The sequence below is a fragment of the Pseudomonas cremoricolorata DSM 17059 = NBRC 16634 genome (assembly GCF_000425745.1).
Taxonomy (GTDB): Bacteria; Pseudomonadota; Gammaproteobacteria; order Pseudomonadales; family Pseudomonadaceae; genus Aquipseudomonas; species Aquipseudomonas cremoricolorata.
This window is the reverse complement of sequence record NZ_AUEA01000001.1, coordinates 396,434-453,925: the sequence shown is the minus strand read 5'-3', so window position 1 is coordinate 453,925 and position 57,492 is coordinate 396,434. Positions and strand designations below refer to the sequence as shown.

The window sequence follows — 57,492 nt, the reverse complement described above, 5'->3', positions numbered from 1 at the left end:
CGCGGCTACGCAGGCCCAGTACGCGCTGTTCGAGCACCGCCAGCGGGCGCGGCGTGGCGATGCCCAGGCACTCCAGGCGATGCCCCTCAATCCATGAATGCCAGGCCCGGCTCGGGCGCCAGAAGCGCTTGAACCAGTGCGCGGTGTTCTTGATGTTGTAGCGCTTGAGCACCAGTGGCCGACCGCCGACCTCGATGCGCGCCACGCTGGCAGCGCCACCGGTCTTGTACAAGTGGCCCTGGTCGAGCAGCGCGTCGGCCTGCGCCAGCACCGGGGCCAGCGCTGCGACTTCGTTGCGGCGAATGGCCTGCAAGCCCGACAGCGAGCGCTCGACGCTGAACAGCGTGCAGTCGCGCCCGGCCTTGTCGAGGTAGTCCTTGAGCCGCCAGCTACGCACCTTGTCGATCTGCTTTTGCAGCGCTTCGAGCGGCAAGGCGTGCTCGGCATTGCTGAGCAGGTAATGCACCAGCAGCTCTTCGAGAAATGGCTCGAGGCGCTTGGGCAACTGGGCGAAGAACACCCCGAGGTTTTCCAGCACACGCTGACGGGACAACGGCTGCCCGGGGGTTTCAGCTTTGACCCCGCCGCCGTCGATCAGGTACAGCTCACCGCCCTGGCGCAGCAGGTTGTCCAGGTGCAGGTCGTCCTGCCACAGCCCCACCGCATGCATCTGCGCCACCGCAGCCAGGGCCTCACCGAGCACCTGCTGCTGCGCGTCGGCCAGCGGCGTCAGGTGCTGCACGTCTTGCCAGGCCTGGCCCAGGCTTTGCGCATCGTCGAGAAACTCGAACAGCAGCCAGCCGCCTTCATGATCGACCAGGCCATCGGCCAGCAGCGTTGGCGTCTTCAGCCCTTGCGCGGCCAAAAGGCGTGCGCCTTCGAGTTCGCGCTGGAAGTGCCGCGCCGCGTTGCTGCCGACCAGCAGCTTGGCCAGCACCGGCGTGCCGCGCCAGGTGGCGGCGCCGACATAGCGCTGCCCCGGCAGCACGCGCAACAGCCGATGCACAAGCAAGTCGCTGGGCCCGGCGGCGTCTTCCAGCCGAATGTTCAAGGGCAGGCTCGGGCTGCGCCCGGCCTGGGTCAGTTCGGACAAACGCATCAACGGGCCTCTTTGTCGTGGCGGCGGCGGGTCAGGCGTTGCAGCCAGTCGCCGACCAGGGCGCTGTCGGCAGGCTGGGCCAGGTAGGCGCCAAGCAGGCTGCGCACGTCTCCCTCGCTCCAGACCCGGGCGCGGCGCAGCAGCGGCTCCAGGTCCTTGAGGCGGTCGCGCTGGCCGAGCAGCAACGGCCGGGTCTTTTCCAGGTCGATCAACTGCGCAAGCCAGCCATCACGGCGCTCACGCAGAAAAATATGCTTGGGGTAGAAGCAGCCATGCACCTGACCGGCAGCGTGCAGGGTGCGCGCCAGTTCGCCACAGGCGCGCAGGATGCCGGCGCGACGGTCGGCGGGCAGTTGTGGCCATTGGCCGAGCAGGCTGTCGAGGTCTTGCCAGTCGTCCAGCGCGCGGGTCAGCAGAATGGCACGGTGCCCGTCCTTGCCCTTGCGCTGACCGAAGAACACCGCTTGCAGCGCCGGAATCGCCAGCTTCTGGTAGCGGCTGATGTTGCGAAACTCGCGGGCGAAGGTCGGCTCGCCGAGCGGCGCGTGCAGGGTGCGGGTGAAGTAGTCGCGCTGGCGCTTGAGGTAGTAGCCCTTGCCTTCGAGCTCCAGGCGATAGACGCTGCTCCAGCCGCCGCGGCCGGTGTTCGGTTCGTCGACGGCATCGAGCTGCAAGGCCCACAGCGCCTCGAAATCATTCAGGCCATGACGCTGCAACAGGGCAAGGTCACTGCTGGCCAGGTAATCGGTCATTCCCGTCCCTCGAAAAAGCTCAGCACCTGGCGCACCCGCTGCTTGTCGTGGGCGTTGAGGCGCTGGTGGCCACGGTACTGCAGGTAGAAGCGCAGGCGCTGGGTCGCCGACAGGTGATACTTGGCCACCTTGTCCAGGCAGGCCAGATCCTTGATGACGCGGTGGCGGAGCATGAAGCCGCGCCAGAAATCCCCGGTCGGACAGTCGATGAAATACACCGTGGCCTGGTCGTCGACCAGCAGGTTGCGCCACTTCAGGTCGTTGTGGGTGAAGTGGTGATCGTGCATCACCCGCGTATGCCGGGCCAGTTGCCGGCTGATGTGATCGACCCAGGCGCGGTCGGCCAGGCGCGCATCGTTGCGCTCGGCCAGCACCGAGAGGTCTTCGGTGCGCGGCAGTTCGCGGGTGATCATCGCGCCACGGCCAAAGCCCAGGCCATTGCGTTCCAGGCCCCAGGCCACCACCTCGGCAGTGGGGATGCCCCACTTGGCGAACTGCTTGAGGTTCTGCCACTCGGCCTTGATGCGCGGGCGCCCCAGGTAGCGGCGCAGGCCCTTGCCGGCGCCGGTGTAGCGCTTGACGTAGTAATTGACGCCCTCGCGCTCGATGCGTACCACTTCGCTGAGCGGGTCACGGGTGAGGCGTTCGCCGTGCAGGGCGAACACCGCATCGAGGCTGCCGAAGTCGGCTGCCAGGCGCGCGTAGTCTGGCGCCAATGTCCAACCGGCCATCAGAGTGCATCCCCATAGCGCTGCTTGCGTGCGTAGAGTTTCTGCGCCTTGCGCTCGAGGAACGCCAGCAACGCCGCTTCATCACGCAGCACGTCGCGCAGCGGGCGCTGGAAGTAGCCATGCAGGAAACGCAGCTTGTCGCGCCGGGTCAGGCCGATGTCCAGGGCCGAGAAATACAGCGCGGCGAGGTCTTTGTCGCGCCAGCGGCGGCTGATGCGGGCGCGGGTCTGCGCGCGGTGCAGGTCGATCAGCGACAGTTTCAACTGCCCGGGCGCTATCGGCCGGTCGGTGTGCAGCAGGAAGTGGCAGATGTAGCAGTCGCGGTGGTTGACCCCGGCGCGGTGCATGGTGCCGGTCATCTTCGCCACCTCGGCGATCAACGCGTGCTTGAGCCGCGGCGCCGGCGGGCGTTGCCGCCAGTCGAGACTGAAGTCTTCCAGGCTGATGGTCGGCGCCAATTCTTCGGTGACGATGAACGAGTGCTGGGTGGCCGGGTTGCTGCCGCGCTCGCCGAAAGCCACCGCAGTCATGGTCGGCACACCGGCCTGGTGCAGGCGCTCCAGAGCACGCCATTCCTGGCCGGCACCGAGCACCGGCAGCTTGGCGCTGAACAGGTTCTTGAAGATCTCCCCCCAGCCGATGCCGCGGTGAATCTTCACGAAGTAACCGTCGCCAGCCACCTCCGTGCGCAGCGTGCGCCGGCCTTCGAGTTCGCGGTACACCTCACCGTCGAGTGCTTCGACGGCGTCGAACGGGTCGCGCCCGGCCCACAGGCGCTTGAACGGCTCGGCCAGTATCAGCTTCATGGGCGCTCCTCGCCGAGAATCACGTCGGCGGCATGCTGCGGCATGCTGTAGAGGTCGGCGCTGTCTGCGAAGGCCAGGCCATTGCGTGCCCACTCGGCGCGCGCTTCGGGGCGTTCGAGCATGTCTTGCAGGTAGCCATTGAGCTGCTCCTGGGCGAAGGGCTCATCGAGCACCCGGCCGGCATCGGCCTCTTCGATATAGTGGGCATAGCCGCAGACCCGCGACACCAGCACCGGCAAACCGGCGACCAGCGCCTCGAGCAGCACGGTCCCGGTGTTCTCGTTGTAGGCCGGGTGAATCAACAGGTCGGCGCCGAGCAGAAAGCGCGGAATATCGCTGCGGCCTTTAAGGAACTGCACCTGCTCGCCCAGGCCCAGGGTGGCGCTCTGCAGCTGGAACACCTTGGGGTCGTCCTGGCCGATGACCATCAATCGGGTGCGCTTGCGCAGCTCGGCCGGCAATGCCGCAAGGGCCTTGAGGCTGCGGTCCAGGCCTTTGGTCTTGAAGCCCGAGCCGATCTGCACCAGCAGCAGGTCGTTATCGCCCAAGGCGAATTCCTGACGAAACGCCGCGCGAATTTCAGCGGCGTTGTCTGGCGCACGGCGGTCGTGGGAAATCCCCGGCGGCAGCAGGTGGAAGCGTTCGGCGGGGGTGTTGTAATGCTTGACGAACAGCGGCTGCTGAACCTCGGAAATCATCAGAATTTGCGTGGCCGAATCCTCGGCGAACACCGCCCGCTCGTACTCGGCAAAATGCCGGTAGCGGCCCCAGCGCCGGTACAGGTTGCCGCGCAGGGTCTGCGCCTTGTCTTCGAAGCAGCCGTCGGCAGCGTAGTAGACATCAAGGCCCGGCATCTTGTTGAAGCCGATCAGGCGGTCGACCGGGCGCTTGGCCAGATCAGCCTCCATCCAGGCGCTGAGTTTTTCATTGCGGCGGTGGTTGAACAGCGCCTTGACCGGCGCCACCTGCACCTCGAAGCCCGGCGGAATGTCGCCTTCCCAGATCAGCGTGTAGACCCGGATCCGATGCCCACGGCGCTGGCACTCCAGGGCAATGCGCATGAAGTCGCGTTGCAGGCCGCCAAAGGGGAAATACTTGTAGAGCACGAAAGCCAATTGCATCAACGGACATCCTCAGCCAGCAGCAGCGCGCTCAGGCGGCTCGCCACATGCTCGGGATTCAGGCGAGTGAAGCACAGCGGCCACTCGCGTTTGAGATCGAACCGGCGCAGGTCCTCGGCGCTCGGTCGGTAAGTGCATTTCTTTTGCAGGCACGGCGCACAGGGAAAATCACTGCCCTGGTGCACCTGGCTGCGCCCGTAGGCGCCGGTCAGGCCCGGATTGGTCGGGCCGAACAACGAGATGGTCGGCACATCCAGTGCCGCCGCCAGGTGGCCAAGACCGGTGTCCACGGCGATGCAGGCCTTGGCCGCCGCCAGTACCCGGGCCACACCCACCAGGTTCAGGCGCGGTAGCACCTGGCAGTGCGCGAGGCCCGCGGCGATGCGCTCGGCGCGGGCCTTTTCCTCGGCGTTGCCCCACGGCAGGCAGACCTGCAGCTTGCGCGGCCCCATGCGCTCGGCCAGCTCTCGCCAGTAGGCTTCGGGCCAGTGCTTGGTGGCCCAGGTGGTGCCATGCAGAAACACCACGTAGGGGGCGGTCGGCGGCAGTTGCAGGCGCGCCCGATCGAGGCCGTAGTCACCCAGCCCTTCAGGCAGGTCGTAGGCCAGGGCCAGGGCGAACAACTGGCGCACCCGCTCTACGGCATGCTGGCCGACGGCGACCGACAGGCGCCGATCGTAGAAGCGGCTCGACAGCCCTTCGCGGGCCGAATAACGGTCGAGCCCGGCCACCGGCGCCTTGACCAGGCGGGTCAGCCAGGCTGATTTGAGCAGGCCCTGGGCGTCGATCACCAGGTCGTAGCGGTGGGCGCGCAGGCGCTGCTTGAAGGCTTTCCACTCGCCGCTCTTGAGGGTTTGCCAGAGGTTCTTGCGCCAGCGGCGGATGGCCACCGGAATGACCTGGTCGACTGCCGGGTGCCAGGCCGGAATCTCGGCGAAGCCCTCCTCCACCACCCAGTCGAAGCGGATGCCGGGCAAGGCCTTGGCGGCGTCGGTGAGCGCCGGCAGGGTGTGGATCACATCGCCAAGCGATGAGGTCTTGATGATCAGTACCCGCACTTAGTCGACCTCGGCCATGACATCGATCAGCTGGCCGCCGTCGAGGCGTTGCAGGGCAGCGATCACCGCCTGTGGCTCCAGCAGGCGCAAACAGTTGTAGTGGCCGAAGCGGCAGGTGCGGTCGAAGCAGGGGCTGCACTCCAGGCCCAGGCGCACCACCTCGACCTGCTCGGCCAGTGGCGGCGTGAAGCCCGGCGAAGTCGAGCCGTACACCGCCACCAGCGGGCGGTTGAGGGCGGCGGCAACGTGCATCAGCCCGGAGTCGTTGGAGACCACCGCCGCTGCGCAGGACATCAGGTCGATGGCCTCGGCCAGGGAAGTTTCGCCCGCCAGGTTGACCGACTCTTCACGCAGACCGGGAATCAGCCGCGCGCGAATCGACTCGCCCACCGGATGGTCATTCTTCGAACCGAACAGCCACACCTGCCAGCCTTGGCGCACCAGCGCATCGGCGACCTCGGCGTAGTGCTCGGCCGGCCAGCGCTTGGCCTCACCGAATTCGGCACCCGGACACAGCGCCAGCACTGGCCGGTCGAGGCTCAGGCCGAACTTGCCCAGCGCGGCCTCGCGGCTGCCGGCTTCGATACGCAGTTCGGGGCGTGGGTAGGGTTGCGGCAGCTCGGCGCCCGGCTCGTAGGCCAGCGCCATGAAGCGCTCGATCATCAGCGGGTAGCGGGCCTTGTCGAGCTTGCGCACGTCGTTGAGCAGGCCCCAGCGCATTTCGCCGCGCCAGCCGGTGCGCTGACGAATACCCGCGAAGAACGGCACCAGCGCCGACTTCATCGAGTTGGGCAGCAGGATGGCCTGGTCGTACTGGCCAGCCAGGGATTTGCCGATGCGCCGGCGCGTGCCGAGCTCCAGCGCGCCATGGCCGAGCGGGAAGCTCAAGGCCTGGCGCACTTCGGGCATGCGCTCGAGGATCGGCCGGCTCCAATCGGGCGCCAGCACGTCGATGACGCAGTCGGGATGACGCTGTTTCAGGCACTGGAACAGTGTCTGGGCCATCACCATGTCGCCGACCCAGCTCGGGCCAATGATCAGTATTCTCATGCTTAGTCCAGAAACGCGCGGGAAGGCTCGGTGCAGGTCAAGACCGAGTCCGGCACGGCCGCCCCTCTTTATAGTCAGGCTCAATGGCGCACAGTGTACCACCCACACCCCGGGAGGCGATTCCCTGAGCGCTACCCTGCCGGGGCACGCTGAGGGAATGCTGGAGGCGCCGCCTCTGCCGCCCTACAGTCCCAACTGCGCCCAGATCCGCTGCACCTCCCGACGCTCGTCGACGAACTGGCTGGCGTCGATGACCCCGGCCTGCTTTTGCAGGGCCTGGCGGTGCGAAGCCGAGCGGAAGGCCTTGTACACCTCGCGCAGCAGCTCAGCGTCGGCCGCCGGCAGCAGCCCGGCCTGCTGCAGCTCTTCGAGAATGCGGATGTTATCGGTCCAGCGCAGCAGCGCCGGGTGATCGTGCGACCAGGCCAGGGCGGCATACTGCACCATGAACTCGATGTCGACGATGCCGCCGGCATCCTGCTTGAGGTCGAACGGCACCCCGGCGTCGAAGGCATTGGCCGCCGTGCCGGCAGCGCTGATTTTACTGCCCAGGCTGGCGCGCATCTTGGCGCGCATGTCGCTGACCTCGCTGCGCAGGGTGTCGAGGTTACGCGCCTTGCCCAGCACCTTGGCACGCACCGCCTCGAAGGCGCTGCCCACCTGCGGGCTGCCCACCAGCACCCGCGCGCGTACCAGCGCCTGGTGCTCCCAGGTCCAGGCTTCGTTCTGTTGATAGCGCTCGAAGGCGCCCAGCGAACTGACCAGCAAACCCGAGGCCCCCGAGGGCCGCAGGCGCATGTCGACGTCGTAGAGTTGCCCGGAGTTGGTCTGGGTGGTCAGCAGGTGAATGATGCGCTGGCCCAGGCGGGTGAAGAACTGCGCGCTGTCGATGGGCTTGGCGCCATCGGTTTCGGCGTTCGGGTCGCCGTCATGGATGAACACCAGGTCCAGGTCAGAGCCATGCCCCAGCTCGATGCCGCCAACCTTGCCGTAGCCGACGATGATGAAGCCCGGATCACACAGCGCGCCGTCATTGCCCATGGGCTGCCCGTGACGGGCGACGGTCTGGCGCCAGGCCAGGGCCAGCACCTGGTCGAGAATCGCCTCGGCCAGCCAGGTCAGGTAGTCGCTGACTTTCATCAGCGGCAGGTTGCCGGTGATTTCCGATGCCGCCACGCGCAGGCTGTGGGCCAGCTTGAAGTGGCGCAGCGCCTCCATTTGCTGTTCCAGATCATCCTCTGGAATCCGCATCAGCCGCTCGCGCAGCTCGCTGGCCAGCTCCGGCGCCAGCGGCGGGCTGAACAGCCGACCTTCGTTGAGCAGCTCATCGAGCAGCAACGGGAAGCGGGTGATCTGCTCGGCGATCCACGGGCTGGCCGCGCACAGGGTCAGCAGACGGCGCAGCGCGCCCGGATTTTCCGTCAGCAGCACCAGGTAGGCCGAGCGCCGGGCGACGGCTTCGACCAGCGGCAGTACCCGTTCCAGCACCAGGTCTGGGTCGTCGTGCTCCACCGCCTGGGCCAGCAGCCGCGGAATGAAGGCATCCAAGCGCTCACGGCCAATGCGCTGCATCGAACGCAGCGACGGGCTGGTACGCAACCCGGTGAGCCGGCGCAGCGCCTCGGCTGGCTGACGCAGGCCGGCTTCCTGCAACTGACGGCAGGCCGCCTCTTCATCCTGGGCCTGCTCCCACAAGGGCGACCACTCGCCGCCCACCACCAGTTCACCTTCGGCCTCGTCTTCGTCGGGGTCGGCGATCACCTGGCGGAAATGCCAGTCAATGCGACCGCGCCAGTGCATCAGCTGGCTGTGGAACTGCGCCCAGTCGGCGAAGCCGAGCAGATAGGCGACCCGCTCACGGTCCTGCTCGTCGTCCGGCAGCATCTGCGTCTGGCGGTCGGCGATGGCCTGGATGGCGTGTTCGGTGTAACGCAGAAACTCATAGCCGTCGCGCAGCTCGGCAACCACCGCGCCTGGCAGATAGCCCTGGCCTTCGAGGGTCGCCAGCACCTTGAGCAACGGCCGCTGTTGCAGGCTAAGGTCGCGCCCACCGTGAATCAGCTGAAAGGCCTGGGCGATGAATTCCACCTCGCGGATGCCACCGGCACCGAGCTTGATGTTGTCGGCCATGCCCTTGCGCCGCACTTCCTGCTGAATCAGCTGCTTCATGGTGCGCAGCGCTTCGATGGCCGAAAAATCCAGGTAACGCCGGTACACGAACGGGCGCAGCATCTCTTGCAACTGCGCACCGGCAGCTTGATCGCCCGCCACAACGCGGGCCTTGATCATGGCGTAGCGTTCCCAGTCGCGGCCCTGGTCCTGGTAATACTGCTCGAGGGCATTGAAGCTCAGCACCAGCGCGCCGGACGAGCCATACGGGCGCAAACGCATGTCGACGCGGAACACGAAGCCATCGACGGTCACCGGGTCCAGCGCCTTGATCAGCCGCTGGCCTAGACGGGTGAAGAACTCCTGGTTGTCCAGCGGGCGCTTGACCCCTTCGGTTTCGCCGCCTTCGGGGAAGGCGAAGATCAGGTCGATGTCCGACGACAGGTTCAGCTCCCCGGCGCCGAGCTTGCCCATGCCCAGCACCACCATGTGCTGTGCCAGGCCGCTGCGCCGACCGAGCGGGGTACCGAACTGCTGGCAATGGCGCGGGTACAGCCATTGGTAGGCCTGGTCGATGCAGGCGTCGGCAAGGTCGGAGAGATCACGGCAGGTTTCGCCAAGCGCCGCCTGGCGGGTGATGTCGCGCCAGATGATCCGCACCTGCTGACGGTTGCGCTCGCGGCGCAGGCTGCGCGCCAGTTCATCCTCGCTCTGCGCCGCCTGGGCCACGGCGCTGATGCGCGCGCGCAGTTCACCGGCGGCATAGGCGCGTGCCAGCGCGCCGCTTTCGAGCAGCTCGAAGAGCATGCCTGGCTCGCGCTGGAGCTGCTGCATGACGAAATCGCTGGCCGCAGCGACCTGATCGAACTGCTGGCGCTGCTCGGCGCTCAGGCGTTGCAGATCGAGTTCGGGATGGGCAGTGATGGCTTCTTCGAGGAACTGTTGGTTACGCACGACCAGCGGTCGGAGAGTGGCAGGCAGATCGAGCGGCAAAGGCTGGCGCATGGTCTATCCTAGATCGGCATTTGAGAAGGGTGAGCGCTCGGCCAGGGATAAACGCGGCCGAACGAAATTGTATACAAAAGTTGTAAATAGCTTAAAAGGCAAAAATATCGGCAGGAAAACTCAAAAACCTGCCCCTTGAAAGAAGTTTTTGGGTTACGGGAACGATTTTTCCCACAAGCGAAGGTGCGACCGAACGTCGCTTCTCTGTAGTTTTACTACTACCCCTTCTCTGCAAAAGCATGAAATCCGAAAGCATTTGTAGTAAAACTACACGCCGCCGAAAGACACTACGGCAATCCAAGAATTCACGACGTCTGCCCATAAGGCCAGTCGCAAACTCAGGCTTCCGATTCTGGTTGCCTTTCCGCCCTGGAGCAAGCCATGCAAGACCTCGATCCAATCGAAACCCAGGAATGGCTGGATGCCCTGGAGTCGGTCCTCGACAAAGAAGGCGAAGACCGCGCTCATTACCTGATGACCCGCATGGGCGAGCTGGCCACCCGCAGTGGCTCTCAGCTGCCGTACGCGATCACCACGCCATACCGCAACACCATCCCTGTCACCCACGAAGCACGCATGCCTGGCGACCTGTTCATGGAACGCCGCATTCGCTCGCTGGTGCGTTGGAATGCTCTGGCCATGGTGGTGCGCACCAACCTGAAAGACTCGGACCTGGGCGGCCACATCTCCAGCTTCGCCTCCAGTGCCACGCTGTACGACATCGGCTTCAACTACTTCTTCCAGGCCCCGACCGAAGAACACGGCGGCGACCTGATCTTCTATCAAGGCCACGCTTCGCCCGGCATCTATGCCCGTGCCTTCATGGAAGGTCGCATCAGCGAAGAGCAGATGAACAACTTCCGTCAGGAAGTCGACGGCAAAGGCCTGTCCTCGTACCCGCACCCGTGGCTGATGCCTGACTTCTGGCAGTTCCCCACCGTGTCCATGGGCCTTGGCCCGATCCAGGCGATCTACCAGGCGCGCTTCATGAAGTATCTGGAAGCGCGCGGCTACATCCCGGCCGGCAAGCAGAAAGTCTGGTGCTTCATGGGCGACGGCGAGTGCGACGAGCCGGAATCGCTTGGCGCGATCTCGCTGGCCGGCCGCGAGAAGCTCGACAACCTGATCTTCGTCATCAACTGCAACCTGCAGCGCCTCGACGGCCCGGTTCGCGGCAACGGCAAGATCATCCAGGAACTCGAAGGCGTGTTCCGTGGCGGTGGCTGGAACGTCAACAAAGTGGTCTGGGGCCGTTTCTGGGACCCACTGCTGGCCAAGGACACCGACGGCATCCTGCAACGTCGCATGGACGAAGTCATCGACGGCGAGTACCAGAACTACAAGGCCAAGGACGGCGCGTACGTCCGTGAGCACTTCTTCAACACCCCGGAACTCAAGGCCATGGTCGAGCACCTGTCCGACGATGAGATCTGGAAGCTCAATCGTGGTGGCCACGACCCGTACAAGGTCTACGCGGCCTACCATCAGGCGGTGAACCACAAGGAACAGCCGACCGTCATCCTGGCCAAGACCATCAAGGGTTATGGCACCGGTGCCGGCGAAGCCAAGAACACCGCGCACAACACCAAGAAGGTCGACGTCGACAGCCTGCGTCACTTCCGCGACCGCTTCGACATTCCGGTCAAGGACGACGAGCTGGAGAACCTGCCGTTCTTCAAACCCGAGCCTGACAGCGCCGAAGCCAAGTACCTGGCCAAGCGTCGTGAAGCCCTGGGCGGCTGCGTGCCTCAGCGCCGCGCCAAGAGCTTCAGCATCCCGACCCCGCCGCTCGATACCCTCAAGGCTATCCTCGATGGCTCGGGCGACCGTGAAATCTCCACCACCATGGCCTTCGTGCGCATCCTCGCGCAGCTGGTCAAGGACAAGGAGATCGGCCCGCGCATCGTTCCGATCATCCCGGACGAAGCCCGTACCTTCGGTATGGAAGGCATGTTCCGCCAGCTGGGCATCTACTCGTCGGTCGGTCAGCTCTACGAGCCTGTCGACAAAGACCAGGTGATGTTCTACCGCGAAGACAAGAAAGGTCAGATTCTCGAAGAAGGCATCAACGAAGCCGGCGCCATGTCGTCGTTCATCGCTGCCGGTACTTCGTACTCCAACCACAACCAGCCGATGCTGCCGTTCTACATCTTCTACTCGATGTTCGGCTTCCAGCGTATCGGTGACCTGGCCTGGGCCGCTGGCGACAGCCGCACCCGTGGCTTCCTGATCGGCGGCACCGCCGGGCGTACCACCCTCAACGGTGAAGGCCTGCAGCACGAAGACGGTCACAGCCACCTGCTGGCCGGGACCATCCCGAACTGCCGCACCTACGATCCGACCTACGGCTACGAGCTGGCGGTGATCATTCAGGACGGCATGAAGAAGATGACCGAAGAGCAACAGGACATCTTCTACTACATCACCGTGATGAACGAGTCGTACCAGCAGCCTGCAATGCCGGCTGGTGCCGAGGAAGGCATCGTCAAGGGCATGTACCTGCTCGAGGAAGACACCCGCGATGCGGCGCACCACGTCCAGCTGATGGGCTCGGGCACCATCCTGCGTGAAGTCCGCGAAGCGGCGAAGATCCTGCGTGACGAGTACAACGTCGGCGCCGACGTATGGAGCGTCACCAGCTTCAACGAGCTGCGTCGCGACGGCCTGGCCGTTGAACGCGCCAACCGCCTCAAGCCTGGCCAGAAGCCACAGCAGACCTACGTCGAGCAGTGCCTGAGCGGTCGCAAAGGCCCGGTGGTGGCGTCTACCGACTACATGAAGATCTTTGCCGAGCAGATCCGTCAGTGGGTGCCGAGCAAAGAGTTCAAGGTCCTGGGTACCGATGGCTTCGGTCGCAGCGACAGCCGCAAGAAGCTGCGTCACTTCTTCGAAGTCGACCGCAACTTCGTGGTGCTGGCTGCCCTGGAAGCCCTGGCTGACCGTGGCGAGATCGAACCGAAAGTGGTGGCCGATGCCATCGCCAAGTTCGGCATCGACCCGGACAAGCGCAACCCACTGGACTGCTGAGGAGTATTTTTAAGTGAGCGAACTCATTCGCGTACCTGACATCGGCAGCGGTGAAGGTGAAATCATCGAGCTGTTCGTCAAGGTCGGCGACCGCATCGAGGCCGACCAAAGCCTGCTGACCCTGGAGTCCGACAAGGCTTCCATGGAGATTCCGGCGCCCAAGGCCGGTGTCGTCAAGGAACTGAAGGTCAAGCTGGGCGACCGCCTGAAAGAAGGCGACGAACTGCTGGTGCTGGAAGCCGAGGGCGCTGAAGCGTCCGAGGCACCCGCCGCCGAGGAAAAACCGGCTGCCGCCCCCGCTGCTGCCGAAAAACCGGCCGAGCAGGAAGCTGCTGCGCCGGCTGCCGCACCTGCCGCTGCCAGCGTGCAGGACATCCACGTGCCGGACATCGGCTCGTCGGGCAAAGCCAAGATCATCGAAGTGCTGGTCAAGGCCGGCGACACCGTCGAAGCCGACCAGTCGCTGATCACCCTGGAGTCCGACAAGGCCTCCATGGAAATTCCTTCGCCCGCCGCTGGCGTGGTCAAGGAAGTGATCGCCAAGCTCGACGACGAAGTGGGCACCGGTGACCTGATTCTCAAGCTGGAAATCGCTGGCGCCGCGCCGGCAGCAGCCCCTGCCAAAGCTGAGGCCGCCCCGGCCAAGGCCGAGGCTCAAGCTGCGCCGAAAGAAGCCGCTGCCAAGCCGGCTGCGGCTGCCGAGGCGCCTGCTGCTGCCCCTGCGGCCGCCAGCAACGCCAAGGTCCACGCAGGCCCTGCCGTGCGCCAGCTGGCCCGTGAATTCGGTGTCGAGCTGGGCGCAGTCAGCGCCAGCGGCCCGCATGGTCGCATCCTCAAGGAAGACGTGCAGGCGTACGTCAAGGCCATGATGCAGAAGGCCAAGGAAGCGCCGGCAGCAGCCGGTGCGACCGGTGGCGCCGGCATCCCGCCGATTCCGACCGTGGACTTCAGCAAGTTCGGTGAAGTCGAGGAAGTCGCCCTCACCCGTCTGATGCAGGTCGGCGCCGCCAACCTGCACCGCAGCTGGCTGAACGTGCCGCACGTCACCCAGTTCGACTCGGCCGACATCACCGAGCTGGAAGCCTTCCGCGTCGCGCAGAAAGCCGTCGCCGAGAAAGCCGGCGTCAAGCTCACCGTGCTGCCACTGCTGCTTAAGGCCAGCGCCTTCCTGCTCAAGGAAATGCCTGACTTCAACAGCTCGCTGGCACCGAGCGGCAAGGCCATCATCCGCAAGAAATACGTCAACATCGGCTTCGCCGTGGACACTCCGGATGGCCTGCTGGTACCGGTGATCAAGAACGTCGACCAGAAGAGCCTGCTGCAACTGGCAGCCGAAGCCGCGGCACTGGCTGAAAAAGCCCGTACCAAGAAGCTTTCGGCCGATGACATGCAGGGCGCCTGCTTCACCATCTCCAGCCTCGGTCACATTGGCGGCACCGGCTTCACGCCGATCGTCAACGCGCCGGAAGTGGCGATCCTCGGTGTTTCCAAGGCGACCATGCAACCGGTGTGGGACGGCAAGGCCTTCCAGCCCAAGCTGATGCTGCCGCTGTCGCTGTCCTACGATCACCGGGTGATCAACGGCGCCGCTGCTGCACGCTTCACCAAGCGCCTGGGCGACGTGCTGGCCGATATCCGCACGCTGCTGCTGTAACCCTGTCAGCGGGCTGTCCGACCTGATCGGCCAGCCCGCCGGCAATGTTTTTACGAGCTGCCACGCTCGCACCTCAACCCCGCCCCTGGCGGGGATTTTTTTGTCTGCGGGGAAGTGCGAGCGAGAATCTGGCGGACATGCGACTGCCAGCCTTCAGCCCCACCGCCAGCTGCCGATAACCTGTATTGGACCCTGACACATGGCCGCTTGCCAGCCTCGGACGCATGATGCAACCTTGCCCAACGCGCCGCCGCCCAGGCAGCACCCTTTTGCTCAAGCGAGTCGTCGATGAAAAGCCTACCTGATGCCACCAGCCGTCCGGTGGCCGAGGTCGTCACGCAACTGCCCGTGCCCTCGCGGCTGGGCATGTTGCGTTTCGAGCGGCTGAACGAGGCCAGTTGGGCCCTGCTCTACCTGGACCCTGCCTGCGAACGGCAACTGGGCCTTAGCGCCGCCGAGCTGTGCGCGATGATCGGCTCGCCGTTCGCCAGCTTCATGGAGCCCGAGGCACGCTACCGGCTGCACGACGAAATCCAGCTGCAACTGAGCGGTCGCCCTCATTACCGGGTGCGCTACACCCTGCACACCAGCGCCGCGCCGCTGCGGGTGCTGGAGATCGGCGAAGTCTACAAACAGCACAACCGCCAGTTGCTGCGCGGCTACCTGACCGTGCTCGACGACCAGGAAGATCAACCCGACCTCGGCGCCCAGGCTCTGGAAACGCGCAACAATCGCCTGCAACTGGCGCTGCAGCTCAACCAGCGGGCGCAACAGGAACAACTGCAGCAGCTCGAGCGGGTGCGCGCCCAGCAAGACCTCATTCTGCGCCTGGCGCGCCAGCGCTACAGTGCCGGCAATTCGCTGCTCGAAGCGGCCGAGCTGATTACCCGCACCGCCTGTGAAATCTACAAGGTCGACTCGGCAAGCATCTGGCACCTGAACGAGCAACGCCTGGAGCCGATCAGCGCCTGGCGCCACGCCGACGCCGAGCACCGCCTACTCGATGTCATCGACGCCAGCGGTTTTCCCGACTACCTCGAAGCCCTGCACACCAGCCGCGCCATCGATGCTCACAACGCCAGCCACGACCCGCGCACCCGTGACCTGGCCGAGAGCCTGTACCCAGACAACAACGCCATGCTCGACGCGAGCATCCGCGTCGACGGCCAGGTGGTCGGCGTGCTGTGCCTGGAGCAGACCGAGCCACGCACCTGGCAGGCCGATGAAATCGCCTTTGCCGGCGAGCTGGCCGATCAGTTCGCGCAGGTGGTCACCAACCACAAGCGGCGCACCGCCGCCAGCGCCCTGCACCTGTTCCAGCGCGCCGTCGAGCAAAGCGCCAGCGCCTTTCTGCTGGTCAACCGTGAAGGTGTGGTGGAGTACGTCAACCCAAGCTTCACCGCCATCACCCAGTACAGCACCGACGAAGTCCAGGGCCATCCGCTGGGCGAGCTGCCGGCCCTCGAGAACCTCAGCGAAATCCTCTTCGCCTCGCCCTCGAGCCTGGACATCGGCAACAGCTGGCAAGGCGAATTCAAGAGCCGGCGCAAGAACCTCGAACCCTACTGGGGGCAGTTGTCGATCTCCAAGGTGTACGGCGACAACCGCGAGCTGACCCATTACATCGGCATCTACGAAGACATCACCGAAAGCAAGCTCGCCCAGCAGCGCATCGAGCGCCTCGCCTACACCGACAACCTCACCGGCCTTGGCAACCGCGCTGCGTTCATTCGCAGCCTCGATCAGCGCCTGGGCGCCGACGACGCCAGCCCCATCTGCCTGCTGCTGGTGGACATCGACAACTTCAAGCGGATCAACGACAGCCTCGGCCACTCCACCGGCGACAAACTGCTGATGAGCCTGGCCAGACGCCTGCGCAACAGCCTGAGCAGCGGCAGCAGCCTGGCCCGCCTGGCCAGCAACGAGTTCGCCGTGCTGCTCGACGACACCAGCGTCGAGGCCGGCCAGAGCGTGACCCAGCAGTTGTTGCTGACCTTGGAAAAGCCAATGTTCGTCGACAACCAGCTGATCAACGTCACCGCATCAGGTGGCCTGGCCTGTGCGCCGCTGCACGGCAGCGATCCGCAGACGCTGATGCGTAACGCGGGCCTGGCCCTGCACAAGGCCAAGGCCAACGGCAAGCATCAGGCGCAGGTATTCACCGAGGTACTCAATGCCGAGGCCAGCTACAAGCTGTTCGTCGAGAACAACCTGCGCCGCGCCCTGACGCAGAACGAGCTGGAGGTGTTCTACCAGCCCAAGCTGTGCCTGCGCAGCGGGCGTCTGCTGGGCCTGGAAGCGCTGCTGCGCTGGAACCACCCCGAGCGCGGCATGATCCGCCCCGACCAGTTCATCAGCGTCGCCGAAGAGACCGGGCTGATCATTCCCATCGGCAAGTGGGTGGTGCGTGAATCGTGCCGGATGATTCGCCAGTTGCAACAGGCCGGTCTGGGCAGTCTGCACGTGGCGATCAACCTGTCGCCCAAGCAGTTCTCCGACCCCGAGCTGGTGAGCTCGATTGCCGCGATTCTCGAGCAGGAGGCGCTGCCGGCGCAGTTGCTCGAGCTGGAGCTGACCGAAGGGCTGCTGCTGGAGGCCACCGAAAGCACCCGGCGACAGCTCGCCGAACTCAAGCAATTGGGCCTGACCCTGGCCATGGACGATTTCGGCACCGGTTATTCTTCGCTCAGCTACTTGAAAAAATTCCCCATCGACATCATCAAGATCGATCGCAGCTTCATCAACGAAATCCCCGACAACCAGGACGACATGGAAATCACCTCGGCGGTGGTGGCCATGGCCCACAACCTCAAGCTCAAGGTGGTCGCCGAGGGCATCGAGACCGCCGCGCAGCTGGCGTTTCTGCGCAGGCATCGCTGCGATGTCGGCCAAGGGTATCTGTTCGACCGGCCGATTCCCGGGCGCGAACTGGTCGAGCGACTGCAACGTTATCCCCGAGGCCCGGCGGCCTGACAGCGCCTTCGCGCTCGGGCACTATGGCAGGCATGAGCCTTGCCCTTGCACAGGTGCCGCTGGCGCTGCGCAACCCCTCTTCAACCTCACGACACAGAGGAACCATCATGGTTTTGCGTTCGGAAATTCTGGTGAACAAAAACGTCCTGCCCACCGCAGAGCAAGCCCTGCCCGGTCGCGAAGCGCCGATGAGCCTGCCCGAGCTGCACTATGTGTTCAAGGAAACCCCGCTGCTCGGCCCGTTCTTCGAAGATGTCGACTTCGCCATCTTCGCCCTGGGCTGCTTCTGGGGTGCTGAACGGCGCTTCTGGCAGCGCGAAGGCGTAGTCAGCACGGTGGTTGGCTATGCCGGCGGCATCACCCCCAACCCGACCTACGAAGAAGTCTGCTCGGGCCTGACCGGCCACACCGAAGTCGTGCTGGTGGTGTTCGACAAGGCCAAGGTCAGCTACGGCGAGCTGCTGGCGATGTTCTGGGAACTGCACAACCCGACCCAAGGCATGCGCCAAGGCAACGATGTCGGCACCCAGTACCGCTCGGCCATTTACTGCACCAGCCCCGAGCAACTGCAACAGGCCGAGGCGAGCAAGGCTGCCTACCAGGCTGAACTGGACAAGGCCGGCTTCGGCGCAATCACCACCGAAATCGAGCAAGCGCCGACCGTGTACTTCGCCGAGGCCTACCACCAGCAGTACTTGGCGAAAAACCCTAACGGCTACTGCGGCATCGGCGGCACCGGTGTCTGCCTGCCGCCCAGCCTGCAGGGCAACTGAGCCATGGCCAGCATGACGCTCTTCCATTCGCCGCTCTCGCCGTTCGTGCGCAAGGTCATGGTGGTGCTGCACGAAACCGCGCAGCTCGATCGGGTGACCCTGCAAGGGGTGGACATCAGCCCGGTCAAGCTCGATGCATCGCTCAACCAGGGCAACCCCATCGGCAAGATTCCCGCCCTGCGCCTGGCTGATGGCACGGTGCTGCACGACAGCCGAGTGATCTGCGAATACCTCGACCAACAGCACGTCGGCCTGCCGCTGCTGCCCCGTGAAGGCTCGGCGCGCTGGCGCCGCCTGACGCTGATGTCGCAGGCCGATGCCATTCTCGATGCAGCAGTGTCGAGCCGCTACGAAGTGGCCGTACGGCCCGCCGACAAGCGCTGGGACGGCTGGCTCGATGCGCAGAGCGAAAAGATTCGCCGCAGCCTGGCTGATCTTGAGCAGCGGCACTTGGCCGAAATCGCCTCAGGCTTCGACCTGGCGGCCATTGGTCTGGCCTGCGCCTTGGGCTACCTCGACCTGCGCCAGCCTGAGTTCGGCTGGCGCGAACGTCAGCCAGGGCTGGCCGCATGGTATGCCGAAGTGGCCAAGCGACCGTCGATGCTGGCGACAGCACCAACAGCTTGAGCAGGCAGGTTCGCCCAGGCTGTTAATCAGAGCTACCGGGGCCGCTCGCTTGGCGGCCCATCGCGGCTGAAGCCGCTTCTGGAAGATTTGCGAAACCTTCAGGAGCTGCTTCAGAAGCAATCCCAATCAGCAATCGGGCTTGCCAGCGGTGTATTTCTTCGACGGGTCGATGGCGGCCTTGAACTCACGCAGTGCCTTGGCGCCAATCAGCAGCGGGTAGTTGAAACTGCTGCGGTCTACCAGGTTCACCTCGACGGTGCGTTTTACATCACCCAGGCACAGCTCCAGGTCGACCACCGGGCGGCTGGAGGTTTCCGCTGCGTCGTCATCGCCTTCCTCGGCGCGGTTCTTGATGTTGCTGATGCGCGCCACCTTGTGTTCGTAGACCTTGCTGCCAGCATCGGGGGTCGCCAGGCGGAAGCGTACCCAATCGTCGCCATCACGCTTGAAGCGCTCGATGTCCTTGGCCGACAGCGAGGCGGTGTAGGCACCGGTATCCATCTTGGCCTTGAAGGTCTGGCCGATGTCGACCACGGTGATGTTCTCGTAACGGCCATAGAGATTCGGGTCGGCAGCCATTACCGGCAAAGCGACGAGCGACAGCAGGGCAAGCAGAGGTTTCACAGGGCAGGCTCCTAATAGGGGGTCGATGCTTAGAGTGCGCGCTGGGCAGAGGTTCGCCCCAGTGCAGTGAAAAACACAATCCGAAACATTTGCCGGCATTCCAGCCGGCTAGACATTTGGCGTCGCGCGCCGCGCTGCTTATCATTGCGCCCTGACTATCTTGTGCAAGGTTCTACTATGCGCCGCCTGCTCACTGGCACCCTCGTCGCCCTTCTGCTGCTGCTCAACACCCTGGTGCTGATCGGCCCGTTGCTGGTCTGCGCGCTGATCAAGCTGGTGCTGCCAGGGCGCTACCGCGACTACGCCTCGGCTGGCGTGATGTGGTTCGCAGAGACCTGGGCGGAAATCGACAAATTCATCTTTGCCAGTTGCGTGCGTACGCAGTGGGAGATCCGCGGCGCTGAAAACCTGCGCCGCGACACCTCCTACCTGACCATCAGCAACCACCAGAGCTGGGTCGACATTCCCGCGTTGATGGAAGCGCTCAACCGGCGTACGCCGTTCTTCAAGTTCTTCCTCAAGAAAGAACTGATCTGGGTGCCGCTGTTGGGCCTGGCCTGGTGGGGCCTGGACTACCCGTTCATGAAGCGCTATAGCAAAGCGTTTCTGGACAAGCACCCGGAGCTGAAAGGCAAGGACCTGGAAATCACCAAGGCCGCGTGCGAGCTGTACAAGCGCCAACCGGTCAACGTCGTCAACTACCTCGAAGGCACCCGCTTCACCCCCGCCAAGCACGCCGAGCAACAGTCACCCTACCGCTACCTGCTCAAACCCAAGGCCGGCGGCGTCGCCTTCGTACTCGCCGCCATGGGCGAGCAGCTCGATGCCCTGCTGGATGTGACCATCGTCTATCCAGGCGACAAGGCCCCAGGATTCTGGGACCTGGTCAACGGCAGCATCAGCCGGGTGATCGTCGACATCCAGGTACGCGAACTCGACCCGGTGCTGTGGAGCGGGGATTACGAGAATGATCCTGAGTTTCGCAAGGTGGTGCAGGGGTGGGTGAACCAGGTATGGGTGGAGAAGGATCAGCGCATCGGGCTGTTACGGGGGGAGATGCGTTGATCTCAGTTGCCGCTGGAGAACCTGTGGTGAGTAATCGAAGAGTTGCAAAAGCTCTTTATAAAGACCAAAGTATTGACCTTTAAATAGGGCTTTATCATGCAAAATATTTTCGCCAGCATCGCTGTCAGCGTGTCAGAGTTGAAGAAAAACCCTTCCAGTATCTTGTCCAGCGCAGACGGCATGCCGGTCGCCGTACTCAATCATAATCGCGTGATGGGCTATATGGTTCCTGCCGAACTATACGAAGCGATGATGGAGCGTCTGGACGATCTCGAGCTGATCGAAATCGCCAAAGCACGCTCCAACGGACCTTCGGTACAGGTAGATCTGGATGACCTATAACCTTAGGTTTCACTGCGCTGCGCTAAAGGAATGGGAAAAACTGGGGCATACCGTCCGCGAACAATTCAAGAAAAAGCTCCGCGAGCGTCTCGAGCTCCCGCACGTGCCGAAGGATGCGTTACGCGGGTTGACGGACCACTACAAGATCAAATTGAAGGCTTCGGGCTATCGACTAGTGTACCGAGTGGAAGCAGACCACGTGGCAGTGCTGGTGCTTTCAGTGGGTAAGCGAGAGCGTGGCGAAGCCTACGAAATGGCCAGCAAACGCTGAGTTTTTCAGTGCTGGACGCGCCTCCAAGATAGCCTGCGCACCTGCCATTTATGTCAGTATTCAACGCCCGTTGTCTCCATCATCATCAGGCTACAAGCACGTACGGAGCGGCAGATGAATGCTGCCCCTACAACGACGTAGCCATTTGATCTGGAGTCATCCCATGAAGAAACACACGCCAGGTGCACTCTACTTCTACCAGAATCGTAGACTTCAAACGTTGAAAACCCCTGAAGCGACACGAACGCTTCACTGGATCGACGGCATTCCTCTAGTGCAAAACAGCCCAGGATCGAAACAGTCGCTAATGGTCAGCGACCGATTGGGCTCTGTTTTACATATTGCCGCTGCCGAGCAAAGCGAGGCGCAGGCGCTCAATTACTCGCCCTACGGCTATTGCGACCTGCCCTCTTCCAGTCAGCCGATGGCCGCATTCAACGCTGAGCGGCCCGAGTCGTTCGGCATCGACTACCTGTTAGGCAATGGCTATAGATCGTTCAACACTCGTTTGATGCGTTTTGCATCGGCTGACAGTGCCAGTCCATTCGATGAAGGAGGGATTAATGCGTACTGTTATTGCGGTGGCGATCCTGTCAACAATATAGACCCTACTGGCCACTTCAAAGTATGGTTCCCACTTCGAACGCTCTTCAGATCCAAACAGAGCATTATCGATTCATCAACACAAAGACTCAATCACTACACTAATAAAAGATATGAAGCCCAGCAGCAATTCATGGAGAATCGCAAGGGTGCCCTCGACCTTCAGAGGCAAGCTAAAAACTCTGCCATTCAAGCAAACATCAAGGGGATGCAATCTCATATTTCAAAACATGAATCACGGATAACACGCAATGGCGGGCAGTTGCCCAAACTGGCGCAAAATTCTAATCGGATGAATCGAGCTTACCTAAACGCCGAGCCCCAGAAATACACCTCAAACCCATCAACAACAGTGCTATCTCGCGAACAACAGAAAGCCAGGGAGATTGAATACTCGGGATTAACCCAACAGGAATGGTATGGCGACGCACGCCTTCGGACTCCCAAAATAAAAACTGGTTCAGCTAATAGTACTTCTCTTTCTGGAGGCTTGTTAAGCGGGCAAGCCGCGGACGCCATGATATCTTTAAGAGGCGCGGTATCTTAGGCCCTGTGCGAAACTTCTTGAAAAAGAAGTCAGTCAGGGTTGCTGGCGGCCAGGCGAAAACAGTCGCGGACATAGAGCGGGGCGGTGGCGAGTAGCCATACCACCGCCCCCGCCAGGAGTAGCTCCGCCACACCAGTCATCACAAATGCCCGAAGCACCCACCGCCCGCTCCTACCCGGCTCGGACCTCAATATCGTTCATGAGCGTATTGGCCAGTTCGCTCAAGTAACCCGCAGCGCCGAGCAACTTGTGATCATCATCTGCGTCTCCCTGGTGGATGAGATGGGTGATGTAGCCGAGCAGGATGGAGACGTGTTCGTGGGCGAGTTCTGGGGGTATTCCGGGGGTTAGTCGGAATAGTGGAGGCTGGCGCTCGATAGGTTTGCTGGTATTCGTGATTGAGAGAGCAGAAGGCGAATCGGGGATCGGTTTACTCATAAAACACCTGAATGCAGGTTTCTGCCGCACCTTTCGCTTCCACACAATGGGTGGCGGCTGGACGCGGGGTGGAAGCCCGAGCGCATTCAGGAGAACTCGGTAGGCACGAGGCCTCCCGCGTTCAGCCGCCATGACGACAACACCTGAATGCTCTCGCGGGCTTCCACACCCCATCGCTGAACCACTCAGCGACGCGGTGAGCCTAGAGGCCACGGATCCCCGGAGCAATCAGACGGCGTTCGACACGCGGCGTAGGGTATTTCCCGAAGTGCTAAATAACTAGATAAAACGCGTAGGTCTATTCTCGGGAAAACGTAGGAAATGGCCGTGAATTTGCTGAACAGGACGTTCGCAGGGTCAAACGTAGCGCCGGTTCCGGCTGGGGCCCTCAACAGCGATCCCTCTGCCACCGTCAGGCACATCGATAACAGCGCAGCCGAAAGAGCGATCAAGCCTTTTGCCATAGGGCGCAAGGCCCAGGGGTTCAGCGACACCGTCAATGGCGCCAGTGCCAGCGCGGAGATCTATAGCTTGGTCGAGACCGCTAAAATCAACGGCCAAGAATCGTATACGTATTTGCGCCACGTACTGGAGCGGCTGCAGCGCGCCTCGTCAGTAGCAGACTACCCAGCTCTGATGCCCTGGGACTGCTCGCCTGAGATGCCACGGTAAACCCGTGCAACATGGTTGCGTAGGTGGGACTTATGGGTCGCAACCGCATGAGCAGCGGACTGATGCCAGAGTTTTCCCAGGTCGATGCGGGAAACAAGACTGGCTTGTGGCTCAACATTGGCTTATCCCATAGCCCCAGCCGTTCGCAGAGCTATTATTTCTACCAGTTTCATTATTTGACCGACTACTTAAGATATTCATCTGCGCCATCATGCATCGCGGAGCCATATATGGGCTTTAAGTCATTCTTCTATCAAGACGGCCGGCTCTCCAGCGCTACGCAACGCCACCATTGCCGACGAATACTGCGCGCCGGTGATGTTGCCGTGGCAGAACGACAAACGGGGAGTATCCACTTCACTGGTTTCCTCGCGACAGATAATGCAGGCACCATCCTCCACCTACGAGAAAGCGAACGGGGGGAGTCTCATATCTATACCGCTTACGGACATGATCCTTTACTGCCATCCTCCAGTACATTACTCGGATTCAACGGAGAACCTCAGCATTCAGAATTGCTCGGTGCACTGCTAGGCAATGGCTATCGCGCCTATTCGTCAACATTGATGCGTTTTTGCTCAGCTGATAGCTGGAGCCCATTTGCACTGGGAGGGCTGAACGCCTATTGCTATTGTTTGGGCGACCCCGTCAATCGATCTGATAGAACGGGCCATCTCAGTTTTGGTGTTTTGGCCAAAGCAATCTTGAAGTTCAGGAGGCCGCCTCCCCGCCCTGTTCCCCATACGGGCTGCACGGGACTAATGTTCATAACCGCGCCAAGGCCTGCGAAAGTAAACAGGCCAGAAGCACGCGTTGCTCCCAATCCCAGACCCTCGACTCCCAGTCCATCAACTGTTGAAGCTGTTAACGATTCAGCGCGGTATGTGGGACTACCCGACAGAGTTTTCGCTCAGGCACCCACCGCGTGGCCGCATGGCAGCACAAGTGGTTTGATGGAGATAACCTCGCCAGATCCAACCCAGCGCCGCGTTTCCGCGAGCGTGCCGTCTACGGATACATCCAGAGATTCGACCCCTGCGAGCAGTCGCTCTCCAAGCCCTGTTCGTCGCTCCATGTCAGACTTCGTGGAGCATGCCCATAACCTCCGGCAAAGCAATTACTACAGTAGACGCCAAGACCCGCCATGAAAAAAAAAGCCCCTCGCAAGAGGGGCTTCGTTCAACGAACTTGCCTTACGCCGCACTGAACGTCTTGTGCGGATCGATCACAAACTTCTTCGGCACACCGGCATCGAACTCGCTGTAGCCGCGTGGGGCGTCGTCGAGGCTGATGACTTGCACGCCGACCACTTCGGCGATGTTGATGCGGTCCCACATGATCGCCTGCATCAGCTGGCGGTTGTACTTCATGGTCGGGGTCTGGCCGGTGTGGAAGCTGTGCGACTTGGCCCAGCCGAGGCCGAAGCGAACGCTCAGTGCACCGCTCTTGGCAGCGGCATCGACCGCGCCTGGGTCTTCTGTGACGTACAGGCCCGGAATACCGATCTTGCCAGCAACGCGCACCACCTGCATCAGCGAGTTGAGCACGGTAGCCGGGGCTTCGTGCTTGGCGCCTTCATGACCGTGGCCGCGGGCTTCGAAGCCGACGGCGTCGATGGCGCAGTCCACTTCCGGCTCGCCGAGAATCGCGGCGATCTGCTCGTGCAGCGGGGTGTCCAGCGACAGGTTGACCACTTCGAAGCCTTGCTTCTTGGCGTGGTCCAGGCGGGCTTGGTTGAGGTCGCCGACGATAACGCAGGCAGCGCCCAGCAGGCGCGCCGAAGCGGCAGCGGCCAGGCCGACCGGGCCGGCACCGGCAACGTAGACGGTGCTGCCTGGGCCGACGCCGGCAGTGACGGCGCCGTGGTAGCCGGTGGGCAGGATGTCGGACAGGCAGGTCAGGTCACGGATCTTTTCCATGGCCTTGTCGGTGTCAGGCAGTTTCAGCAGGTTGAAGTCGGCGTACGGCACCAGCACGTATTCGGCCTGGCCGCCGGTCCAGTCGCCCATGTCGACGTAACCGTAGGCGCCGCCTGGACGGGCCGGGTTGACGGTCAGGCAGACACCGGTGTGCATCTCTTTGCACGAGCGGCAGCGGCCGCAGGCAACGTTGAACGGTACAGAGACCAGGTCGCCGATCTGCATGCGCTCGACGTCGCTGCCCTTCTCGACGATCTGACCGGTGATTTCATGACCCAGCACCAGACCCAGCTGGGCGGTGGTACGGCCACGGACCATGTGCTGGTCGGAGCCGCAGATGTTGGTGGAGACCACCTTGAGGATGACGCCGTGCTCGATCTTCTTGCCGCGCGGGTCTTGCATCTTGGGGTAGTCAATCGTCCGTACTTCGACCTTGCCGGGTTCGATGTACACCACTCCACGGTTACCAGACATGCTCTTACCTCGCTTGATTTGTACTTATGCAGCGTTGGGTAGCACCGTCCCTCGTGGACGGCATGTGTTACGCGAAAGATCGGGGCCAGGCAGCCCCTGCAACTGAGTTCGATTGTGGTCTTGTCTTGGGGGGTGGCCCTGACTGGAAGCGACAGGGGGATGTCTTTTTACGTCAGAGGGTGATTGGCCGGATGTGCGAAGGGGTTTGGCCTGCTTGGCAGGCCATTGGCGAGCAAGCCAGAGTGTCGGCTTGCCCGCGAAGATGCCGCTGCAGGCGACTAGAGAACCACCGTCCGATTGGCGTTGAGGAACACCCGCCGCTCGAGGTGATAGCCCACGGCGCGGGCCAAGGTCAGGCATTCGATGTCGCGACCCTTGGCGATCAGGTCGTCGGGATAGTAGGTGTGATCCACCACCTCCACGCCCTGGGCGATGATCGGGCCTTCGTCGAGGTCGTTGTTGATGTAGTGCGCGGTGGCACCGACCATCTTCACGCCCTTGTTGTAGGCCTGGTGATACGGCTTGGCGCCCTTGAAACCGGGCAGCAGGGAGTGGTGGATATTGATCGCCCAGCCGTCCAGGCGGCGGCACAACTCGGGCGACAGCACCTGCATGTAGCGCGCCAGCACCACCAGCTCGGCGCCGCTGTCCTCGATCACCTGCAACACCTTGCGCTCTTGGCCAGGCTTGTCTTTGGGATCAAGGGGGAAATGGTAGTAGGGAATCTTGTGCCACTGCGCCAGTGGCTCGAGGTCGGGGTGGTTGGACACCACCGCGACGATGTCCATGCCCAACTGGCCGATGCGCTGGCGATATAACAGGTCGTTCAGGCAGTGGTCGGCCTTGGAGACCATGATCACCACCTTGGGGCGGTGATTGGGTGCGGTCAGCTCGAAGGCCATGCCGAACGGCTCGCTGCGTTCGGCGAAGGCTGCACGGAAGGCCTGTTCATCGAAGTCGTCCGGCTGGCGGAATTCGACGCGGATGAAGAAGCGTCCCGACAGCCGATCATCGAAGGAATGGTGCTCGGTGACGTAGCAGCGCTGCTCGAACAGCAGCCGTGTCACGACATCGACGGTGCCGAGCATGCTCGGGCAATCGGCGGTGAGAATCCAGGTATCCGGTGCCCGACTCATGCTGATGCTCCTTTAGGCTTCGATCGCCAGACCATACTCCGCCGAAGCGTCCTGCAGCCACAGCCACCAGTAGTCGGAGAAGCTGCGACGGATGACCAGTTCCCAGGTCTCTTCGCCGGTGCGACGAATCACCAGTTGCGACTTGGCGAACACCGTACCAACCGCTTTGCCGACCGGGAAATTGTTCGGATGCACGTCGTAGCTGGTCGATTTCATCAGCACCTGGCGCACGTTCGGGCCACGCAGTTCCAGCAGGCTCTGCCCGCCGCTGACGTTGACCACCTGGATGTGCAGGCCGGCAGCGGCGTCGCGCAGTTTCTGCTCGACTTCCACTTCCTGGCCGCCAGGGACGATCAGCAGCCACTCATCGGGGCCGACCCATTGCAGCGAGGTGTCGCCGCTGGAAACCAGCTGCAAGGCGCCAGGCAGCTCCAGGCCCAGGGCCTTCTGCACGGCACTGGCGAAGGCCTCGTCGTGGCCGTCGCCACGCAGGGTCAAGTGACCGAGGAATTTGTGCTCACGCAGGGTCACGCCTGCGTTCTGACGGCCCTTGCCGACCAGGCTGCGCAGGTCGGCGTGGTGCAGCGGCGACTCGGCCCGGGCGTTGCCGCTGGGGTTTTGCTCGAAGACGTTGATAGCGCTCATGTGTTACCTGCCTTGAATTCTGTAGTGCGCATGGGGTGTGAGAGCCGATACCAGCCCCCCACACCCTGCGGTCCGGGGTATCAGACGTTCTGCTGTTCACCCTTCGGATCGAAGAACACCGAAGACACGATTTCTGCCTCGATCACGCTACCGTCAGCCTGCGGCGAGTAAACCCGCTCGCCCATGCGCTTCAGGCCGCCTTTGACCACGCCCATGGCGAACGAGTAGCCCAGGGAGTTGAAGGCGTAGCTGGAGGTGACGTGACCGACCATGTCCATCGGAATCGGCTGGTTCGGGTCGTTGACCAACTGGGCGCCTTCGGGCAGCCACTTCTTCGGATCGACCGGCTTGAGGCCCACCAGCTGTTTGCGGTCTTCGCGCAGGCAGTCTTCGCGGTTCATGCCACGCAGGCCGATCCACGAGAACGGCTTGTTGCGGCCGACGCACCAGCTCATGTTCAGGTCGTCCGGGTTCATCGAGCCGTCGGTGTCCTGACCGACGATGATGAAGCCCTTCTCGGCGCGCAATACGTGCATGGTCTCGGTGCCGTACGGGGTCAGGTTGTACTTCTTGCCGGCCTCGACGATCTTTTCCAGCACGCCCATGGCGTAGTTGGCCTGCACGTTGACTTCGTACGACAGCTCACCGGTGAACGAGATCCGGAACACACGGGCCGGCACGCCGCCCACATTGCCTTCCTTCCAGGTCATGAACGGGAAGGCGTCCTTGTCCAGGTCGATGTCGGTGACTTCGGCCAGCAGCTTGCGGCTGTTGGGACCCGACAGCGTCATGGTCGCCCAGTGGTCGGTGACCGAGGTGAAGTACACCTTCAGCTCAGGCCATTCGGTCTGGTGGTACAGCTCCAGCCACTGCAGCACGCGAGCCGCGCCGCCGGTGGTGGTGGTCATGATGAAGTGGTTGTCGGCGACGCAGGCGGTGACGCCGTCGTCGAAGACCATGCCGTCTTCCTTGCACATCAGGCCGTAACGCGCCTTGCCCACATCGAGCTTGGTCCAGGCGTTGGTGTACACGCGGTTGAGGAACTCGCGGGCATCCGGGCCCTGGATATCGATCTTGCCCAGGGTCGAGGCATCCAGCAGACCGACGCTTGCACGTACGGCCTTGCACTCACGCTCGACGGCGGTGTGCAGGTCTTCACCTGGTTTTGGGAAGTACCACGGACGCTTCCACTGGCCGACGTCTTCGAACTCGGCGTTATTCTTCAGGTGCCAGCTGTGCAGCGCAGTGAAGCGCACCGGCTCGAAGATGTGGCCGCAGTGACGACCGGCAACAGCACCGAAAGTAACCGGGGTGTAGTTGGGGCGGAACATCGTGGTGCCCATCTGCGGGATGGTGATACCCATCGAGCGCGCAGCGATGGCCAGGCCATTGATGTTGCCCAGTTTGCCCTGGTCGGTACCGAAGCCCAGCGCGGTGTAGCGCTTGACGTGCTCGACCGACTCGAAGCCTTCGCGGGTCGCCAGTTCGATGGCGGCAGCGGTGACGTCGTTCTGCTGGTCGACGAACTGCTTCGGCGCACGGGCAGTGCCCTTGTCGTGCGGCACCTGGAACAGCGCCACACTGGCCTCTTCCTTGCGTGCCACGGTTTTCGGCAGGCTGCCGGTGGTGGGCTGGAAGCCGGCTTCGGTAGCTGCGCGCACGCCGCCTTCGAAACCATCGGCCAGCGCATCGCCCAGGGCGTAGACGCCGTTGATGCCACCGACGCAAACACGTTTCTGCGGTGCATCGCCCGGTACGAAGCCGAGGATGTCGTCACGCCAGACCGGACGCCCGCCCAAGTGCGAAGCCAGGTGAACGATCGGGCTGTAGCCGCCAGAGGTGCCGATCAGGTCGCACTCGAGCCATTCGCCCGGGCTGGTGACCTTGTGCGCCACGGTGTCGATGGCAGCCACGCGGGCGCCAGTGACGTGCTTGGTGCCACGCGATTCGATGATGGCGCTGGAGGTGAGGATGCGAATGCCCTTGGCACGCGCTTCTTCGACCAGCGAGCCACGTGGGTTGTGACGGGCATCGGCGATGGCCACCACTTGCAGGCCGGCGTCGTGCCAGTCCAGCGCCGCGCGGTAGGCGTGGTCGTTGTTGGTCGACAGCACCAGCTTGCGGCCAGGCGCCACGCCGTAGCGGCGCACGTAGACCGAAATGGCGCCGGCCAGCATGTTGCCCGGCACGTCGTTGTTGCCGTACACCAGCGGACGCTCGTGGGCGCCGGTGGCCAGCACCACACGTTTGGCGCGTACACGGTGCACGCGGTGACGCACCTGACCCAGCGGCGCGTGGTCACCGAGGTGGTCGGTGAGGCGCTCGTGGATGGTCAGGAAGTTGTGGTCGTGGTAGCCGTTGACGGTGGCACGCGGCAGCAGGGTCACTTCCGGCATGGCCTGCAGCTCGGCGATGACGCTGGCGACCCAGTCGGCGGCAGGCTTGCCATCGAGGGTTTCGCGGGTGTCGAGCAGGCTGCCACCGAACTCTTCCTGTTCGTCGGCCAGAATCACCCGGGCGCCGCTACGGCCAGCGGCCAGGGCAGCGGCCAGGCCGGCAGGGCCGGAACCGACGATCAGCACGTCGCAGTGCTGGTTCATGTAGTCGTAGCTGTCCGGGTCGTTCTGCAGCGGCGAGCGACCCAGGCCTGCGGCCTTGCGGATGTACTTCTCGTACGTCATCCAGAAGGATTTGGGGTACATGAAGGTTTTGTAGTAGAAGCCCGGCGGCATCATGCTGCCGCCGACCTTGCCGAGGATGCCCATGACGTCGGTGTTGACGTTCGGCCAGCCGTTGGTGCTGGTGGCGACCAGGCCGGAGTACAGCGGCTGCTGGGTGGCACGCACGTTGGGGATCTGCGTGGCTTCGGTGGCGCCCAGCTGCAGGATGGCGTTCGGCTCTTCGGTGCCCGAGGCGATGATGCCGCGCGGACGCGAGTACTTGAAGCTGCGACCGACGATGTCGACGCCGTTGGCCAGCAGGGCTGCGGCCAGGCTGTCGCCGGCATAGCCCTGGTAGCTCTTGCCGTTGAAGGTGAAGTTCAGCACCTTGCTGCGGTCGACGCGGCCACCGCTGGAGAGGCGATAGGTCTGGCTCATACGTTTTCTCCCCGTTCGTTGACGGCCGCCGATGTCGCGGGTGTGTTTTCACGAGCCGTCACCTTCGGCTGCTCGCCGATCTTGTAGGTTTCGAGGATCTCGTAGGTCTCGGTGTTACGGGTGACGTTGAAGTACTGGCGGCAGCCGGCAACGTGGTCCCACAGCTCATGGTGAATCCCGCGCAGGTTGTCGCGGAAGAACATGTAGGTGCCCCACTCCTCGTCAGTGCAGGAATTTGGGTCCAGAGGACGGGCGATGTGCGCCTGGCCGGAAGCGTGGAACTCTTCTTCGGAGCGCAGCTCGCCGCAATGGGGACAGAAAATATGCAACATGAAGGTTGTCTCCGATTAGTGGGCGACGGCTGCGGCGCCGTGTTCGTCGATCAGCGCACCGTTGTAGAAACGGTCGATGGAGAACGGTGCGGCCAGCGGGTGCATCTCGCCTTTGGCAAGGCTCGCGGCGAAGACGTTGCCCGAACCCGGGGTCGCCTTGAAGCCGCCGGTGCCCCAGCCGCAGTTGAAGAACAGGTTCTTGACCGGGGTTTTGGAGATGATCGGGCACGCATCCGGGCAGGTGTCGACGATGCCGCCCCACTGACGGTTCATGCGCACGCGCGACAGAATCGGGAACATCTCGACGATCGCCTGCATGGTGTGCTCGATGATCGGGTACGAACCGCGCTGGCCGTAGCCGACCCAGCTGTCGATACCGGCGCCGATGACCAGGTCGCCTTTGTCGGACTGACTGATGTATCCGTGTACGGCGTTGGACATGATCACGCTGTCGATGATCGGCTTGATCGGCTCGGAAACCAGCGCTTGCAGCGGGTGCGATTCGAGCGGCAGGCGGAAGCCGGCCAGACGCGCCATGTGCCCGGAGTTACCGGCAGTGACCACGCCGACGCGCTTGGCACCGATGAAGCCCTTGTTGGTTTCCACGCCAATCACCGCGCCGTTTTCCTTGCGGAAACCGATCACTTCGGTTTGCTGGATCAGGTCGACGCCCAGGGCGTCGGCGGCACGGGCGTAACCCCAGGCCACGGCATCGTGACGGGCCACGCCGCCACGGCGCTGGATGGTCGCGCCGAGGATCGGGTAGCGGGTGTTCTTCGAGCAGTCCAGGTACGGAATCTCGGCCGCGACCTGCTCGGTATTGAGCAGCTCGCCATCGACGCCATTGAGGCGGTTGGCGTTGACGCGACGCTCGGAGTCACGGATGTCCTGCAGGGTGTGGCACAGGTTGTACACGCCGCGCTGGGAGAACATCACGTTGTAGTTGATGTCCTGAGACAGCCCTTCCCACAGCTTCATGGCGTGCTCGTAGAGCTTGGCCGATTCGTCCCACAGGTAGTTGGAACGCACGATGGTGGTGTTACGGGCGGTGTTGCCGCCGCCCAGGTAACCCTTCTCGATCACTGCAACGTTGGTGATGCCGTGCTCTTTGGCTAGGTAGTAGGCCGTGGCCAAGCCATGGCCGCCACCGCCAACGATGACCACGTCGTAGACCTTTTTAGGGGTCGGCGTGCGCCACATGCGCTGCCAGTTTTCGTGGTGGCTGAGAGAGTGTTTGAAGAGGCCGAAGCCTGAATAGCGTTTCATCTAGGGTTACTCCCTCAGCGGTAAACCGGGTAATCGGCGCACAGGGCGGAGACATTCTTCGCCACGTCGGCTTCGACGTCAGCGTCGCCGAGGTTGTCGAGGATGTCGCAGATCCATCCAGCCAAGGTCACGCACTGGGCGACCTTGAAGCCGCGGGTGGTGACGGCCGGGGTGCCGATGCGCAGGCCCGAGGTCACGAACGGCGATTGTGGATCGTTGGGTACGGCGTTCTTGTTGACGGTGATGTGCGCGCGGCCCAGGGCGGCGTCGGCATCTTTGCCAGTCAGGCCCTGACGGATCAGGCTGACCAGGAACAGGTGGTTGTCGGTACCACCGGAGACCACGTCGTAGCCGCGGTCGATGAACACCTGGGCCATGGCCTGGGCGTTGTCGATCACTTGCTGCTGGTAGGCCTTGAAGCCTGGCTCCAGCGCTTCCTTGAAGCACACGGCCTTGCCGGCGATGACGTGCATCAGCGGGCCGCCCTGGGCGCCCGGGAAGACCGCAGCGTTGAGCTTCTTCTCGATCTCTTCGTTGGCCTTGGCCAGGATCAGACCGCCACGTGGACCGCGCAAGGTCTTGTGGGTGGTGGTGGTGACCACGTCAGCGAACGGAATCGGGTTGGGGTACAGGCCGGCAGCGACCAGACCCGCGACGTGGGCCATGTCGACGAACAGCAGTGCACCGACCTTGTCGGCGATGGCGCGGAAGCGTGGGAAGTCGAGGGTCTTGGAGTAGGCCGAGAAGCCGGCAACGATCATCTTCGGCTTGTGCTCGACGGCCAGGCGCTCGACTTCGTCGTAGTCGATCAGGCCGGTGTCGGTGTCGATGCCGTACTGCACAGCGTTGTACAGCTTGCCCGAGGACGACACTTTGGCGCCGTGGGTCAGGTGACCGCCGTGGGCCAGGCTCATGCCCAGGATGGTGTCGCCGGCTTGCAGCAGGGCCAGGTAAACGGCGCTGTTGGCCGAGGAACCGGAATGCGGCTGGACGTTGGCGTAGTCGGCACCGAACAGCTGCTTGGCGCGCTCGATGGCCAGCGCCTCGACCTTGTCGACGTGCTCGCAACCACCGTAGTAACGCTTGCCTGGATAGCCTTCGGCGTACTTGTTGGTCAGGCCGCTGCCCTGGGCCTGCATCACGCGCTTGCTGGTGTAGTTTTCCGAGGCGATCAGTTCGATGTGATCTTCCTGACGCTGTTCCTCGGCATTCATCGCCGCCAGCAGTGCGTCGTCATAACCTTGGATTTGGTCTTGCTTGCTGAACATCGTGTATCTCCCGGCAGCGATCATTTTTTGTCTGGAGGGTTCAATGACCCTTTGTGGCGATGGTAGGGCTGCCGGGGGGCAGTCAGATGCCTGCGCACGCCTTGCAATGGCGCGTTTACGACATTGCCCACATCAAGCCCCTTGCCGACGAACCGCCCGCCGGAGCATCCATCCGCAAGCACCCGTCAGCCGCGATAGCCTGCAAGGCAGGCCGGATCCGGATCAGCGAAACCGACTGTCCCCTCCGCGCCCCGCCCAACTGGGCCGTAGGGCAAACCATCGCAACTCAGTTGCGGTGCCGAAAGTCTGCATCTGCACAGCACCCTCAGGATGCCTTCGGTGCTACGGATTGATAAGTTGACCGCCTAGCACTTCTATCAGTTTTGATCTCAAGCACTTCAGATTAACCTCACATCCATCACTGAAATCTACGGAGTCGGTGGCATGGGTATGAATAAACGATCGCCACATCAGCAAGGCAACTCTTCAGCTCTGCGATCCCCTGTGACGCCCCGACGTACAGTACACGTCCAGTTGAGCAGTTATTCGCCCTACGGTGTTGGGAATCAATCAATCGACCCGACTGGAACTGTGAGTTTCAATGGTCAGTTTCTTCTGTCTGCGACGCAATGCTATGCCCTCGGAAACGGGCATAGGCTCTACAATCCGCGCCTGATGCGATTCATCAGTCCAGACACCTTAAGCCCCTTTCAACGAGGTGGCACAAACGCCTACGTGTACTGTTTCAGTGACCCGGTGAATGCACAGGACCCCAGCGGAAAAGTCCCGATTCGAACACTGCTCAAAAGCGCGCGACCGTTTATCGATGCCGTTACAAACGCATTCGCTCCTTCCGCCAATAATACGTTGACCAATCGCGGAGCCTTCGAACTCGGGCCGGAAGTTCTGAAGGCAAAGAAGTTGATAAAGTCTGCAACCATGACCTACAGAATCGTTAAGAGCAAAAATGGCGTCGAGCAGATCGAGCCTGCCCTGACGAACAAATATGTATTGACGGACGACCTCAAGCTGGCCATCGGCAGCGCCCCGTCTGACGATAAGTTACCGTCGCATGCCAGCATCGCCGAGCTTACCGACTCGCATCCTGGCGCCAGCGACAGAGTGATCATGGCAGGCTACATTTTCAGAAGAGATGGTCAGGTTTACGTGGACAACTATTCTGGGCACTACCAGCCCCCTCACTATCGTCTGGATCTCATCGCGAAGCACCTCAAGTCGCTCGAGATCGAGGCAGTCACGATCCGCACGGACACGAACCTGGACTATTGATGAGTCGCCAGCGCGATGCTCGCCAACTTAGGCATGCGCCGGCAATGGGTGAAGCTCGTGATGTGCTCCGATCATTCACTCAAGCCGTCGCATGGCTAGCCAGGAATGACGTTATAGGCGTACGCGACCGGTCAGCTTGATCTCGATGACTTGAGCTGGGTCCGCTTTGCAGGCCGCTGTGGCCAACGCTGCTCCAGGTTGTCGGTGTGATGGTTTAGAGTGCTGGTCTGCGTCGACCACAGGACAGCGTCATGCCAGACAACACACAACAATTCGCCAGCGACAACTACTCCGGTATCTGCCCCGAAGCCTGGGCGGCCATGGACCGCGCCAACCGCGGTCACGAGCGCGCCTATGGCGACGACCAATGGACGCAACAGGCCGCCGATCACTTCCGCCGCCTGTTCGAAACCGACTGCGAGGTGTTCTTCGCCTTCAACGGCACCGCCGCCAACTCACTGGCCCTGGCCTCGCTGTGCCAGAGCTTTCACAGCGTCATCTGCTCGGAAACCGCCCACGTCGAAACCGACGAATGCGGTGCGCCGGAGTTCTTTTCCAACGGCTCGAAACTGCTTACCGCACGCACCCACGAGGGCAAGCTGACACCCGAGTCGATTCGTGAGATCGCCCTCAAGCGCCAAGATATCCACTACCCCAAACCGCGCGTAGTGACCCTTACCCAGGCCACCGAAGTCGGCACGGTGTACCGCCCCGACGAGCTCGAGGCGATCAGCGCTACCTGCAAGGAGCTGGGCCTGCACCTGCACATGGACGGCGCGCGCTTCACCAACGCCTGCGCCTTCCTCGGCTGCTCGCCGGCGGAGCTGACCTGGAAGGCCGGGGTCGATGTCCTGTGCTTTGGCGGCACCAAGAACGGCATGGCGGTCGGCGAGGCGATTCTGTTCTTCAACCACGAACTGGCGCGCGACTTCGACTACCGCTGCAAGCAGGCCGGGCAACTGGCCTCGAAAATGCGTTTTCTGTCCGCGCCCTGGGTCGGGCTGCTGGAAGATGGCGCCTGGCTGCGCCACGGCACCCATGCCAACCACTGCGCGCAGTTGCTGGCGTCGCTGGTCAGCGACCTGTCGGGCGTTGAACTGATGTTCCCGGTCGAAGCCAACGGGGTGTTCCTGCAAATGCCGGAGGCGGCACTCGAAGCCTTGCGCAACAAGGGCTGGCGCTTCTACACCTTCATCGGTAGCGGCGGCGCGCGGTTCATGTGTTCGTGGGATACCGAAGAGGCGCGGGTGCGCGCGCTGGCGGCGGATATCCGCGCGATCATCGAGGCCTGAGCGGCCTGCAGGGGAGGAAGGTGGGCGGGGGCGCAATGCCCCCGCTTCGAACATCGGGGGCTCAGGGCTGGCCGATGGTCCGGGCAATGGCATCGACAGTTGCGTCGATTTGCGCCTGGGTGCGCGCCAGGGTCTGCTGGTGCTCGTTCTGCAAGGCGATCTGCCGCGAGCACAAGTTCAGCGCGGCCAGCACCAGCAACTTGTCGCCGATCAGGGTCGGGTACTGGCGCTTGGTGTCATTCAGGCTGGTGTTGAGCATGCGCACCGCAGCGGCAAGGGTTTCTTCCTGGCCGTCCGGTGCCTTGATCGAGTAATCGGTGCCCAGAATCGACACGACCTTGATCGGCTGCGCGTGCAGGCTCATGCGCCCACGGTACCGGCGCCGGCGCGCTCGAGCAGCGCTTGCAGACGTGCAGCGGTGCTGCCCTGCTTCTCTTCCTGCTCCATCAGCGACAGTTGCAGGGTTTCGTTCTCTTCCTTGGCCTGAGCCAGTTCCTGACCCAGCGCAGCGTTCTGCTCGGTCAGTTGGGTGTTCTTCTGCATCAGGTCGGTGACCAGTTGCTCGATTTGATTAAGGGAGGCTTCCAGCATGGCTCTATCTCGGGTTGTTGCAGGGGGCGCACACGATAAAGAAAAGTGCAGGCTCCCGCCAATTAATATCAGGACATCAGCAGCGAACGCCCCATTGACCCACCAATACCCCTCATGTTCCCGAAAAACCCACCACCGATCAGAATCCCTGCCCCATACGAAAACAGGCCCATCACGGGCCTGTTCTCACTTGCAGCTTGCAGCTCACGGCGTGCCGTTTGCCTCAATAGTCGATACGCACATCGCCCTTGGGAACGCTGCAGCACGACAGAATGTAGCCTTCGGCTTCGTCTTCCTCGGTGATCCCGCCGTTGTGCTCCATGTCCACTTCGCCGCCGAGCTTGAGCACCTTGCAGGTGCCGCAGATACCCATGCCGCACGCCTTGGGGATCATCAGGCCGACTTTGGCAGCCGCCGCGTGCACGGTTTCGCCCGGGGCGATACGGATGCTCTTCTCGCTGCCGATGAACTCCACCAGGTTGAGGTCGGATTCATCGATTTCCGGGGCTTCGGCGGCCTGCTCGGCGTGCTCGACCGCGTTGGCCTTGTCTTCGGCAGGCGTGGCACCGAACGACTCTTCGTGGTAGCGGCTCATGTCGAAACCGACACCTTCGAGCATGCGCTTGACCGCAGTCATGTATGGCGTCGGGCCGCAGCAGAAGACTTCGCGCTCCATGTAGTCAGGGGCGATCAGCTCCATCAGGCGCTGGTTCAGGTAACCGCGATAACCGGCCCACGGCTCGCCCAGGCCGTGCTTCTCGCAAATGATGTGCAGGCCGAAGTTGGGAATCCGCGAAGCCATCTGCTCGAGTTCGCGGTGGTAGATGATGTCCTTGGGCGTACGCGCACTGTGCACGAAGACCATGTCGACGTTGGCGTTGGTGTCGTAGAACCAACGCGCCATGGACATCACCGGAGTGATACCGACACCGCCGGAGAGGTACAGCACCTTGCTGGCCGGGAAGTCGATGGCGTTGAACAGACCGACCGGGCCGTGCACGGCCAGTTCCTGACCTTCATGCAGGGTGTCGTGCAGGTGGTTGGAAACATGACCGCCCGGCACACGCTTGACGGTGATGGAGAAACTGTACGGAACCGATGGCGAGCTCGAGATGGTGTACGAGCGCATGACCTGCTTGCCGTCGATCTCAAGCTCGAGGGTGACGAACTGTCCTGGCTTGAAGAAGAACATGATCGGCGCGTCGGCCATGAAGCAGAAGGTGCGCACGTCCCAGGTCTCCTGGATGACCTTGACGCAGCGCACGGTGTGCCGGCCATTGACCCAGGTCTGAGTGGTGACCGGATTGAGGAAGGTTTCGGACATGATCATCTCCAGCGGCCGACTACCGGCCTTTTTATGGTTGCGATTCTGCTCAAGCCCGAAGGGTCGCACTTTCCTATCTGCGACATCGGCGTGCTTATCGCGACCAGCCCCGTCAGACAAGGGTTGCGGCGTCGGAATCGGATTCGGCCATGTCGCCCATGGATACGGTTGACGCCCACAGTAATCGCACACTCCACCGCAAATACACTTGCTGTTTTTAAGTGAATGGCAACGCCGCACCACAACAACGATTAGCCACCTTTCGCCGGCCGTTGAAGGCCTTGAGGAACTACACGATGGACGTCACCGCAACTCTGAGTCTGGGCGATCCACTTGAACCTGCACGCAAGGCTACCGCCGAGATGCTGCAGAACCGCGAGCGCACCTACTCGCTGCCCCAGCCTTTCTACACCGACGAGCGTCTGTTCCAGATCGACATGCAGGAGATCTTCCACAAAGAGTGGCTGATCGCCGGCATGACCTGCGAGATTCCGGCCAAGGGCAACTACCTGACCCTTGAGATCGGCAAGAACCCGATCATCGTGGTGCGCGGCACCGAAGGCAAAGTGCATGCCTTCCACAACGTCTGCCGCCACCGCGGTTCACGCCTGTGCGTGAGCGACAAAGGCAAGGTGGCCAAGCTGGTCTGCCCGTACCACCAGTGGACCTACGAGCTGGACGGCCGCCTGCTGTTCGCCGGCACCGAAATGGGCACTGACTTCGACATGAAGCAGTACGGCCTCAAGCCGGTCAACGTGAAGACCGCTGGTGGCTACATCTTCATCAGCCTGGCGGAGAACCCGCCTGCCATCGACGAGTTCCTGGCCACTCTGGACCACTACATGGAACCGTACGACATGGAGAACACCAAGGTCGCGGTGCAGACCCAACTGTTCGAAAAGGCCAACTGGAAGCTGGTGCTGGAAAACAACCGCGAGTGCTACCACTGCAACGGCTCGCACCCTGAGCTGCTGCAAACCCTGCTGGAGTTCGACGACACCAACGATCCACGCGCCAGCCAGGAATTCAAGGACCAGGTCGCGGCCTGCTCCGCTGCCTGGGAAGCCGAGAAGATCCCTTACCTGCACAAGAGCCATGGCCTGCGTAACCGTATCGTGCGCATGCCGCTGCTCAAGGGCACCGTTTCCATGACCATGGACGGCAAGCCGGCGTGCAAGAAGCTGATGGGCCGCATCCAGAACCCGGACCTCGGCTCAATGCGTATCCTGCACCTGCCGCACGCCTGGAACCACTGCATGGGCGACCACATGATCGTCTTCACCGTGTGGCCGATCAGCGCTCAGGAATCGATGGTCACCACCAAGTGGCTGGTACACAAGGATGCCGTTGAAGGCGTCGACTACGACCCGGCCAACATGCGCAAAGTGTGGGACGCCACCAACGACCAGGACCGCCGTCTGGCCGAAGAGAACCAGCGCGGTATCAACTCCACCGCCTACCAGCCAGGCCCGTACTCCAAGACCTACGAGTTCGGCGTGGTCAACTTCATCGACTGGTACAGCCAGCGCGTGCTGAACAACCTCGGTGCCGAGCCTGCGCCTTATCTGAAGGAAATCAAGGCGCAGTGATGCGCTGACAGCGCGGAAGATCGAATAGCGGCCTAGGCCGCTATTCTACTTTCTACGTAGCGTTGATCCGGCTTCGCTCACGCTTACGCGTGGTGGCGCATTTCCTGTCGAGGCTTCCGGCGCCGGCGATGTAGCACGGGACGCGCTGAACCGCCCTACGGTGTTGAGCTGGATCATCTCGGCTTGCCATGGCTTGCTGAGTGCCATCCTCCAGGCTTCGACTCCTGTGGTCACCAGCGAAATGCTTGTCAGGGCCGTCAGCGCCCAGGTCTGCCAATCATTATCAGGATCGACGGTTCTCATCACCCCCACGGTCAACCCAGCGACAGCCGACGCCGCACTGACGCTCGACAGCACCCAGTCACTGCGCTCAGGCGGTTGCACTAGCGGATTTGGGTACGCCACTTGGCTTCTTCGTGCCGCGGCTATGGACCGTTTGTAGAACGAGCGAAAACGCAGCCCACTGACGAAAAGTCCCAGCGCGTTGGTGAGAATGCTGAGCGCCGGCAGCAGGTAATCTTCGGCTTCACCGCCGGTAGGATCTATGTGATTCACCGGATCACCCAGGCAATAGGCATAGGCGTTGAGCCCTCCCGCGCCGAAAGGACTCAGCCGATCGGCAGAGTGAAAACGCATCAGTTGCGGGCTATAGGCTCGGTGACCATTGCCCAGAAGGTAGGCACCGGCAATGCCATCCAGGCGCTCGGCGCAGAATGCAAGCGTCTGCGCCGGCCGAGAGGCGAGGTGACCGTAAGGTGTGTAGTTGCGTCGCTCGAGCCGCTGCCGCTCAAGCGCCTTGATCAGTTTCATAGGCCAATCCCAAGTGTTTGGGACGAACCATACGCCGACGTCAGGTGGCGGGATATTGACAGAACTATCAGGTCCACGGCCTGAGCACACGCCGTGGACCCGTCAGTACACGTCCTTCATCTGGACGCCTTCAGCGCAAAACCCCCTCCTCGACCAGCAACTTGACGATCGCATCGGCGCCTTCCTGGGCAGTGACATCCTTCATCACCTTGCCACCGCCACCACTGGCCTTGGCCGTGGCGGCCTTCATGCGATCGGCACCGCTCTTGGCCTTGATCACCTTGAGGCGCTTGGGCCGTGGCCGGGCCGGTTGCAGTTGCGCATCGGCCAGCAGTTCGTCGTCCACCACCGCCACGTCCTGGGCCGCCAGTACGCCGCGGCGGGCCGGGCCGAAGGCGCTTTGGCGTGGCGTCGGTGCAGCGTTGTCGACGGTCGCCAGCAACGGCAGACGCACCTTCAGCCGCCGCCGCTGACCGCGTGGCAGGGCTTGCAGCACCTGGGCGGTGCCGTTGTCGATCGACTCGACTTCAGCCAGCCCGACGATCAGCGGCCAGCCGAGCTGTTCGGCCAGCAGGAACGGCAACATCCCTGAGCCTTCGCCGGTCTCGGCCTGGCTGCCGGTGAGCACCAGTTGCGCACCGGCATCGCGCAGGTAATCGCCGAGCACACCGAGCACATCGGCGCCTGCCGGCTGCTCGAGCACATCGAGGTGGTCCAGGCCCATGCCCAGGTAAGCACGCAGGGCTTCTTCGCGGTGATCGCCGGCGTGCACCACCTGCAGGTGTTCGCCGGCCAGTTGCAGGCCCAGCTCCACGGCGCGCGCATCCTGCTCGGCGCGCCGGGTGCGCCCCGAGCTTGGGTGGGCGCCGATTGAAACCAGGCTGATGACTTTCGTACTCATGCTCGTGCCCTCACGCCGCGTCACGCTGGCCGCCGCTGCGGAAGTTTTCCACCGCCTCGATCAGGGCCTGAAGAATTGCCGTGCTGTCGCCAATGATCGACAGGTCGGCACGTTTGATCATGTCGCAGCCCGGGTCCATGTTCACCGCGATCACCTTGTCGCAGGCACCGATGCCCTGCAGGTGCTGAATGGCGCCGGAAATACCGACGGCCATGTACACCCGTGCGGTAACCCAGGTACCGGTGGCACCGACCTGGCGATTACGCGGCATGTGGCCGTCGTCCACCGCCACCCGCGAAGCACCTTCGGTGGCGCCCAGGGCCGCCGTGGCCTTGTGGTACAAGTCCCAGTCCTTGATGCCGTTGCCGCCCGAGACGATGAACTCGGCTTCGGCCATGGCGATGGCTGCCGGGTCGACCGCCACCGAACCGAGGTCTTCGATGCGCGACAGGCTGCGCGCGACCGGCGCCGACAACTCCACCGGCAACGCTTCGTGACGGGTATCGCTGACCGGGTCGGCACATTCCGAGGACGCCAGGATCAGGCGTGCCAACGGCCGGTGCAGGTCTTGCTGACCGGCACCGGCGCGGCCGATGCATTCCTCGTCCTTGACCTGCCACACACGGGTCGCCGGACGCTCGCCCATGGCTGCGGCCAGACGCCGGCCCAACTCGCCGCCACCGGCGCGGCTGTCGGGCAGCAGCCAGTGACGCGGGGCGAACTGGTTGTCCACGGCGCGCAGACCCTGCACCAGCTGCTCGGGGGCGTAGCCTTTGTAGGCATCGCCTTCGATGACCAGCAGGCGGTCGACGCCAGCGGTGTCGAAGGCGCTTTCCTTATGCTCACCGAAGACGATGGCCAGCACTGCCCCGTCCTTGCCGGCCAGGCTGTGGGCAAGGCCCAGCAGGTCTTTGTCGTGGGCGCCGAGACGCCCACCGACCATGTCCGGCACCACGGCGATGTAGAACGCCGGATCGACCACCTGATGCAGCGGCAGCTGCACTTCGGCGGCAGCGCTGCGCCGGCCACCGGCGGCGGTGCCCTGCTGGGCACCGCTGCGGTCGATACGCTTGATGCCGTTGGGGCCCATGAAGCCTGCGGCAATCGCATGGGTGTTCTTGCGCATCAGGCCGTTGGGGCCCATCCAGCTGGTCTGTTGCGTCTGCATCGCTGCGTGCAACGGATGCAGGCGGTTACGGGCAATCCACTCGACACGTGGATCGCGGCGGATGAGGTCGCTCATCAGTGCACCTCCGCAGGTTCACGTTTGGCCGCTGGCGCTTTGGCCGCAGCAGGGGCTGGCTCTTCCAGCAGAACGTCGGCCACCAGTTCGGCAAGATCCTTGATCAGCGGACGCGGTTCGACCACACCTTCGAGCATCGCCGTGCACTGTGGGCAACCGACGGCCACCACCTCCGCTTCGGTGCTGCGGATGTCGTCCATGCGCATGTCGGGAATCCGCTGCTTGCCAGGGATGTCGGTGATCGGCGCGCCGCCACCGCCGCCGCAGCAGCGCGAGCGGAAGCCGGAGCGTTCCATTTCCCGAACCTCGATGCCCAGGGCCTTGAGCACGTCACGCGGGGCTTCGTACTCACCGTTGTAGCGGCCCAGGTAGCACGGGTCGTGATAGGTGACGCTGCCGCCCTTGTGCTGGCCGAGGTTGAGCTTGTTCTGCGCGATCAGCTCGGCGATGTAGGTACTGTGGTGCTGCACCAGGTACTCGCCGCCCAGCGCGCCGTACTCGTTCTTGAGCACATGGAAGCTGTGCGGATCGCAGGTCACGATACGCTTGAAGGCGTATTTGCCGAGGGTCTGGATGTTGCGCTTGGCAAGCAGCTGGAAGGTCGCTTCATCGCCCAGACGACGCGCCACGTCACCGCTGTCGCGTTCTTCCAGGCCGAGCACGGCAAAGTCCACACCCGAGGCCTTGAGCACTTTGACGAACGCACGCAGGGTGCGCTGGTTACGCATGTCGAAGGCACCGTCGCCAACCCAGAACAGCACCTCGGTGCTCTTCACTTCGCTGAGCAGCTTGAGGTTGAGGTCGGCCGCCCAGTTCATCCGCCCGCCGGGGTTGAAGCCGCCGGGGTTGTCGGTGGCGATCAGGTTGTCGAGCACCTCGGCGCCCTTGTTCGGGGTCGCGCCTTTTTCCAGGGTCAGGTGACGGCGCATGTCGACGATGGCATCGACGTGCTCGATCATCATCGGGCATTCCTCGACGCAGGCGCGGCAGGTGGTGCACGACCACAGCGTCTCGGCATCGACCAGGCCGTTGACGATGGGCTGGTGCGGGTGACCGCCGTGCTCGCCGATTGGCTTGCCTGGGTAAGGGCTACCGGCGAACTTGGCATCGGTGCCACCGGCCAGGCCAACGACCATGTCCTGAATCAGTTTTTTCGGGTTCAGCGGCTGGCCGGCCGCGAACGCCGGGCACATGGCCTCGCATTTGCCGCACTGCACGCAGGCATCGAAGCCGAGCAGTTGGTTCCAGGTGAAGTCAGCAGGTTTTTCCACGCCCAGCGGCGCTTTGGGGTCTTCCAGGTCGAGGGGTTTGAGGCCCGTCGAACGGCCACCGCCGAAGCGTTCGCTGCGCCGGTGCCAGGCCAGGTGCAGGGCACCGGCGAAGGCGTGCTTCATCGGCCCGCCCCAGGTCATGCCGAAGAACAACTCGGACACGCCCCACAGCACGCCCAGCCCGAGCACCGCGACCATCACCCAGCCGCCAGTGTTGGCAGGCAGGATGCCGGCCACCGGCAAGGTGGCGATGAAGAAGCTCGCGGCGAATACCAAGAGGCTTTTCGGCAGGCGCATCCACGGCCCTTTGGACAGGCGCGAAGGTGGGTTGAGCCGGCGTTTGAAGACGAAGATGGCACCGCTGAACATGATCACCGTAGCGACCAGCAAGGCGTAGCCGAGAATCTTGTTCTGCAGACCGAAGCCATGCACCAGAATCGCCAGCGCCGCCGACAGGACGAAACCGCCCGCAGTGGCCACGTGGGTATTGGACATGTACTTGTCGCGCTCGACCACGTGGTGCAGATCGACCAGGTAGCGACGCGGCATGGCCAGCAGCCCACCGATCAGATTGACCTTCGACGGACGGCCACGGCGCCACATGCGCACACGGCGCAGCGCGCCGAGCACCGCCAGGGCAAGGGCAGTGAACAGCAGGATGGGTAGAAGGGTGTTCAACATGGCAGGCACCTTTGAGCTGCAAGCTGCAAGCTACGAGCGGCAAGAAGAAGCGGCGTCGCCCCTGCTTCATGCGTGTAGCCTGCAGTCCACCGCTGCGTTACAGAGTCATTGCAAAGCAACTCCTAAAAGCTGAGCTGCAAGCGAAGCCGACACCGGGCGCTTCTGCTTGCAGCTTGCAGCTTGAAGCTTGCCGCTGCCTTAGAAGTCCTTGCACAGACGCAAGGCATCGTAGATCGCGGCATGCACGTTACGCTGAGCCACGCAGTCGCCGATGCGATACAGCAGGTAACCGTCGCCGGCCTGGCTGAGGATCGGCTGCGGCTTGATCGCGAACAGCGCTTCGACGTCGATCTGACCCTTGTTGCGCGAGCCTTCCTTGAGCGAGTAGTACAGCTCTTCGTCGGGACGCACACCGTTCTCGATCACCACCTGGTCGACCACACGCTCTTCCTTGGCGCCGGTGTACTCGTTCTCGAGCACCGCCACCAGCTTGTCGCCTTCGCGGTAAACCTTCTCCAGCATCAGGTCGCCGGTCATGATCACTTCTTTGGGGTACATCGAGCGGTAGTAGGTCGGGAAGGTGGTACCGCCCATCGCGACCCCAGGCTTGATGTCGTCGGTGACGATCTCGACCTGGCTGCCCTTGTCGGCGATGAAGTCCGCCACCGACATACCGGTGAACTCGCAGATGGTGTCGTAGACCAGCACGTTCTTGCCCGGCGCGACCTTGCCGTCGAGCACGTCCCAGCTGCTCACCACCAAGCCTTCATCAGCGCCCCAGTGCTCGTTCTGCTCGACGAACGGATGACCGCCCACTGCCAGCACGATGATGTCCGGACGCAGGTCCTGGATGGTCGCTACGTCGGCAGCGGTGCCCAGGCGCAGATCGACCTTCAGACGGGCGAACTCCAGCTGGTACCAGCGGGTAATACCGGCGATCTGGTCACGCTGCGGCGCCTTGGCTGCGGTGATGATCTGGCCGCCGATCTGTTCTTTCTTCTCGAACACGGTCACGTCGTGGCCACGTTCGGCGGCAACGCGGGCCGCTTCCATACCGGCAGGACCGGCACCGACCACCACCACCTTGCGTTTCGGCCCGGTGGATTTCTCGATGATGTGCGGCACGCCCATGTATTCACGGGAGGTCGCGGCGTTCTGGATGCACAGTACATCCAGACCCTGGTACTGACGGTCGATGCAGTAGTTGGCACCGACGCACTGCTTGATCTGGTCGACCTGGCCCATCTTGATCTTGGCGATCAGGTGCGGGTCGGCCATGTGCGCGCGGGTCATGCCGACCATGTCGACATAGCCACCTTCGAGGATGCGCTGGGCCTGGTTCGGGTCTTTGATGTTCTGCGCGTGCAGCACCGGAACCTTGACCACTTCCTTGATGCCGGCTGCCAGGTGCAGGAACGGCTCAGGCGGGTAGCTCATGTTCGGGATGACGTTGGCCAGGGTGTTGTGGGTGTCGCAACCCGAGCCGATCACGCCGAAGAAGTCGACCATGCCGGTGGCATCGTAGTACGCGGCGATCTGCTTCATGTCCTCGTGGCTGAGGCCATCGGGGTGGAACTCGTCACCACAGATACGCATGCCCACGCAGAAGTCGTCACCGACCTCGGCGCGCACGGCCTTGAGCACTTCCAGGCCGAACTTCATGCGCCCTTCGAAGCTGCCGCCCCATTCGTCGGTACGCTTGTTGACCCGTGGGCTCCAGAACTGGTCGATCATGTGCTGGTGCACGGCCGACAGTTCGACGCCATCCAGGCCACCTTCTTTCGCCCGGCGCGCGGCCTGGGCGTAGTTACCGATGACCCGCCAGATCTCTTCGACCTCGATGGTCTTGCAGGTGGCGCGGTGCACGGGTTCACGGATACCGGACGGCGACATCAGGGTCGGCCAGTTGAAGCCGTCCCAACGCGAGCGACGGCCCATGTGGGTAATCTGGATCATGATCTTGGCGCCATGCTTGTGCATGGCGTCAGCCAGATTCTGGAAGTGCGGGATGATGCGGTCGGTCGACAGGTTGACCGAAGCCCACCATTCCTGCGGGCTGTCGATGGCGACCACCGACGAGCCACCGCAGATCGCCATGCCAATACCGCCCTTGGCCTTCTCTTCGTAGTACTTGACGTAACGATCGGTGGTCATCCCGCCGTCGGTGGCATACACCTCGGCGTGAGCGGTACTGAGCACACGGTTACGGATGGTCAGTTTGCCGATTTGAATCGGCTGGAACATTGCTTCGAAGGCCATGACGGTTTCTCCGGCTTACAACGGCTTTGTGACGAACAGGCCATCTTCGTGGCCTTCTTCGGATCCGCCGTAGACCTGTTCGGCCACGGTGCGGATGTTGCTGCCACGGGCAGCGAGGATCTGGTCCATGGCACCGGCGAACCAGCCAGTGAACATGTAATCGACCTTGCGGCCGCACTTGCCATACACGTAGACGAAGGCAGAGTGCTTGAGCTTGACTTCGCAGGTGCCTTTGTCGAGGTCGATGGCCTGGATTTCGAACAGGCCCCAGCCGCGCTGGCTCAGGCGCTTCATGTAATGCTCGAACACCGCGACGCCTTCCAGGCCATGGCACTCGGCTTCTTTTTCACACCAGTGCCAGGCGGACTTGTAGCCGGCCTTGTAGAGAATCTCGGCGTACTTGTCGGCGCCCAGCACTTCTTCGATACCGATGTGGTTGTTGACGAAGAAGTGACGCGGCACGTACAGCATCGGCAAGGCGTCGCTGGTCCAGACACCGGTCTCGCTGTCGACTTCGATTGGCAATTGCGGGGCGATCTTGGCCATGGAAACTCAACTCCAGAAATTTTTATTGGGATGCAAAAGCCGGTGGGGCTTTTGGTGTTGATCAGGTGGCGGTGGGGTGGGCCTGCTTTGCAGGCCATCGCGACTTGCGTCGCTCCTACAGAGGTGTGTAGGAGCGGACGGTCCGCCGCTGCGGTTCACCCGCAATGGGCGGCAAAGCCGCCCCAATACGCCCTTACTCCCCCCACACATCCTTCAGAACGTTCACCCAGTTCTCACCCATGATCTTGCGCACCACGCGCTCGGAGTGGCCGCGCTTGAGCAGGGTTTCGGTGAGGTTGGGGAACTCGCCCACGGTGCGGATGCCCAGCGGGTTGATGATCTTGCCGAAGTTGGTCAGGCGGCGGGCGTAGCCCTTGTCGTGGGTCAGGTACTCGAAGAATTCCTTGCCATGGCCCTGGGTGAAGTCGGTACCGATACCGATCGCGTCTTCACCGACGATGTTCATGGTGTACTCGATGGCTTCGGCGTAGTCGTCGATGGTCGAGTCGATGCCCTTGGCCAGGAACGGCGCGAACATGGTCACGCCGACGAAGCCGCCGTGGTCGGCGATGAACTTCAGCTCTTCATCGGACTTGTTGCGCGGGTGCTCTTTCAGACCCGACGGCAGGCAGTGCGAGTAGCACACCGGCTTCTTCGATTCGAGGATGACTTCTTCGGAAGTCTTGGAACCGACGTGGGACAGGTCGCACATGATGCCGACGCGGTTCATCTCGGCGACGATCTCGCGACCGAAGCCCGACAGCCCGCCGTCACGCTCGTAGCAGCCGGTGCCGACCAGGTTCTGGGTGTTGTAGCACATCTGCACGATGCCAACGCCGAGCTGCTTGAAGATCTCCACGTAGGCGATCTGGTCTTCGAAGGCATGGGCGTTCTGGAAGCCGAAGAGGATGCCGGTCTTGCCCTGCTCCTTGGCCTTGCGGATGTCGGCTGTGGTACGCACGGGGATGACCAGGTCGCTGTTCTCGCGGATCAGCTTCTGGCTGGCGGCGATGCTGTCGACGGTTGCCTTGAAGCCTTCCCAGACCGATACCGTGCAGTTGGCTGCCGTCAGACCGCCTTTGCGCATGTCTTCGAACAGTTCACGGTTCCACTTGGCGATGATCAGGCCGTCAATGATGATGCTGTCGGCGTGAAGTTCGGCTGGGCTCATCAGGCTGTCCCCTTTTATATAGTGAGCTCGCGCCAAACTGTCTGCCGGCGCTTTGGGGCCAGCATATGCCTGTCACTTGCGACGCCCCGATACAAAAACGACAGGGGGTTTGCCGAAAGCGTCAATGCCCGACAAAGGGCGCTCTGGCGCGGCCTGGGGCGATGAGAGCCAGTCTCGATAACGCCGCTGGAGGTCGCTTTTGATGAACATTCGCCGCCATGGGTTTCGCCGCCGCCACCCCTCTGCGAGAATCCCCGGTCGAAGGCCGGGATGGCGTTGGAGAAAGTCGATGAAAGCAATGGTATGGCTGGTTCTACTGGGGGTGATGACAGGCGCCCAGGCCGGCGAAGAAGACAGCACTCCGTGCGACAACGTCGACACCGAGCAACAGACGTACGCCTGCGCCGCATTCAACCGGCAAACCGCCGAGCGTGAATTGAAGTCGGCGTTCGATGACTTGCTGCAGCGCCTGCGCGAGCAGTACCCCAATCAAAGCAGCAAGGTCAGCGACCTCAGCGCCCGCCTGCAAGCCGCGCAAACCCAGTGGATGCAACTGCGCGATGCCGACTGCAAGCTGGAAACCTTCGCCGAGCAACCCGGCAGCAAGGCCTATGAAGCGGCGCTGAACACCTGCCTGGCGCTGCGCAGCGACGACCGCTCGGAATACCTGCAGTCGCTCGCCCAGCAATAACGCCCCTGCCCGCTCGCCGCCGACTCAGGCACCGAGCGCGCTACGCCGCGCCTCGCGCGGGCAGTGGCCAAAGCGGCGCTTGTAGCAGCGGGTGAAATACGACGCCAGTTCGAAGCCGCAGGCCAGGCTGACCTGGGTCACGCTGAGGTCGCTCTGGCTGAGCAACTGGCGCGCCTTGTCGAGGCGGATGTTCAGGTACAGGCCGCTCGGTGTCTGCTTGAGGTGCAGTTGGCACAGCCGCTCCAACTGGCGCCGCGTCACCCCCGCGGCATCGGCCAGGGCCTGGATATCCAGCGGCGTTTCAGTGTGCCTTTCCATCGCGCCAATCACCTGCACCAGCTTCTTGTTGCGCAGCCCGTAGCGGGCGGCGATTTCCATGCGCTGGTGATCCTGGCGCGGACGAATCCGACCAAGCACGAACTGCTCTGACACCTGCACGGCCAGGTCGCTGCCGTGGGCCTGGGCGATCAGGTCGAGCATCAGGTCGATCGAGGCCGTACCACCGGCGCAGGTGATACGCCGGCGGTCGATCTCGAACAGCTCCTGGGTCGGCTGCAAGCGCGGATAGCGCTCCTTGAATGCCTCCAACGCTTCCCAGTGCACGGTGGCGCGGTAGCCGTCGAGCAGGCCGGCTTCGGCCAGAAGCATCGCCCCGGTATCGATACCGCCCAACACCACCCCGGCATGGTCGAGGCGGCGCAGCGCCTGTTGCAGCGCTGGGGTGAAACTGCGCAGCGGCTCGAAGCCTGCGACCACCAGCAGCAACCGCGCCGACTCGCCCTGCCCCAGCGCCTGTTCGGCATTCACCGACATGCCGCTGCTGGCCTGCACCGCGCCACCATCGAGGCTGAGCACCCGCCAGCGGTACAGCTCGCCACGAAAGCGGTTGGCCACCCGCAGCGGCTCGATGGCGCTGATAAAGCCCATGGCCGAGAAGCCCGGCACTAACAGCAAGTCGATGATTTCAGCCATCACGGCCTCCGCGACGCAGCTGGTCGCTCCAGTGCAAATGTTGGTCGCCAGGGTGCGATTTCCCCGCCAGCGGCCAGCGTAGCGTGTATTCACGGTCCACAGAGGCCGAACTACAAGAATTCAGCCCTGCCGATGGAGAGCCACCATGCCTCGCCCGATCAGCCGCAGTCTGTTGTCCCTTGCCGTGAGCACCCTGCTCGTTACCCCGCTGTACGCCGCCGAACCCGCCGTGTGCAAGAACGTGCGCCTGGGCGTGGTCAACTGGACCGACGTCATCGCCACCAGCGCCATGGCCAACGTTCTGCTCGATGACCTGGGCTACAGCACCAAGCAGACCAGCGCCTCGCAGCAGATCATCTTCGCCGGCATCCGCGACCAGCGCCTGGACATGTTCCTGGGCTACTGGAACCCGATCATGACCCAGACCATCACCCCGTTCGTCGATGCCGGGCAGGTCAAGGTGCTGGAAAAACCCAGCCTGGAAGACGCCCGCGCCACCCTCGCCGTGCCCCAGTACCTGGCCGACAAGGGCCTGAAAACCTTCGCCGATATCCACAAGTTCGAGAAGGAACTGGGCGGCAAGATCTACGGCATCGAGCCAGGCTCCGGCGCCAATACCCAGATCAAGGCAATGATCGACAAGAACCAGTTCGGCCTGGGCAAGTTCCAGCTGGTCGAATCCAGCGAGGCCGGCATGCTCGCTGCCGTCGACCGCGCGGTACGGCGCAACGAGCCGGTGGTGTTCTTCGGCTGGAAGCCGCACCCGATGAACGTCAACGTCAAGGGCGGCATGGTCTACCTGTCAGGCAGCGAAGACGCCCTTGGCCCGGACGAAGGCCGCGCCACGGTGTGGACCGTCACCGCCCCCGACTACGCCCAGCGCTGCCCTAATGCCTACCGCCTGCTGAGCAACCTGACCTTCAGCGCCGAGGATGAGAGCCGCATGATGCAGCCGCTGCTCGAGCGCAAGAATCCCCTCGAATCGGCCCGCCAGTGGCTCAAGGATCACCCTCAGGACAAAGCCCGCTGGCTCGAAGGCGTGACCACCTTCGATGGCAAGCCGGCGACCTGAATTCACCCTTCGGCAACGACGCGACTACCGCTCTTACCCCGCCCCATCAGGACACCTCCATGAACCACGACATCATCCTCACCTGCGCCCTGACCGGCGCGGGCGACACCGCGAGCAAGAGTCATCTGGTACCCGTGACCCCCGAACAGATCGCCGCCGCTGCCGTGGAGGCGGCCAAGGCCGGCGCCACGGTGGTCCACTGCCACGTGCGCGACCCGCAGACCGGGCGTTTCAGCCGCGATGTGGCGCTGTACCGCGAAGTGATGGAACGCATCCGCGAGGCCGATGTGGACATCATCGTCAACCTCACTGCCGGCATGGGCGGCGACCTGGAAATCGGCCCAGGGGAAACACCGATGGAATTCGGCGCCGGCACCGATCTGATCGGCCCGCTGGAGCGCCTGGCCCATGTCGAAGCGCTGCTGCCGGAAATCTGCACCCTCGACTGCGGCACGCTCAACTTCGGCGACGGCAACTCGATCTACGTGTCCACCCCGGCGCAACTGCGCGCGGGCGCCAAGCGCATCACCGAGCTTGGGGTGAAGGCCGAGCTGGAAATCTTCGACACCGGGCATTTGTGGTTCGCCAAGCAGATGATCAAGGAAGGCCTGCTGCATGACCCGCTGTTCCAACTGTGCCTGGGCATTCCCTGGGGGGCGCCTGCCGACACCGCGACCATGAAGGCGATGGTCGACAACCTGCCTACCGGCGCCACCTGGGCAGGCTTCGGCATCGGCCGCATGCAGATGCCCATGGCCGCCCAGGCAGTGCTGCTCGGCGGCAACGTGCGGGTGGGGCTGGAAGACAACCTGTACCTGGACCGCGGCGTGCTGGCCAGCAACGGCCAGTTGGTGGAGCGCGCCGTAGAGATCATCAGCCGCCTCGGCGCCCGCGTGCTCACCCCTGCTGAAGGCCGCCAGAAGATGAACTTGAAGGCCCACAGCTCCGTGTAGGAGCGCCGGACCGTCCGCTCCTATAGACCCACACCCCCGAGGATTCGTTATGCCCTTCATCACCCACATCAAAACCTTCGCCGCACTGGGTAGCGGCGTGATCGGCAGCGGCTGGGTCGCCCGCGCTCTGGCCCATGGCCTGGACGTAATCGCCTGGGACCCAGCCCCCGGCGCCGAGCAGGCCCTGCGCCAACGCGTGGCAAACGCCTGGCCAGCGCTGGAAAAACAAGGCCTGGCAGCTGGCGCTGCGCAACACCGTCTGAGCTTCGTAAGCTCCATCGAGGAATGCGTGCGCGACGCCGACTTCATCCAGGAAAGCGCCCCGGAACGCCTCGATCTGAAGCTCGACCTGCACGCAAAAATCAGCGCCGCCGCCAAGCCCGACGCGATCATCGCCAGCAGCACGTCCGGGCTGCTGCCGAGCGAGTTCTACGAGTCGTCCAGCCACCCCGAGCGCTGCGTGGTCGGCCATCCGTTCAACCCGGTGTACCTGTTGCCGCTAGTGGAAATCGTCGGCGGCCAGCGCACCGCGCCCGAGGCCATCGAGGCGGCGAAAGGCATCTACACCGAGCTGGGCATGCGCCCGCTGCATGTGCGCAAGGAAGTCCCCGGCTTCATCGCCGATCGTCTGCTCGAAGCGCTCTGGCGCGAGGCGCTGCACTTGGTCAACGACGGAGTCGCAACCACCGGTGAAATCGACGACGCGATCCGCTTCGGCGCCGGCCTGCGCTGGTCGTTCATGGGCACCTTCCTCACCTACACCCTGGCCGGTGGCGATGCCGGCATGCGCCATTTCATGCAGCAGTTCGGCCCGGCACTGAAGCTGCCGTGGACCTATCTGCCGGCGCCGGAACTGACCGAGCGGTTGATCGACGAGGTGGTCGACGGCACCGCAGCGCAAGTGGGCGAACGCAGCATCGCCGAGCTCGAACGCTACCGCGACGACACCTTGCTGGCCGTGCTGGAGGCGATCGGCACCAGCAAGGCCAGGCACGGCATGACCTTCAGCGAATGAGGAACACTCGATGCCCGCACTGATCACCTACCGCACCGAGGTTCAGGCCGACTGGGTCGACTACAACGGTCACCTGCGCGATGCCTACTACCTGCTGATCTTCAGCTACGCCACCGACGCCCTGATGGAGCGCATCGGCCTGGACGCCGACAGCCGCGGGCAGAGCGGCCACTCGCTGTTCACCCTGGAAGCGCACATCAACTACCTGCACGAAGTGAAGCTCGGCACCGAGGTGTGGGTGGAAACGCAAATCGTCGGCTTCGATCACAAACGCGTGCAGGTCTACCACAGCCTGCACCGCGCAGGCTTCGACGAGGCGCTGGCGGCCAGCGAGCAGATGCTCTTGCATGTGCAACTGACCGGGCCGAAAGCGGCGCCGTTCGAGGCGCACAGCGTCAATGCGTTGCAGGCGCTGGAAGGCGGACAACACGACGCGCCGCACCCGGTTCACAGGGCCCGCGCGCTCGCCTTGCCGGACCGGCGCTAACCGCTTGCCACTTGCCACTTGCCGCTAAAAAAATAACCCCGGAAAGCCGTGAGCATCCGGGGCCAAGAGCGAGCATCCACTGTGTGCGAAGGCGGGTGACCAAACCCGCCGGAAACCGTGAATGGGTTCAGTGTGCTGATTTGCGTGAGGGGGCAGTTAGCCGTAAACGACCTGTTCTTAGCCAAAGCTGCCACGCACGCATTCTGCCCTTGCTGTGCTCCCGGGCAGGTCACAGAATCGGCTCACCGCTCACTGCCAGAGGACGACACCCATGATGCATACCGACTTGATCGACCAGGACGACCTGCTCGGCCACCTGCGCGCACTGGGCTTCAGCATTCCCGCCGACGCCACGGCCGACGAGGCCTGCGCCAAAGCCGTTGGCGGATTGAACGAACCCAACGCCCGCGCACTGCGCGGCATGGTCGAGGACATGTACAAGGGTGGCGCGACCATCCTGCCAGCGGTGCGCCAGGCCATAGACAAACAATTGCTGCCCGCCCTGGCGCAATTTCAGCAGCGCGGCTGAGGCTGTCGAGTGTGGCGCCGACACGTGTGTGAGCGGCGCCTGCAGGTGTTCGTGGCGAATCGCGGTAGCGGCGGGCCGTCCGCTCCCACAGGGTACTGAGCAGCGCTCAAACCCCTGTGCAGGCGCAGCGTTCTGCCCGCGCTGTCAGAGCCTCACGCTGGCAAAGGTCGACTCGTTGCGCGCTTGGCTCAGCGCCGCCATTGGCCCGCTGTGCGGGGACAACACCATGGCCTGAGGAATCGGCATCATCGCCACCTGCTGGGTGGTGTTGGAGCCGACGCGCTCGTCACGCGGCGGAATGCCGAAGTATTCGCGGTAGCACTTGGAGAAGTGCGGGGTGGAAACGAAACCGCATACCGAGGCCACTTCGATGATCGACATCGGCGTCTGCTTGAGCAACTGTCGGGCGCGGATCAGGCGCAGCTTCAGGTAGTAGCGCGACGGCGAGCAATGCAGGTACTTCTGGAACAGCCGTTCGAGCTGACGACGCGACACCGACACGTACACCGCCAGTTCGTCGAGGTCGATCGGCTCTTCCAGGTTGGCTTCCATCAGCGCGACGATTTCCTGCAACTTCGGCTGGTTGGTGCCGAGCATGTGCTTGAGCGGCACGCGCTGGTGATCCTGTTCGTTACGAATACGCTCGTAGACGAACATTTCCGAGATCGCCGCCGACAGTTCACGGCCGTGATCGCGACTGATCAGGTGCAGCATCATGTCCAGCGGCGCGGTGCCACCCGAGCTGGTAAAACGGTTACGGTCGAGAGTGAACAGGCGCGTGCTCATGTTGACCCGCGGGAAGGCCTCTTGCATCGAAGCCAGACATTCCCAGTGCACGCTGCAATCGAAGCCGTCGAGCAAACCGGCACAGGCCAGCGCCCAGCTGCCGGTGCACACCGCACCCAGGCGGCGCGACTGGCGGGCCTGGGCCTGCAGCCAGGTGACGTGCTCGCGTGTGACGGTGCGTTGGATGCCGACGCCACCACAGACAATCACCGTATCCATCGTCGGCGCGGCATGCATGGCCGCATCCGGGGTGATCTGCAGGCCATCGCTGGCCCACACCTGGCCGCCATCGAGGGTCAGGGTGTGCCAGCGATACAGTTCACGGCCCGACAGCTGGTTGGCCATGCGCAGCGGCTCGACCGCCGAGGCCAGGGAAATGAGGGTGAAGTTGTCCAGCAGGAGAAACCCGATGGATTGGGGTGTTGTGCGGTTCTGGGACTGGGTCCCGGAGGTGGACGACGACATCGTGATTCTCCTCACACAAATACAGGGTGTGCCTCAGGCGGGCACTGTTTCTTGTAATGGCCCCGGTTCGTTTGCGGGGCTTTTGCCAATTGCAACGCAATTGGCATGCCTGTTTTGGATGTTCGTTCAACAAAGCCCAAAAACGACCTCAACGTCAGTCAATATGGACTTTTCTTATAAGCTTGTAAGAAAAGGTAAAGCAGCGTCCTAGCGCGTTTGCTTCTATGCACTGAGCATTTCGGTAGCACTCGTGGGAAACATGTCCAGAAACGACATCATCGAGTGTCACCGGCCAGTGCGCCGGCAGCGGTAACAGATACCGGCCGGCGCGTTACTGGCGTGTTCCAGATTGGGGCAATCAGACCCGTTTGGCGTCAAATCCGGGCATCAGCATTCGATGGCGCTGACGGCCAGGCCGCCGCGAGAGGTCTCTTTGTACTTGTCGTGCATGTCGGCGCCGGTGTCACGCATGGTGCGGATCACCTGGTCGAGGGAAATGAAGTGTTCGCCGTCGCCGCGCAAGGCCATTTGCACGGCGTTGATCGCCTTCACCGCAGCGATGGCGTTGCGCTCGATGCACGGCACCTGAACCAGACCACCGACCGGGTCGCAGGTCAGGCCGAGGTTATGTTCCAGGGCAATCTCGGCCGCATTCTCGACTTGCGGCGGGGTGCCGCCAAGGATGTCTGCCAGACCCGCAGCGGCCATCGCGCAGGCAGAACCGACCTCGCCCTGGCAACCGACTTCGGCACCGGAAATCGACGCATTCTTCTTGCACAGGATGCCCACCGCAGCGGCGGCCAGCAGGTAGTCGACCACGTTGCTTTCGTCGACCACGTCGGAGAAGCGCATGTAGTAATGCAGCACCGCCGGAATGATGCCCGCCGCGCCGTTGGTGGGCGCCGTGACCATGCGCCCGCCAGCGGCGTTCTCTTCATTGACCGCCAGGGCGAACAGGTTGACCCACTCCATGGCGCTCATGGTCGAGCCGATGACGTTGGGCTTGCCGATTTCCTGCAGGTTGCGGTGCAGCTTGGCCGCACGGCGGCGCACGTTGAGCCCGCCAGGCAGCGTGCCTTCGTACTTCAGGCCGTTGTTCACGCATTCCTGCATGGCGCGCCAGAGTTTCAGCAGGCCGGCGCGGATGTCTGCCTCGCTGCGCCAGGTCAGCTCGTTGGCCATCATCAATTGCGACACGCGCATGTCGTTTTTCTTGCACAGCTCGAGCAGCTCGGCGGCACTGTTGAAATCGTACGGCAGCACCGTCTGGTCGGCGTCAAGCACACCGCTTGCAGCCTGCGCGGCATCGACCACGAAGCCACCGCCAACCGAGTAGTAGGTGTCTTCATGCAGCAGATCACCGTCCTGGGCGTAGGCGACCAGGGTCATGGCGTTGGGGTGGTAGGGCAGGTTCTCGTCGAGCAGCAGCATGTCGCGCTCCCAGCGGAACTCGATGGGCAGGCGACCATCGAGCTGCAGGGTGTTGGTTTCCCGCAGTTCGCTGATGCGTGGGCCGATCAGGGTCGGGTCGATCTGGTCGGGCCATTCGCCCATCAGGCCCATGATGGTGGCGTTGTCGGTGCCGTGGCCGACGCCGGTGGCCGACAGCGAGCCATACAGGCGCACCTCGATCCGGCTGACCTGCTCCAGCTCGTTGCGTTCGCGCAGACCCTGCACGAACAGCGCGCCGGCGCGCATGGGGCCGACGGTGTGGGAGCTGGACGGCCCCACACCAATCTTGAACAGGTCGAACACGCTGATGGCCATTGTCGAATCACCTCTTGATGGGCTTGTCTGCACGCGTCGTTGCGTGCCGTGATGCGTCCGCCAGGCTGCGGCCGACCACTGTGAATGCGCGCATCATCGGGCTTTTGTCCTACAGTTCGCCGTCTGCAACGGACGTACTTTTGTCAACCAGCGCCCCGGCAACACGCCGTTGCAAGCCCCTGGCACGGGCGTTTTCAAAGCGCCGGATGCCGCAAAACCGGCGCTCGGCGGGCAGAACAATCTCTAAGCGACATTGCACATACTGGATACGACCTGTGCTGCACTGGATACGACCCTGGCAG

Annotated in this window: 49 protein-coding genes and 1 pseudogene (1 of these 50 running past the window's edge); 20 read left to right on the top strand and 30 right to left on the bottom strand. The window is 63.0% G+C overall.

Going from position 1 to position 57,492, the window contains the following annotated elements:
* From H618_RS0102035 to glnE, 8 genes are all read right to left on the bottom strand, one after another.
* Positions 1-1,099: the 5' portion of a lipopolysaccharide kinase InaA family protein gene (locus tag H618_RS0102035; RefSeq protein WP_028693474.1), read on the bottom strand. It extends 344 nt beyond the left edge of the window; only the first 1,099 of its 1,443 coding nucleotides appear in the window; its start codon is at positions 1,097-1,099; its stop codon lies off the left edge, out of view.
* Positions 1,099-1,851 carry a lipopolysaccharide kinase InaA family protein gene (locus H618_RS0102030; protein ID WP_028693473.1) on the bottom strand — a complete coding sequence of 251 codons (753 nt, stop codon included), beginning with the start codon at positions 1,849-1,851 and terminating at the stop codon, positions 1,099-1,101. Before H618_RS0102030 ends, H618_RS0102035 begins: the two co-directional genes overlap by 1 nt.
* Complete coding sequence (locus H618_RS0102025; protein WP_028693472.1) at positions 1,848-2,582, bottom strand: lipopolysaccharide kinase InaA family protein; 735 nt, start codon at positions 2,580-2,582, stop codon at positions 1,848-1,850. Before H618_RS0102025 ends, H618_RS0102030 begins: the two co-directional genes overlap by 4 nt.
* The gene (gene rfaP / locus H618_RS0102020) at positions 2,582-3,388 is read right to left on the bottom strand and encodes a lipopolysaccharide core heptose(I) kinase RfaP (RefSeq protein WP_028693471.1); all 807 of its coding nucleotides are present in this window, start codon (positions 3,386-3,388) and stop codon (positions 2,582-2,584) included. Before rfaP ends, H618_RS0102025 begins: the two co-directional genes overlap by 1 nt.
* The gene (locus H618_RS0102015) at positions 3,385-4,509 is read right to left on the bottom strand and encodes a glycosyltransferase family 4 protein (protein ID WP_028693470.1); all 1,125 of its coding nucleotides are present in this window, start codon (positions 4,507-4,509) and stop codon (positions 3,385-3,387) included. Before H618_RS0102015 ends, rfaP begins: the two co-directional genes overlap by 4 nt.
* On the bottom strand, positions 4,509-5,567 hold the full coding sequence (waaC, locus tag H618_RS0102010) for a lipopolysaccharide heptosyltransferase I (protein WP_028693469.1): 1,059 nt from the start codon (positions 5,565-5,567) through the stop codon (positions 4,509-4,511). Before waaC ends, H618_RS0102015 begins: the two co-directional genes overlap by 1 nt.
* Positions 5,568-6,617 (bottom strand): lipopolysaccharide heptosyltransferase II, encoded by a 1,050-nt coding sequence (gene waaF / locus H618_RS0102005; RefSeq protein WP_028693468.1) that lies wholly within the window; start codon positions 6,615-6,617, stop codon positions 5,568-5,570.
* Between the two features lie 183 nt (positions 6,618-6,800).
* A complete protein-coding gene (gene glnE, locus H618_RS0102000; RefSeq protein ID WP_028693467.1) occupies positions 6,801-9,731 on the bottom strand; it encodes a bifunctional [glutamate--ammonia ligase]-adenylyl-L-tyrosine phosphorylase/[glutamate--ammonia-ligase] adenylyltransferase in 2,931 nt (976 codons plus the stop codon).
* 381 nt (positions 9,732-10,112) lie between these two features.
* Between glnE and aceE the strand changes: the two genes are divergently transcribed.
* From aceE to H618_RS0101975, 5 genes are all read left to right on the top strand, one after another.
* A complete protein-coding gene (aceE, locus tag H618_RS0101995) occupies positions 10,113-12,758 on the top strand; it encodes a pyruvate dehydrogenase (acetyl-transferring), homodimeric type (RefSeq protein WP_028693466.1) in 2,646 nt (881 codons plus the stop codon).
* A gap of 13 nt (positions 12,759-12,771) precedes the next feature.
* Positions 12,772-14,412 carry a dihydrolipoyllysine-residue acetyltransferase gene (gene aceF, locus H618_RS0101990; RefSeq protein WP_028693465.1) on the top strand — a complete coding sequence of 547 codons (1,641 nt, stop codon included), beginning with the start codon at positions 12,772-12,774 and terminating at the stop codon, positions 14,410-14,412.
* Positions 14,413-14,700: 288 nt separating this feature from the next.
* A complete protein-coding gene (locus H618_RS0101985) occupies positions 14,701-17,385 on the top strand; it encodes a putative bifunctional diguanylate cyclase/phosphodiesterase (RefSeq protein WP_028693464.1) in 2,685 nt (894 codons plus the stop codon).
* 107 nt (positions 17,386-17,492) lie between these two features.
* A complete protein-coding gene (msrA, locus tag H618_RS0101980) occupies positions 17,493-18,158 on the top strand; it encodes a peptide-methionine (S)-S-oxide reductase MsrA (protein WP_028693463.1) in 666 nt (221 codons plus the stop codon).
* 3 nt (positions 18,159-18,161) lie between these two features.
* Positions 18,162-18,785 (top strand): glutathione S-transferase, encoded by a 624-nt coding sequence (locus tag H618_RS0101975; RefSeq protein ID WP_028693462.1) that lies wholly within the window; start codon positions 18,162-18,164, stop codon positions 18,783-18,785.
* 126 nt (positions 18,786-18,911) lie between these two features.
* Here H618_RS0101975 and rloA2 read toward each other — a convergent pair whose 3' ends face one another.
* A complete protein-coding gene (gene rloA2 / locus H618_RS0101970) occupies positions 18,912-19,409 on the bottom strand; it encodes a retropepsin-like aspartic peptidase RloA2 (protein ID WP_028693461.1) in 498 nt (165 codons plus the stop codon).
* Between the two features lie 177 nt (positions 19,410-19,586).
* On the opposite strand from rloA2, the gene H618_RS0101965 reads away from it, so the two are divergent.
* From H618_RS0101965 to H618_RS22245, 4 genes are all read left to right on the top strand, one after another.
* Positions 19,587-20,474 (top strand): acyltransferase, encoded by an 888-nt coding sequence (locus H618_RS0101965; protein ID WP_028693460.1) that lies wholly within the window; start codon positions 19,587-19,589, stop codon positions 20,472-20,474.
* A 96-nt stretch (positions 20,475-20,570) separates the two neighbouring features.
* Positions 20,571-20,816, top strand: coding sequence for a type II toxin-antitoxin system prevent-host-death family antitoxin (locus tag H618_RS0101960; RefSeq protein ID WP_028693459.1), 246 nt, complete (start codon positions 20,571-20,573; stop codon positions 20,814-20,816).
* Complete coding sequence (locus H618_RS0101955; protein ID WP_028693458.1) at positions 20,806-21,087, top strand: type II toxin-antitoxin system RelE family toxin; 282 nt, start codon at positions 20,806-20,808, stop codon at positions 21,085-21,087. Before H618_RS0101960 ends, H618_RS0101955 begins: the two co-directional genes overlap by 11 nt.
* 163 nt (positions 21,088-21,250) lie before the next feature.
* Positions 21,251-22,237, top strand: a complete 987-nt coding sequence (locus H618_RS22245; RefSeq protein ID WP_245586740.1) for an RHS repeat-associated core domain-containing protein — start codon at positions 21,251-21,253, stop codon at positions 22,235-22,237.
* 171 nt (positions 22,238-22,408) lie between these two features.
* Here the strand turns inward: H618_RS22245 and H618_RS22240 are convergent, their stop codons facing one another.
* Complete coding sequence (locus tag H618_RS22240) at positions 22,409-22,675, bottom strand: DUF3077 domain-containing protein (protein WP_081673682.1); 267 nt, start codon at positions 22,673-22,675, stop codon at positions 22,409-22,411.
* A 420-nt stretch (positions 22,676-23,095) separates the two neighbouring features.
* Between H618_RS22240 and H618_RS0101945 the strand changes: the two are divergent.
* Together H618_RS0101945 and H618_RS23345 are read left to right on the top strand one after the other, a co-directional pair.
* Positions 23,096-23,347, top strand: a pseudogene (locus tag H618_RS0101945) (transposase domain-containing protein); the annotation flags it as partial.
* Positions 23,348-23,379: 32 nt separating this feature from the next.
* Positions 23,380-24,495, top strand: coding sequence for an RHS repeat-associated core domain-containing protein (locus H618_RS23345; protein ID WP_081673681.1), 1,116 nt, complete (start codon positions 23,380-23,382; stop codon positions 24,493-24,495).
* Between the two features lie 45 nt (positions 24,496-24,540).
* Here H618_RS23345 and fdhA read toward each other — a convergent pair whose 3' ends face one another.
* The 7 genes from fdhA to H618_RS0101910 all read right to left on the bottom strand — a co-directional run bounded on the left by fdhA (position 24,541) and on the right by H618_RS0101910 (position 33,485).
* The gene (gene fdhA / locus H618_RS0101940) at positions 24,541-25,740 is read right to left on the bottom strand and encodes a formaldehyde dehydrogenase, glutathione-independent (protein ID WP_028693455.1); all 1,200 of its coding nucleotides are present in this window, start codon (positions 25,738-25,740) and stop codon (positions 24,541-24,543) included.
* A 278-nt stretch (positions 25,741-26,018) separates the two neighbouring features.
* Positions 26,019-26,876, bottom strand: coding sequence for a formyltetrahydrofolate deformylase (gene purU, locus H618_RS0101935; RefSeq protein ID WP_028693454.1), 858 nt, complete (start codon positions 26,874-26,876; stop codon positions 26,019-26,021).
* A 12-nt stretch (positions 26,877-26,888) separates the two neighbouring features.
* Complete coding sequence (locus H618_RS0101930; RefSeq protein WP_028693453.1) at positions 26,889-27,521, bottom strand: sarcosine oxidase subunit gamma; 633 nt, start codon at positions 27,519-27,521, stop codon at positions 26,889-26,891.
* 80 nt (positions 27,522-27,601) lie between these two features.
* On the bottom strand, positions 27,602-30,619 hold the full coding sequence (locus tag H618_RS0101925) for a sarcosine oxidase subunit alpha (RefSeq protein WP_028693452.1): 3,018 nt from the start codon (positions 30,617-30,619) through the stop codon (positions 27,602-27,604).
* The gene (locus H618_RS0101920) at positions 30,616-30,951 is read right to left on the bottom strand and encodes a sarcosine oxidase subunit delta (protein WP_028693451.1); all 336 of its coding nucleotides are present in this window, start codon (positions 30,949-30,951) and stop codon (positions 30,616-30,618) included. Before H618_RS0101920 ends, H618_RS0101925 begins: the two co-directional genes overlap by 4 nt.
* 15 nt (positions 30,952-30,966) lie before the next feature.
* Complete coding sequence (locus H618_RS0101915; RefSeq protein WP_028693450.1) at positions 30,967-32,217, bottom strand: sarcosine oxidase subunit beta family protein; 1,251 nt, start codon at positions 32,215-32,217, stop codon at positions 30,967-30,969.
* Positions 32,218-32,231: 14 nt separating this feature from the next.
* Positions 32,232-33,485 carry a serine hydroxymethyltransferase gene (locus tag H618_RS0101910; RefSeq protein ID WP_028693449.1) on the bottom strand — a complete coding sequence of 418 codons (1,254 nt, stop codon included), beginning with the start codon at positions 33,483-33,485 and terminating at the stop codon, positions 32,232-32,234.
* 444 nt (positions 33,486-33,929) lie between these two features.
* On the opposite strand from H618_RS0101910, the gene H618_RS22230 reads away from it, so the two are divergent.
* Both H618_RS22230 and H618_RS0101895 read left to right on the top strand, forming a co-directional pair.
* Positions 33,930-34,775, top strand: a complete 846-nt coding sequence (locus tag H618_RS22230) for an RHS repeat-associated core domain-containing protein (protein WP_154660604.1) — start codon at positions 33,930-33,932, stop codon at positions 34,773-34,775.
* Positions 34,776-35,026: 251 nt separating this feature from the next.
* The gene (locus H618_RS0101895; RefSeq protein ID WP_028693447.1) at positions 35,027-36,067 is read left to right on the top strand and encodes a threonine aldolase family protein; all 1,041 of its coding nucleotides are present in this window, start codon (positions 35,027-35,029) and stop codon (positions 36,065-36,067) included.
* 61 nt (positions 36,068-36,128) lie between these two features.
* Here the strand turns inward: H618_RS0101895 and H618_RS0101890 are convergent, their stop codons facing one another.
* The 3 genes from H618_RS0101890 to gbcB form a co-directional block, all read right to left on the bottom strand.
* Positions 36,129-36,431 (bottom strand): cell division protein ZapA, encoded by a 303-nt coding sequence (locus H618_RS0101890; RefSeq protein ID WP_028693446.1) that lies wholly within the window; start codon positions 36,429-36,431, stop codon positions 36,129-36,131.
* Entirely contained in the window at positions 36,428-36,658 is a 231-nt protein-coding gene (locus H618_RS0101885; RefSeq protein ID WP_028693445.1) for a hypothetical protein, read from the bottom strand. Before H618_RS0101885 ends, H618_RS0101890 begins: the two co-directional genes overlap by 4 nt.
* Positions 36,659-36,881: 223 nt before the next feature.
* Positions 36,882-37,982: a glycine-betaine demethylase subunit GbcB gene (gene gbcB, locus H618_RS0101880; RefSeq protein ID WP_028693444.1), complete on the bottom strand. Its 1,101-nt coding sequence runs from the start codon at positions 37,980-37,982 to the stop codon at positions 36,882-36,884.
* Positions 37,983-38,278: 296 nt separating this feature from the next.
* Between gbcB and gbcA the strand changes: the two genes are divergently transcribed.
* Positions 38,279-39,571, top strand: a complete 1,293-nt coding sequence (gbcA, locus tag H618_RS0101875) for a glycine-betaine demethylase subunit GbcA (protein WP_028693443.1) — start codon at positions 38,279-38,281, stop codon at positions 39,569-39,571.
* Positions 39,572-39,616: 45 nt separating this feature from the next.
* Here gbcA and H618_RS23310 read toward each other — a convergent pair whose 3' ends face one another.
* The 7 genes from H618_RS23310 to H618_RS0101840 form a co-directional block, all read right to left on the bottom strand.
* Entirely contained in the window at positions 39,617-40,381 is a 765-nt protein-coding gene (locus tag H618_RS23310; RefSeq protein ID WP_081673680.1) for an RHS repeat-associated core domain-containing protein, read from the bottom strand.
* A 130-nt stretch (positions 40,382-40,511) separates the two neighbouring features.
* A complete protein-coding gene (gene etfB / locus H618_RS0101865) occupies positions 40,512-41,282 on the bottom strand; it encodes an electron transfer flavoprotein subunit beta (RefSeq protein WP_028693441.1) in 771 nt (256 codons plus the stop codon).
* Positions 41,283-41,292: 10 nt separating this feature from the next.
* Entirely contained in the window at positions 41,293-42,525 is a 1,233-nt protein-coding gene (gene etfA, locus H618_RS0101860; protein WP_028693440.1) for an electron transfer flavoprotein subunit alpha, read from the bottom strand.
* On the bottom strand, positions 42,525-44,477 hold the full coding sequence (gene dgcB / locus H618_RS0101855; RefSeq protein WP_028693439.1) for a dimethylglycine demethylation protein DgcB: 1,953 nt from the start codon (positions 44,475-44,477) through the stop codon (positions 42,525-42,527). Before dgcB ends, etfA begins: the two co-directional genes overlap by 1 nt.
* 198 nt (positions 44,478-44,675) lie before the next feature.
* Entirely contained in the window at positions 44,676-46,736 is a 2,061-nt protein-coding gene (dgcA, locus tag H618_RS0101850; RefSeq protein ID WP_028693438.1) for a dimethylglycine demethylation protein DgcA, read from the bottom strand.
* A 15-nt stretch (positions 46,737-46,751) separates the two neighbouring features.
* Positions 46,752-47,282, bottom strand: a complete 531-nt coding sequence (locus H618_RS0101845) for a DUF5943 domain-containing protein (protein WP_028693437.1) — start codon at positions 47,280-47,282, stop codon at positions 46,752-46,754.
* Between the two features lie 193 nt (positions 47,283-47,475).
* Positions 47,476-48,453, bottom strand: coding sequence for a dipeptidase (locus H618_RS0101840; RefSeq protein WP_028693436.1), 978 nt, complete (start codon positions 48,451-48,453; stop codon positions 47,476-47,478).
* A gap of 289 nt (positions 48,454-48,742) precedes the next feature.
* Here H618_RS0101840 and H618_RS0101835 point away from each other — a divergent pair, with 289 nt between their 5' ends.
* Positions 48,743-49,144: a lysozyme inhibitor LprI family protein gene (locus H618_RS0101835; protein ID WP_028693435.1), complete on the top strand. Its 402-nt coding sequence runs from the start codon at positions 48,743-48,745 to the stop codon at positions 49,142-49,144.
* Between the two features lie 24 nt (positions 49,145-49,168).
* Here H618_RS0101835 and H618_RS0101830 read toward each other — a convergent pair whose 3' ends face one another.
* Positions 49,169-50,116 (bottom strand): GlxA family transcriptional regulator, encoded by a 948-nt coding sequence (locus tag H618_RS0101830; protein ID WP_028693434.1) that lies wholly within the window; start codon positions 50,114-50,116, stop codon positions 49,169-49,171.
* A 145-nt stretch (positions 50,117-50,261) separates the two neighbouring features.
* On the opposite strand from H618_RS0101830, the gene choX reads away from it, so the two are divergent.
* The 5 genes from choX (at position 50,262) to H618_RS0101805 (ending at position 54,172) form a co-directional block, all read left to right on the top strand.
* Positions 50,262-51,188: a choline ABC transporter substrate-binding protein gene (gene choX, locus H618_RS0101825; protein WP_028693433.1), complete on the top strand. Its 927-nt coding sequence runs from the start codon at positions 50,262-50,264 to the stop codon at positions 51,186-51,188.
* Positions 51,189-51,247: 59 nt separating this feature from the next.
* Positions 51,248-52,141, top strand: coding sequence for a 3-dehydrocarnitine:acetyl-CoA trimethylamine transferase CdhC (gene cdhC / locus H618_RS0101820; RefSeq protein WP_028693432.1), 894 nt, complete (start codon positions 51,248-51,250; stop codon positions 52,139-52,141).
* A 49-nt stretch (positions 52,142-52,190) separates the two neighbouring features.
* Positions 52,191-53,156, top strand: a complete 966-nt coding sequence (locus H618_RS0101815) for an L-carnitine dehydrogenase (protein ID WP_028693431.1) — start codon at positions 52,191-52,193, stop codon at positions 53,154-53,156.
* Between the two features lie 10 nt (positions 53,157-53,166).
* Positions 53,167-53,643, top strand: a complete 477-nt coding sequence (locus H618_RS0101810; protein ID WP_028693430.1) for a thioesterase family protein — start codon at positions 53,167-53,169, stop codon at positions 53,641-53,643.
* Positions 53,644-53,914: 271 nt separating this feature from the next.
* Complete coding sequence (locus tag H618_RS0101805) at positions 53,915-54,172, top strand: hypothetical protein (protein WP_028693429.1); 258 nt, start codon at positions 53,915-53,917, stop codon at positions 54,170-54,172.
* Between the two features lie 144 nt (positions 54,173-54,316).
* Here H618_RS0101805 and gbdR read toward each other — a convergent pair whose 3' ends face one another.
* The gene (gene gbdR / locus H618_RS0101800) at positions 54,317-55,423 is read right to left on the bottom strand and encodes a choline metabolism transcriptional regulator GbdR (protein ID WP_028693428.1); all 1,107 of its coding nucleotides are present in this window, start codon (positions 55,421-55,423) and stop codon (positions 54,317-54,319) included.
* A gap of 387 nt (positions 55,424-55,810) precedes the next feature.
* The gene (locus tag H618_RS0101795; protein ID WP_028693427.1) at positions 55,811-57,190 is read right to left on the bottom strand and encodes an L-serine ammonia-lyase; all 1,380 of its coding nucleotides are present in this window, start codon (positions 57,188-57,190) and stop codon (positions 55,811-55,813) included.
* Between the last annotated feature and the right edge of the window lie 302 nt (positions 57,191-57,492).

Excerpts from the sequence above, each read along its gene's own strand:
- H618_RS0101955 (WP_028693458.1), top strand. The coding sequence starts at position 20,806 with ATGACCTATAACCTTAGGTTTCACTGCGCTGCGCTAAAGGAATGGGAA.
- H618_RS0101985 (WP_028693464.1), top strand. The coding sequence starts at position 14,701 with ATGAAAAGCCTACCTGATGCCACCAGCCGTCCGGTGGCCGAGGTCGTC.
- choX (WP_028693433.1), top strand. The coding sequence starts at position 50,262 with ATGCCTCGCCCGATCAGCCGCAGTCTGTTGTCCCTTGCCGTGAGCACC.
- H618_RS0101835 (WP_028693435.1), top strand. The coding sequence starts at position 48,743 with ATGAAAGCAATGGTATGGCTGGTTCTACTGGGGGTGATGACAGGCGCC.
- H618_RS0101910 (WP_028693449.1), bottom strand. The coding sequence starts at position 33,485 with ATGTTCAGCAAGCAAGACCAAATCCAAGGTTATGACGACGCACTGCTG.
- H618_RS0101915 (WP_028693450.1), bottom strand. The coding sequence starts at position 32,217 with ATGAAACGCTATTCAGGCTTCGGCCTCTTCAAACACTCTCTCAGCCAC.
- H618_RS0101885 (WP_028693445.1), bottom strand. The coding sequence starts at position 36,658 with ATGCTGGAAGCCTCCCTTAATCAAATCGAGCAACTGGTCACCGACCTG.
- H618_RS0101815 (WP_028693431.1), top strand. The coding sequence starts at position 52,191 with ATGCCCTTCATCACCCACATCAAAACCTTCGCCGCACTGGGTAGCGGC.
- H618_RS0102025 (WP_028693472.1), bottom strand. The coding sequence starts at position 2,582 with ATGGCCGGTTGGACATTGGCGCCAGACTACGCGCGCCTGGCAGCCGAC.
- dgcB (WP_028693439.1), bottom strand. The coding sequence starts at position 44,477 with ATGTTGAACACCCTTCTACCCATCCTGCTGTTCACTGCCCTTGCCCTG.
- H618_RS0101830 (WP_028693434.1), bottom strand. The coding sequence starts at position 50,116 with ATGGCTGAAATCATCGACTTGCTGTTAGTGCCGGGCTTCTCGGCCATG.
- H618_RS0101975 (WP_028693462.1), top strand. The coding sequence starts at position 18,162 with ATGGCCAGCATGACGCTCTTCCATTCGCCGCTCTCGCCGTTCGTGCGC.
- dgcA (WP_028693438.1), bottom strand. The coding sequence starts at position 46,736 with ATGGCCTTCGAAGCAATGTTCCAGCCGATTCAAATCGGCAAACTGACC.
- H618_RS0101960 (WP_028693459.1), top strand. The coding sequence starts at position 20,571 with ATGCAAAATATTTTCGCCAGCATCGCTGTCAGCGTGTCAGAGTTGAAG.
- H618_RS0101810 (WP_028693430.1), top strand. The coding sequence starts at position 53,167 with ATGCCCGCACTGATCACCTACCGCACCGAGGTTCAGGCCGACTGGGTC.
- rfaP (WP_028693471.1), bottom strand. The coding sequence starts at position 3,388 with ATGAAGCTGATACTGGCCGAGCCGTTCAAGCGCCTGTGGGCCGGGCGC.
- cdhC (WP_028693432.1), top strand. The coding sequence starts at position 51,248 with ATGAACCACGACATCATCCTCACCTGCGCCCTGACCGGCGCGGGCGAC.
- fdhA (WP_028693455.1), bottom strand. The coding sequence starts at position 25,740 with ATGTCTGGTAACCGTGGAGTGGTGTACATCGAACCCGGCAAGGTCGAA.
- H618_RS0101930 (WP_028693453.1), bottom strand. The coding sequence starts at position 27,521 with ATGAGCGCTATCAACGTCTTCGAGCAAAACCCCAGCGGCAACGCCCGG.
- etfB (WP_028693441.1), bottom strand. The coding sequence starts at position 41,282 with ATGAGTACGAAAGTCATCAGCCTGGTTTCAATCGGCGCCCACCCAAGC.
- H618_RS0102015 (WP_028693470.1), bottom strand. The coding sequence starts at position 4,509 with ATGCAATTGGCTTTCGTGCTCTACAAGTATTTCCCCTTTGGCGGCCTG.
- purU (WP_028693454.1), bottom strand. The coding sequence starts at position 26,876 with ATGAGTCGGGCACCGGATACCTGGATTCTCACCGCCGATTGCCCGAGC.
- H618_RS23310 (WP_081673680.1), bottom strand. The coding sequence starts at position 40,381 with ATGAAACTGATCAAGGCGCTTGAGCGGCAGCGGCTCGAGCGACGCAAC.
- waaF (WP_028693468.1), bottom strand. The coding sequence starts at position 6,617 with ATGAGAATACTGATCATTGGCCCGAGCTGGGTCGGCGACATGGTGATG.
- msrA (WP_028693463.1), top strand. The coding sequence starts at position 17,493 with ATGGTTTTGCGTTCGGAAATTCTGGTGAACAAAAACGTCCTGCCCACC.
- H618_RS23345 (WP_081673681.1), top strand. The coding sequence starts at position 23,380 with ATGGGTCGCAACCGCATGAGCAGCGGACTGATGCCAGAGTTTTCCCAG.
- H618_RS22245 (WP_245586740.1), top strand. The coding sequence starts at position 21,251 with ATGAAGAAACACACGCCAGGTGCACTCTACTTCTACCAGAATCGTAGA.
- gbdR (WP_028693428.1), bottom strand. The coding sequence starts at position 55,423 with ATGTCGTCGTCCACCTCCGGGACCCAGTCCCAGAACCGCACAACACCC.
- etfA (WP_028693440.1), bottom strand. The coding sequence starts at position 42,525 with ATGAGCGACCTCATCCGCCGCGATCCACGTGTCGAGTGGATTGCCCGT.
- H618_RS0102030 (WP_028693473.1), bottom strand. The coding sequence starts at position 1,851 with ATGACCGATTACCTGGCCAGCAGTGACCTTGCCCTGTTGCAGCGTCAT.
- H618_RS0101965 (WP_028693460.1), top strand. The coding sequence starts at position 19,587 with ATGCGCCGCCTGCTCACTGGCACCCTCGTCGCCCTTCTGCTGCTGCTC.
- H618_RS0101805 (WP_028693429.1), top strand. The coding sequence starts at position 53,915 with ATGATGCATACCGACTTGATCGACCAGGACGACCTGCTCGGCCACCTG.
- H618_RS0101895 (WP_028693447.1), top strand. The coding sequence starts at position 35,027 with ATGCCAGACAACACACAACAATTCGCCAGCGACAACTACTCCGGTATC.
- H618_RS0101890 (WP_028693446.1), bottom strand. The coding sequence starts at position 36,431 with ATGAGCCTGCACGCGCAGCCGATCAAGGTCGTGTCGATTCTGGGCACC.
- H618_RS22240 (WP_081673682.1), bottom strand. The coding sequence starts at position 22,675 with ATGAGTAAACCGATCCCCGATTCGCCTTCTGCTCTCTCAATCACGAAT.
- gbcA (WP_028693443.1), top strand. The coding sequence starts at position 38,279 with ATGGACGTCACCGCAACTCTGAGTCTGGGCGATCCACTTGAACCTGCA.
- gbcB (WP_028693444.1), bottom strand. The coding sequence starts at position 37,982 with ATGTCCGAAACCTTCCTCAATCCGGTCACCACTCAGACCTGGGTCAAT.
- H618_RS0101845 (WP_028693437.1), bottom strand. The coding sequence starts at position 47,282 with ATGGCCAAGATCGCCCCGCAATTGCCAATCGAAGTCGACAGCGAGACC.
- H618_RS0101840 (WP_028693436.1), bottom strand. The coding sequence starts at position 48,453 with ATGAGCCCAGCCGAACTTCACGCCGACAGCATCATCATTGACGGCCTG.
- H618_RS0101920 (WP_028693451.1), bottom strand. The coding sequence starts at position 30,951 with ATGTTGCATATTTTCTGTCCCCATTGCGGCGAGCTGCGCTCCGAAGAA.
- H618_RS0101795 (WP_028693427.1), bottom strand. The coding sequence starts at position 57,190 with ATGGCCATCAGCGTGTTCGACCTGTTCAAGATTGGTGTGGGGCCGTCC.
- H618_RS22230 (WP_154660604.1), top strand. The coding sequence starts at position 33,930 with ATGGGTATGAATAAACGATCGCCACATCAGCAAGGCAACTCTTCAGCT.
- H618_RS0101925 (WP_028693452.1), bottom strand. The coding sequence starts at position 30,619 with ATGAGCCAGACCTATCGCCTCTCCAGCGGTGGCCGCGTCGACCGCAGC.
- aceE (WP_028693466.1), top strand. The coding sequence starts at position 10,113 with ATGCAAGACCTCGATCCAATCGAAACCCAGGAATGGCTGGATGCCCTG.
- glnE (WP_028693467.1), bottom strand. The coding sequence starts at position 9,731 with ATGCGCCAGCCTTTGCCGCTCGATCTGCCTGCCACTCTCCGACCGCTG.